Annotated in this window: 48 protein-coding genes and 1 pseudogene; 25 read left to right on the top strand and 24 right to left on the bottom strand. The window is 62.6% G+C overall.

Features of this window, described 5'->3' with window-relative positions:
- Nucleotides 1–250: 250 nt before the first annotated feature.
- Nucleotides 251–1447 carry an NAD(P)/FAD-dependent oxidoreductase gene (locus APH35_RS19585; protein ID WP_060515315.1) on the bottom strand — a complete coding sequence of 399 codons (1197 nt, stop codon included), beginning with the start codon at nucleotides 1445–1447 and terminating at the stop codon, nucleotides 251–253.
- A gap of 512 nt (nucleotides 1448–1959) precedes the next feature.
- On the opposite strand from APH35_RS19585, the gene APH35_RS19580 reads away from it, so the two are divergent.
- Together APH35_RS19580 and APH35_RS19575 are read left to right on the top strand one after the other, a co-directional pair.
- The gene (locus tag APH35_RS19580) at nucleotides 1960–3339 is read left to right on the top strand and encodes an NAD(P)-binding domain-containing protein (RefSeq protein ID WP_060493300.1); all 1380 of its coding nucleotides are present in this window, start codon (nucleotides 1960–1962) and stop codon (nucleotides 3337–3339) included.
- Nucleotides 3340–3456: 117 nt separating this feature from the next.
- Nucleotides 3457–3996: an RrF2 family transcriptional regulator gene (locus APH35_RS19575; protein ID WP_060515316.1), complete on the top strand. Its 540-nt coding sequence runs from the start codon at nucleotides 3457–3459 to the stop codon at nucleotides 3994–3996.
- Between the two features lie 25 nt (nucleotides 3997–4021).
- On the opposite strand, the gene APH35_RS19570 is transcribed toward APH35_RS19575, so the two are convergent.
- Nucleotides 4022–4933, bottom strand: coding sequence for an AraC family transcriptional regulator (locus APH35_RS19570; RefSeq protein WP_060493299.1), 912 nt, complete (start codon nucleotides 4931–4933; stop codon nucleotides 4022–4024).
- Nucleotides 4934–5035: 102 nt separating this feature from the next.
- Here APH35_RS19570 and APH35_RS19565 point away from each other — a divergent pair, with 102 nt between their 5' ends.
- The 5 genes from APH35_RS19565 (at nucleotide 5036) to APH35_RS19545 (ending at nucleotide 9525) form a co-directional block, all read left to right on the top strand.
- Nucleotides 5036–5596 (top strand): carboxymuconolactone decarboxylase family protein, encoded by a 561-nt coding sequence (locus APH35_RS19565; RefSeq protein WP_041166474.1) that lies wholly within the window; start codon nucleotides 5036–5038, stop codon nucleotides 5594–5596.
- Nucleotides 5597–5695: 99 nt separating this feature from the next.
- Nucleotides 5696–6760, top strand: coding sequence for an acyl-CoA dehydrogenase family protein (locus APH35_RS19560; protein WP_060515314.1), 1065 nt, complete (start codon nucleotides 5696–5698; stop codon nucleotides 6758–6760).
- On the top strand, nucleotides 6757–7578 hold the full coding sequence (locus APH35_RS19555; protein WP_012271922.1) for an ABC transporter ATP-binding protein: 822 nt from the start codon (nucleotides 6757–6759) through the stop codon (nucleotides 7576–7578). The genes APH35_RS19560 and APH35_RS19555 overlap by 4 nt, the downstream gene beginning before the upstream one ends.
- The gene (locus APH35_RS19550; protein ID WP_012271923.1) at nucleotides 7565–8770 is read left to right on the top strand and encodes an ABC transporter substrate-binding protein; all 1206 of its coding nucleotides are present in this window, start codon (nucleotides 7565–7567) and stop codon (nucleotides 8768–8770) included. Before APH35_RS19555 ends, APH35_RS19550 begins: the two co-directional genes overlap by 14 nt.
- Nucleotides 8770–9525, top strand: coding sequence for an ABC transporter permease (locus tag APH35_RS19545; protein ID WP_060493298.1), 756 nt, complete (start codon nucleotides 8770–8772; stop codon nucleotides 9523–9525). Before APH35_RS19550 ends, APH35_RS19545 begins: the two co-directional genes overlap by 1 nt.
- A 48-nt stretch (nucleotides 9526–9573) precedes the next feature.
- Here APH35_RS19545 and APH35_RS19540 read toward each other — a convergent pair whose 3' ends face one another.
- Both APH35_RS19540 and argC read right to left on the bottom strand, forming a co-directional pair.
- Nucleotides 9574–10260, bottom strand: coding sequence for a GNAT family N-acetyltransferase (locus APH35_RS19540; RefSeq protein WP_012271925.1), 687 nt, complete (start codon nucleotides 10258–10260; stop codon nucleotides 9574–9576).
- Nucleotides 10261–10340: 80 nt separating this feature from the next.
- Nucleotides 10341–11282: an N-acetyl-gamma-glutamyl-phosphate reductase gene (argC, locus tag APH35_RS19535; RefSeq protein WP_012271926.1), complete on the bottom strand. Its 942-nt coding sequence runs from the start codon at nucleotides 11280–11282 to the stop codon at nucleotides 10341–10343.
- A gap of 107 nt (nucleotides 11283–11389) precedes the next feature.
- Between argC and APH35_RS19530 the strand changes: the two genes are divergently transcribed.
- A complete protein-coding gene (locus APH35_RS19530) occupies nucleotides 11390–12271 on the top strand; it encodes a LysR family transcriptional regulator (RefSeq protein ID WP_012271927.1) in 882 nt (293 codons plus the stop codon).
- A 23-nt stretch (nucleotides 12272–12294) separates the two neighbouring features.
- On the opposite strand, the gene APH35_RS19525 is transcribed toward APH35_RS19530, so the two are convergent.
- Nucleotides 12295–12501 (bottom strand): tautomerase family protein, encoded by a 207-nt coding sequence (locus APH35_RS19525; protein ID WP_012271928.1) that lies wholly within the window; start codon nucleotides 12499–12501, stop codon nucleotides 12295–12297.
- An 18-nt stretch (nucleotides 12502–12519) separates the two neighbouring features.
- Nucleotides 12520–13254 carry an SDR family NAD(P)-dependent oxidoreductase gene (locus APH35_RS19520; RefSeq protein ID WP_012271929.1) on the bottom strand — a complete coding sequence of 245 codons (735 nt, stop codon included), beginning with the start codon at nucleotides 13252–13254 and terminating at the stop codon, nucleotides 12520–12522.
- Between the two features lie 124 nt (nucleotides 13255–13378).
- Here APH35_RS19520 and APH35_RS19515 point away from each other — a divergent pair, with 124 nt between their 5' ends.
- Both APH35_RS19515 and APH35_RS19510 read left to right on the top strand, forming a co-directional pair.
- On the top strand, nucleotides 13379–14299 hold the full coding sequence (locus tag APH35_RS19515; RefSeq protein ID WP_060515313.1) for a LysR family transcriptional regulator: 921 nt from the start codon (nucleotides 13379–13381) through the stop codon (nucleotides 14297–14299).
- 94 nt (nucleotides 14300–14393) lie between these two features.
- Nucleotides 14394–14666, top strand: coding sequence for a hypothetical protein (locus APH35_RS19510; RefSeq protein WP_012271931.1), 273 nt, complete (start codon nucleotides 14394–14396; stop codon nucleotides 14664–14666).
- Between the two features lie 61 nt (nucleotides 14667–14727).
- On the opposite strand, the gene APH35_RS19505 is transcribed toward APH35_RS19510, so the two are convergent.
- Nucleotides 14728–15378, bottom strand: coding sequence for a TIGR04211 family SH3 domain-containing protein (locus APH35_RS19505; RefSeq protein WP_012271932.1), 651 nt, complete (start codon nucleotides 15376–15378; stop codon nucleotides 14728–14730).
- A gap of 270 nt (nucleotides 15379–15648) precedes the next feature.
- On the opposite strand from APH35_RS19505, the gene APH35_RS19500 reads away from it, so the two are divergent.
- Nucleotides 15649–16992 (top strand): OprD family porin, encoded by a 1344-nt coding sequence (locus tag APH35_RS19500; RefSeq protein ID WP_060494374.1) that lies wholly within the window; start codon nucleotides 15649–15651, stop codon nucleotides 16990–16992.
- A 132-nt stretch (nucleotides 16993–17124) separates the two neighbouring features.
- Complete coding sequence (locus APH35_RS19495; RefSeq protein ID WP_060515312.1) at nucleotides 17125–17604, top strand: VOC family protein; 480 nt, start codon at nucleotides 17125–17127, stop codon at nucleotides 17602–17604.
- A gap of 85 nt (nucleotides 17605–17689) precedes the next feature.
- On the opposite strand, the gene APH35_RS19490 is transcribed toward APH35_RS19495, so the two are convergent.
- Entirely contained in the window at nucleotides 17690–19438 is a 1749-nt protein-coding gene (locus APH35_RS19490) for a BCCT family transporter (protein WP_060515311.1), read from the bottom strand.
- A gap of 316 nt (nucleotides 19439–19754) precedes the next feature.
- Here APH35_RS19490 and APH35_RS19485 point away from each other — a divergent pair, with 316 nt between their 5' ends.
- The 4 genes from APH35_RS19485 to APH35_RS19470 all read left to right on the top strand — a co-directional run bounded on the left by APH35_RS19485 (nucleotide 19755) and on the right by APH35_RS19470 (nucleotide 21968).
- On the top strand, nucleotides 19755–20072 hold the full coding sequence (locus APH35_RS19485; protein ID WP_012271936.1) for a hypothetical protein: 318 nt from the start codon (nucleotides 19755–19757) through the stop codon (nucleotides 20070–20072).
- Between the two features lie 8 nt (nucleotides 20073–20080).
- The gene (locus tag APH35_RS19480; RefSeq protein ID WP_012271937.1) at nucleotides 20081–20281 is read left to right on the top strand and encodes a DUF1289 domain-containing protein; all 201 of its coding nucleotides are present in this window, start codon (nucleotides 20081–20083) and stop codon (nucleotides 20279–20281) included.
- A 49-nt stretch (nucleotides 20282–20330) separates the two neighbouring features.
- Nucleotides 20331–20972 (top strand): LysE family translocator, encoded by a 642-nt coding sequence (locus tag APH35_RS19475; RefSeq protein WP_012271938.1) that lies wholly within the window; start codon nucleotides 20331–20333, stop codon nucleotides 20970–20972.
- Nucleotides 20973–21179: 207 nt separating this feature from the next.
- Nucleotides 21180–21968, top strand: a complete 789-nt coding sequence (locus APH35_RS19470) for a substrate-binding periplasmic protein (protein WP_060515310.1) — start codon at nucleotides 21180–21182, stop codon at nucleotides 21966–21968.
- A 17-nt stretch (nucleotides 21969–21985) separates the two neighbouring features.
- On the opposite strand, the gene APH35_RS19465 is transcribed toward APH35_RS19470, so the two are convergent.
- Genes APH35_RS19465 through APH35_RS19450 form a run of 4 tightly spaced genes read right to left on the bottom strand, consistent with a single transcriptional unit; the run spans nucleotide 21986 to nucleotide 27111 of the window.
- Nucleotides 21986–23005: an XdhC family protein gene (locus APH35_RS19465; RefSeq protein WP_012271940.1), complete on the bottom strand. Its 1020-nt coding sequence runs from the start codon at nucleotides 23003–23005 to the stop codon at nucleotides 21986–21988.
- 39 nt (nucleotides 23006–23044) lie between these two features.
- Nucleotides 23045–24388, bottom strand: a complete 1344-nt coding sequence (locus tag APH35_RS19460; protein WP_060515309.1) for a c-type cytochrome — start codon at nucleotides 24386–24388, stop codon at nucleotides 23045–23047.
- A gap of 18 nt (nucleotides 24389–24406) precedes the next feature.
- Nucleotides 24407–26656, bottom strand: a complete 2250-nt coding sequence (locus APH35_RS19455) for a xanthine dehydrogenase family protein molybdopterin-binding subunit (protein ID WP_060515308.1) — start codon at nucleotides 26654–26656, stop codon at nucleotides 24407–24409.
- Complete coding sequence (locus tag APH35_RS19450) at nucleotides 26656–27111, bottom strand: (2Fe-2S)-binding protein (RefSeq protein WP_012271943.1); 456 nt, start codon at nucleotides 27109–27111, stop codon at nucleotides 26656–26658. Before APH35_RS19450 ends, APH35_RS19455 begins: the two co-directional genes overlap by 1 nt.
- Before the next feature lie 258 nt (nucleotides 27112–27369).
- Here APH35_RS19450 and APH35_RS19445 point away from each other — a divergent pair, with 258 nt between their 5' ends.
- Nucleotides 27370–29556 carry an OsmC domain/YcaO domain-containing protein gene (locus tag APH35_RS19445; protein ID WP_060515307.1) on the top strand — a complete coding sequence of 729 codons (2187 nt, stop codon included), beginning with the start codon at nucleotides 27370–27372 and terminating at the stop codon, nucleotides 29554–29556.
- A 23-nt stretch (nucleotides 29557–29579) separates the two neighbouring features.
- Here the strand turns inward: APH35_RS19445 and APH35_RS28475 are convergent, their stop codons facing one another.
- The 3 genes and pseudogenes from APH35_RS28475 to APH35_RS19430 all read right to left on the bottom strand — a co-directional run bounded on the left by APH35_RS28475 (nucleotide 29580) and on the right by APH35_RS19430 (nucleotide 34058).
- Nucleotides 29580–30473: a DUF6708 domain-containing protein gene (locus APH35_RS28475; RefSeq protein WP_082425836.1), complete on the bottom strand. Its 894-nt coding sequence runs from the start codon at nucleotides 30471–30473 to the stop codon at nucleotides 29580–29582.
- Between the two features lie 2 nt (nucleotides 30474–30475).
- Nucleotides 30476–33465 (bottom strand): annotated as a pseudogene (locus APH35_RS19435) (T6SS effector BTH_I2691 family protein).
- A gap of 302 nt (nucleotides 33466–33767) precedes the next feature.
- Nucleotides 33768–34058, bottom strand: a complete 291-nt coding sequence (locus APH35_RS19430; protein WP_060515305.1) for a hypothetical protein — start codon at nucleotides 34056–34058, stop codon at nucleotides 33768–33770.
- Nucleotides 34059–34222: 164 nt separating this feature from the next.
- Between APH35_RS19430 and APH35_RS19425 the strand changes: the two genes are divergently transcribed.
- Together APH35_RS19425 and APH35_RS19420 are read left to right on the top strand one after the other, a co-directional pair.
- Nucleotides 34223–34651, top strand: a complete 429-nt coding sequence (locus tag APH35_RS19425) for a DUF2231 domain-containing protein (RefSeq protein ID WP_060515304.1) — start codon at nucleotides 34223–34225, stop codon at nucleotides 34649–34651.
- A complete protein-coding gene (locus APH35_RS19420) occupies nucleotides 34648–35940 on the top strand; it encodes a PQQ-dependent sugar dehydrogenase (protein WP_012271949.1) in 1293 nt (430 codons plus the stop codon). The genes APH35_RS19425 and APH35_RS19420 overlap by 4 nt, the downstream gene beginning before the upstream one ends.
- A 67-nt stretch (nucleotides 35941–36007) precedes the next feature.
- On the opposite strand, the gene APH35_RS19415 is transcribed toward APH35_RS19420, so the two are convergent.
- Nucleotides 36008–38140, bottom strand: a complete 2133-nt coding sequence (locus APH35_RS19415) for a TonB-dependent receptor (protein ID WP_012271950.1) — start codon at nucleotides 38138–38140, stop codon at nucleotides 36008–36010.
- Nucleotides 38141–38365: 225 nt separating this feature from the next.
- Between APH35_RS19415 and APH35_RS19410 the strand changes: the two genes are divergently transcribed.
- Nucleotides 38366–38947, top strand: coding sequence for a hypothetical protein (locus APH35_RS19410; protein WP_012271951.1), 582 nt, complete (start codon nucleotides 38366–38368; stop codon nucleotides 38945–38947).
- 4 nt (nucleotides 38948–38951) lie between these two features.
- On the opposite strand, the gene APH35_RS19405 is transcribed toward APH35_RS19410, so the two are convergent.
- Nucleotides 38952–39716 (bottom strand): hypothetical protein, encoded by a 765-nt coding sequence (locus APH35_RS19405; protein WP_060515303.1) that lies wholly within the window; start codon nucleotides 39714–39716, stop codon nucleotides 38952–38954.
- A 202-nt stretch (nucleotides 39717–39918) separates the two neighbouring features.
- Here APH35_RS19405 and APH35_RS19400 point away from each other — a divergent pair, with 202 nt between their 5' ends.
- On the top strand, nucleotides 39919–40437 hold the full coding sequence (locus APH35_RS19400) for a DMT family transporter (RefSeq protein WP_012271953.1): 519 nt from the start codon (nucleotides 39919–39921) through the stop codon (nucleotides 40435–40437).
- Here the strand turns inward: APH35_RS19400 and APH35_RS19395 are convergent, their stop codons facing one another.
- Nucleotides 40438–41346 carry a LysR family transcriptional regulator gene (locus tag APH35_RS19395; RefSeq protein ID WP_012271954.1) on the bottom strand — a complete coding sequence of 303 codons (909 nt, stop codon included), beginning with the start codon at nucleotides 41344–41346 and terminating at the stop codon, nucleotides 40438–40440.
- A gap of 138 nt (nucleotides 41347–41484) precedes the next feature.
- Here APH35_RS19395 and APH35_RS19390 point away from each other — a divergent pair, with 138 nt between their 5' ends.
- The 3 genes from APH35_RS19390 (at nucleotide 41485) to APH35_RS19380 (ending at nucleotide 44749) form a co-directional block, all read left to right on the top strand.
- Nucleotides 41485–42699, top strand: a complete 1215-nt coding sequence (locus tag APH35_RS19390) for a YeeE/YedE family protein (protein WP_060515302.1) — start codon at nucleotides 41485–41487, stop codon at nucleotides 42697–42699.
- A gap of 113 nt (nucleotides 42700–42812) precedes the next feature.
- The gene (locus APH35_RS19385) at nucleotides 42813–43787 is read left to right on the top strand and encodes a quinone oxidoreductase family protein (RefSeq protein WP_060515301.1); all 975 of its coding nucleotides are present in this window, start codon (nucleotides 42813–42815) and stop codon (nucleotides 43785–43787) included.
- 41 nt (nucleotides 43788–43828) lie between these two features.
- Entirely contained in the window at nucleotides 43829–44749 is a 921-nt protein-coding gene (locus APH35_RS19380) for a LysR family transcriptional regulator (protein ID WP_060515300.1), read from the top strand.
- 79 nt (nucleotides 44750–44828) lie between these two features.
- On the opposite strand, the gene APH35_RS19375 is transcribed toward APH35_RS19380, so the two are convergent.
- Both APH35_RS19375 and APH35_RS19370 read right to left on the bottom strand, forming a co-directional pair.
- Complete coding sequence (locus APH35_RS19375; RefSeq protein WP_012271958.1) at nucleotides 44829–45158, bottom strand: hypothetical protein; 330 nt, start codon at nucleotides 45156–45158, stop codon at nucleotides 44829–44831.
- 74 nt (nucleotides 45159–45232) lie between these two features.
- Complete coding sequence (locus APH35_RS19370; RefSeq protein WP_012271959.1) at nucleotides 45233–45883, bottom strand: DUF998 domain-containing protein; 651 nt, start codon at nucleotides 45881–45883, stop codon at nucleotides 45233–45235.
- 199 nt (nucleotides 45884–46082) lie between these two features.
- Between APH35_RS19370 and APH35_RS19365 the strand changes: the two genes are divergently transcribed.
- Nucleotides 46083–46832, top strand: coding sequence for a FadR/GntR family transcriptional regulator (locus APH35_RS19365; protein ID WP_012271960.1), 750 nt, complete (start codon nucleotides 46083–46085; stop codon nucleotides 46830–46832).
- Between the two features lie 70 nt (nucleotides 46833–46902).
- Here APH35_RS19365 and APH35_RS19360 read toward each other — a convergent pair whose 3' ends face one another.
- The 4 genes from APH35_RS19360 to kdgD all read right to left on the bottom strand — a co-directional run.
- Entirely contained in the window at nucleotides 46903–48483 is a 1581-nt protein-coding gene (locus tag APH35_RS19360) for an aldehyde dehydrogenase (NADP(+)) (protein ID WP_060515299.1), read from the bottom strand.
- A gap of 91 nt (nucleotides 48484–48574) precedes the next feature.
- Nucleotides 48575–50128: a galactarate dehydratase gene (gene garD, locus APH35_RS19355; RefSeq protein WP_012271962.1), complete on the bottom strand. Its 1554-nt coding sequence runs from the start codon at nucleotides 50126–50128 to the stop codon at nucleotides 48575–48577.
- A gap of 78 nt (nucleotides 50129–50206) precedes the next feature.
- Complete coding sequence (locus APH35_RS19350; protein WP_060494126.1) at nucleotides 50207–51571, bottom strand: MFS transporter; 1365 nt, start codon at nucleotides 51569–51571, stop codon at nucleotides 50207–50209.
- A gap of 104 nt (nucleotides 51572–51675) precedes the next feature.
- Nucleotides 51676–52560: 5-dehydro-4-deoxyglucarate dehydratase (kdgD, locus tag APH35_RS19345; RefSeq protein WP_060515298.1), on the bottom strand; the 885-nt coding region annotated here is incomplete at its 5' end.

Raw genomic sequence — 52560 nt, 5'->3', positions numbered from 1 at the left:
CATATTCCGTAACTGCATGGAATGCTCCTTGACGGTGGCGTGCAGGCCTCAGGAGCTTGGACGGAAAAGCCGGAACACCGGTAAGGCGCCAGGCTCTTGATGCGCTGCGGATTGTGTTGTGTGCCTCACCCTCTTGCATACTTTTTGATTTGAATGATGCCATATGGCCATCATTGTTGAACAGTCATTCAATGTAACGAAATAATTGACAAAACCGTCGTTTTTTGACGGTTTTGTCAGGTTTTTGCCGTCAAACGATCGCGATCATCGGGTCGGCGGCGGCCAGGGCCAGGGCGCGGTCAGCTGCCGGCGGGTAGATCCACACCGAGTTGATCTGGCGCTTGAGGTCCTTGCCTTCTTGGCCCTGCAGTTTCAATTCGCGCTCCCAGCCTTCGCTGTATGCCGCGCCCCATTCACCCAGGTCCAGGCAGGTAACGTACTTGGGCTGGCGGTACACCACGGGCGTCACCCCAAGCAGGTCGGCCATGGCGTTGTTGCCACTGTGACGGCCCATGGGGATGGCGTGCTGGCAGGTCATCAGCGCGTGGTTACCGATTTCATCCACGGCAGCCCAGGCGGTATCCCCGGTGGCATAGATGTGCTGCTGGCCAATCACCTTGAGGTGATCGTCGACCTTGAGCCGGCCGAAGTTGTCGCGCTCGCCGGCAACCTGTGCGGTCAGCGGGCTGGCCTTGACGCCGACGGTCCAGATCACGGTGTTGCTGGCGATGTAGTCGCCGTTGTCGAGGGTGACCCCGCCTGCATCCACGGCCACCACCGAGGTGCCGGTCAGCCATTCGACGCCGGCCAACTGCGAGGCCGCAACGATCGATGGCTTGATGCCCGCGCCCAGCGCCGCGCCGACACTGGCACCACGGTCTACCAGCAGCACCCGTACATCGTTACCGAGGATGGCGCGCAGCCGCGCAGGCATTTCGGTGGCCGTTTCGATACCGGTGAAGCCACCACCGCAGACCACCACGGTATTGCGTGCAGGCGAAGCGGGCAGGGCGGCCAGGCCCGTCAGGTGTTGCTCCAGGCGCACGGCCGACTCCATCTGGTCGACGTCGAAGGTATGTTCGGCAAGGCCTGGGACTGCTGGGCGTGCAACCTGGCTGCCAGCGGCAAGGATTAGGCGGTCGTAGCTGATCTGCTGGCGCTGGCCGTGGCTGTCGGTGTAGCTGACGTTGCGTGCATCGGCGTCGATGGCTTCGGCGTTACCGGTAATGAAGCGCACGCCAACGGCCTCGAACAGTTCACCCACGGGGGCTTTCAAGGTGTGCGCGTTGGCCTCGTAAAAGCGCGGGCGAATGCGCAGTTCCGCTTGCGGGGCCAGCACGCTGATGCTCAGGTCGTCGCGTTGCGACTGGTCGAGCAGGCGTGCTGCGCTCAGGGCGCTCCAGACACCGGCAAAGCCGGCACCGATGATGAGGATGTTCGATTTCATGCTGTGCTCCGCTGGAAAAGGGGGATTCGCCCCGTGAGTCGTGTTGCATCAATAACTCCGACTATAGTGGTCGTAGTTTGTTTGTGCAAGCGTTTCCAAACCGCAGTCGCCCCTGCCGAATGCTCGGCAGGGGTGATTGCGGGTGTGGCACAGCAGGGCCACAAACCTTGATATACCCAGCCCCATCCGTTATAGATAAAAAGGAAACCACAAAGAAAAGAGGCCATTGCAGCCCCCATGTACGAGAACACACGTATCTTGCGCCCCTCAGGCCCCCATTTTGCGCCCTGCGCTGATGGATACGGGCCCACCCCCATGATCCTTTCCCCGCTTTCAAGCCTGTTTCACGTGTTGTCGACTCCTCCCGCCAACATCCTGCTCCACCAGATGCGCAAACGCCCCGTCCCTCCGCCTGCACCGTAACGCCTGAACTCCGTTACCCCCGGCTTTTTGCCGTTCGGGGTTGGGGAGCCTTTGCATTTTTTTCAGCGTTCAACTGTTCAGGAATCACTATGACTCTTCGTGTAGCAATCATCGGTGCCGGCCCGTCCGGCCTTGCACAACTGCGTGCGTTCCAGTCTGCCCATGCCCAGGGCGCACCCATGCCGGAAATCGTCTGCTTCGAGAAACAAGCCGACTGGGGCGGTATGTGGAACTACACCTGGCGCACCGGTCTCGACCAGCATGGCGAGCCGGTGCACGGCAGCATGTACCGCTACTTGTGGTCCAACGGCCCCAAGGAGTGCCTGGAGTTCGCCGACTACAGCTTCGATGAACACTTCGGGCGGCCGATTTCCTCGTACCCACCGCGTGAGGTGCTGTGGGACTACATTCAGGGCCGCGTGAAGAAGGCCGGGGTGCGCGATTACATTCGCTTCAATACAGTGGTGAAGAACGTCAGTTTCAATGAGCGCACGCGCGAGTTCACCGTAAGCGCCCATGACTACAGCGCAGGGGTCGGTATCGAGCAGGTGTTCGATTTCGTGGTGGTGGCCAGTGGGCACTTCTCCACGCCACACGTGCCGGAGTTCGAAGGCTTCGAGCGTTTCACCGGGCGTATCCTGCACGCCCACGATTTTCGCGAAGCGGTGGAATTCAAGGGGCAGGATCTGCTCATTGTCGGCAGCAGCTACTCCGCCGAAGACATCGGTTCGCAGTGCTACAAGTACGGCGCGCGTTCGATCACCACGGCCTACCGTACCCAGCCGATGGGCTACAAATGGCCCAAGGGGTGGGAAGAGCGCCCGCAACTGGTACGGGTCGAAAACGACCTGGCGTTTTTCGCCGATGGCTCGAGCAAGCGCGTGGATGCGATCATCCTGTGCACGGGCTACCAGCATCACTTCCCGTTCCTGCCGGATGAGCTGACCCTCAAGACCAACAACCGCCTGTGGCCTGCGGGCCTGTATCAGGGCGTGGTATGGGAGCAGAACCCGCAGTTGCTGTACCTGGGCATGCAAGACCTCTGGTACAGCTTCAACCTGTTCGACGCACAGGCATGGTTTGCCCGTGACTACATGATGGGCCGCATCAAGCTACCGTCCAGGGCCGGTATGCAAGCCGACAGCCAGCGCTGGCGCGAGGACGAAGAGGGGCTGGAAACCACGGCTTCGATGTACGAGTTCCAGGGCCGATACATCAAGCACCTGATCGAGCAGACCGATTACCCACGCTTCGATATCGATGCGGTCAACCGCATCTTCCTGCAATGGAAGCAGGACAAGAAGCACGACATCATGGGCTACCGGGACAAATCGTACCGCTCGGTGCTCACCGGCACCAAAGCAGTGCCCCACCATACCCGCTGGATGCAGGCGATGGATGACTCGCTGCAGGAATACCTGCGCGAGACGGACGGCAAGAAAGGCGAAGTGAAGGCTTTGCGCGGGTAGACGCCAGCCTTTTGCAGCGCGATGCGGTTGGCGCTCCAGCACTTCAAGGCAGAGGACCGCTTTGCGGTGCTGGCGTTACCCGCGTATTATTTGCGACAAAGTTGGTCGGAGATTGAAATGTCGCTTTACAGTGCTGGCGTCGAATACGGCATCCATTGCCTGTTGTTCCTGGTGGACGAGCGTGGTGATTCGCGCGAGTCCAGCGTGCGCGATCTGGCGGAGTTGCAAGGTGTGCCCCAGGAGTACCTGGCCAAGGTCTTCACCAAGCTGGCACGCGCCAAGCTGGTGGTTGCCACCGAAGGTGTGCGCGGCGGCTTCCGCCTGGCCCGGCCTTCGGACGAAATCACCGTGCTGGACATCGTCAATGCCATCGATGGGCCGAAGAAGATCTTCGACTGTCGCGAAATCCGCGAACGCTGCACGCTGTTCGACGGTGCTGCACCGGGGTGGGCGACTGAAGGCACCTGTGCGATTCATGCGGTGATGCTGGGGGCACAGAAGCGTATGGAAGAGGCCTTGGCGCAACAGACCATACTGGACTTGGCGCGACGGTTCGGGCGCAAGGCCCCGGCCGAGTTCGCTCAACAGGTCAATAGCTGGATGGGTGAGCGGCGGGAAGGTAAAGGAGGCGGGGACATACCGGTCAGCCAAGTCTGAATGGGCCGCTACAGCAGTAACGCTTTCAGCGCCCTTCATGCTGGCGCCGGTACGCCCCCGGCTGCACCCCCACCGCTTTGGCAAACGCGCGGGTAAACGCTGCCACCGACTGATACCCCACCTGCGCACCCACTTGTTCAACAGTATTTCCTGCCCGCAGCAACTGGCTGGCATGGCGCATGCGCAGCGCCAACAGTACTTGCCCCGGCGACTGCCCGGCCAGTTCGCTGAACCGCTTGAAAAACGCCGACCGCGACAAACCGGTGCAGGCGGCCATGCTCTCCAGCGTCCAGGCTTGCCCCGGTTGCGCGACCAACTGTTCCAGCAGCCCGGCAAATGCCGGCTGGCGGGCGAGGGCGATCAGCCCGCCCAGTGACTGCTCGGCATTTACCTGCTGGCGCAGCACGTACAGGAACAACAGGTGCGTCAGCCGCTCAAGCAATACCTGCGACGGGCCTGCGGCACGCCGGCATTCTTCCAGAATCAGCCCGAACAGCGCCCGCGCTGCGCTGCCAGCGGGGTCTTCGGCGCGCAGCAAGATCCAGTCAGCCAGGCCCTCGACAATCAGCGAAGTCAGGCCCGACTGAAAATGGAAGAAGCCGCAGACCAGCCCAACGCCGTCGCTGGCCTCGCTGTCCAGCGCCTGCATGGCCTGGCGCGGTTGGGCGCAGGCGTCTACCGGGTCCTGGTCGCTGGACAAGCGATAGGCCAGGTCGCGCAACAGGAACACCGCGTCGCCTTTTTCCAGCCGCACCGGTTGCGGTTGGCCATCGATGTGCAACCAGCAGTGCCCCTGCACCACCAGGTGGAAGCTGGCGCGGCCCATGCCCTGGGTGCTGGCATGCCAGCCGCCACAGTAGCGGCCCACATGAAACAGGCTGGCATCGAGCTCCAGGCTTTCTAATAACCAATCGACAAGGTGGCTGGACGAAATCATCTAATGCAAAGACTCAGGAGCAAGGAAAGGCGACTGATGAATATGGAGGGTAATTCTTATAACCAACAGACTGTAGTGACCCCCATCAAAGGAGACCACTCCATGTCCTCGCGCATTACTTTACACACCCTGCAGAGCGCCCCGGAAGCGGCGCGTCCATTTCTCGAAAACGCCCAGAAGAATTCTGGCTTCATCCCCAACCTGCTCGGCGTGCTGGCCAACGCCCCGGCGGCGCTGGAAACCTACGTGACCGTGTCGGCACTCAATGGTAAATCCGACTTGAGCCTGGCCGAGCGCGAAGTGGTGCAGTTGATTGCCGCCACTGTGCATGGTTGTGATTTCTGCGTGGCTGGCCATACGGCTGTGGCGCTGAACAAGGCCAAGCTACCGCAGGAGGTAGTGGATGCCCTGCGTGCCCGTGGTGAACTGCCCGATGCCCGATACGAAACCCTGGCTGCCTTCGCCCGTGAAGTGATCGCTACCCGCGGCAACGTCGGCGAAGCCACCTACCAGGCCTTCCGTGAAGCTGGCTTCAGTGAAGGCAACGCCCTGGAAGTGATTCTTGGCGTAAGTCTCGCAACCCTGTGCAACTTTGCTAATGTTTTCGCCCAGACCCCGCTCAACGACGAGCTTGGCAAGTACCGCTGGCAGCCAACTGCATAGCCCACGTGTGATAGCGACCCAGACGCGGTCGCTGTAGGAGCGGCCTTGTGCCGCGAATGGGCCGCCAAGCGGCCCCGGCGTTCCAAAAGGAGCAAGACCATGCAAGATTGTGCATTTCGACAATGGCTGGATGCCAATGCCGAGGCCATCGACCGGGGCCTGTGCGAACCGCAACAGGTGCTGGCGCAGATTGCCGAGTCGCAGTTGCTGCGCATAGGTGTCGACCCGGCGCAGGGTGGCACGGGCGGGCGGGTGACCGACGCTGTCGAGGCAATCGCCGCTATTGCCAGCCGATCGTTGGCGGCGGCGTTCGTCTGCTGGGGCCAGCGCGCCTTCATCGAATACCTGTTGCACAGCCCCAACCACGCCCTGCGCGAGCGCCTGCTGCCGGGCTTGTTGACGGGCGAACTGGCCGGTGCCACCGGGCTGTCCAACGCCATGAAGTTTCTGTCCGGCATCGAAGCGCTGCAGGTGCGTGGCCGCCCGGCAGCCGATGGCTGGCAGCTGGAAGGGCGCCTGCATTGGGTGACCAACCTGCGCAAGAGCGGCTTCGTGGTGGCGGCGGCCATCGAAGATGAAGCCGGTGGCGCGCCGTTCGTACTGGCGATTCCTTCCAATGCCCAGGGCCTGGAGCGCTCTGACGACCTGCAACTGATGGGGCTGCAGTCGAGCAACACGGCAGCACTGGCGTTTCACCAGGTGCCGCTGGCGCGTGATTGGCTGCTGCATGAAAATGCCCGCGAATTCTTGCCACGGGTACGCCCGGCGTTCCTGGCGCTGCAGTGCGGCATGGCCATCGGCCTGGCGCGACGGGCGTTGGAAGAGGTTCTGGCGCACTTGCATGGGCGCACCTCGTTCCTCGACGAAGCCCGTCAGGTGCTCAGCGAGCGCCTGGAAAATACCGTCAGCGAGCTCAAGCAGGGCCTGCTCGAAGGCCGCTTCCAGCAACACCCAGCGGCCTTGTTCAAGCTGCGCATCACCTTGGCTGAATGTGCCGCCGACGCCGTGCAGTTGGAGTTGCAGGCCAGTGGTGGCAAGGCTTATCTCAGCGAGTATGGCGAAGGCTTTGCCCGTCGCTGGCGTGAGTCGGCCTTCGTGCCGATCGTCACCCCCAGCTTGGTGCAACTGCGCGCCGAACTGCAACGCCAGGCGGGCGCCGCATGAGCGCAGTGTTGCTCGAGGCCCGTGACATCAGCCTGGGCTACCCACGCGAAGGTGGCTGGCAGGAAGTGCTGGCGCAGTTCGACCTGCAGCTGGCGCCGGGCGAAGTCGTGAGCATCCTTGGCCCCAGCGGCGTCGGCAAGTCGAGCCTGCTGCGGGTGCTGGCAGGCTTGCAGCAGCCCCGTGGCGGTCGCGTGAGCCTGCACGGTCAGCCGCTGCAGGGGCCGCACCCGCGTCTGGCGGTGGCTTTTCAGGACCCGAGCCTGCTGCCGTGGCTTAGCCTGGAGAAGAACGTTGCCTTTGGCCTGGACTTCGCCCGCCAGCCCAAACTGGCTGCTGCCGAGCGGCGTGCACGCATCGATCATGCGATTGCCGCTGTCGGCCTTGAGCATGCCCGTGGCCAGTACCCGGCGCAGCTGTCTGGCGGCATGGCCCAGCGTACCGCGCTGGCCCGCTGTCTGGCCCGCCAGCCCGAAGTACTGCTGCTCGACGAGCCGTTCGGCGCGCTGGACGAAGTGACCCGGGCCGACATGCAGCAACTGCTGCTGCAACTGATCGCTACCCACAACACGGCGGCGGTGCTGATTACCCACGATATCGACGAAGCCCTGCTGCTGTCCGACCGGGTTCTGCTACTGGGCAACCACCCAGCGCACATCCTCGGCCAATGGCACATCGACCTGGCGCAACCGCGCGCGCAGCGGATCGAAGAACTGGGCGCCTTGCGCATCGAAATTCTCAAAACCCTTCGGCGGGCAAGCCGCACAGTCGAACCTACCTCAACCCCGTTGCCCTCGGAGGCTGTCCATGTGCATGGATGACTGCTGTTCCACTTCATCGCGTCGTGATTTTCTCAAACTCGGAGCCATGCTTACCGCCGCCGGTGCGCTGCCGTTGCTGTCGAGCTTGCAGGCCCGCGCCGCCGCCGAGCCGGACGCACCGGTGCGCATCGGCTATCTGCCGATCACCGACGCCACGCCACTGCTGGTGGCGCATAACAACGGGCTGTTCGAGGCCGAAGGCATCAAGGCCGAGCGCCCGGTGCTGCTGCGCAGTTGGGCGCAGGTGATCGAGGCGTTCATCTCGGGTCAGGTCAACGTCATCCACCTGTTGTCGCCGATGACCGTATGGGCGCGCTATGGCAGCAAAGTGCCGGCCAAAGTGGTGGCCTGGAACCATGTGGGCGGTTCGGGGCTGACCGTGGCGCCCGATATCACCGACATGAAACAGCTCGGTGGCAAGACCGTGGCGATTCCGTTCTGGTATTCGATCCACAACGTGGTACTGCAGCAGATGCTCAACGACAATGGTCTGTCGCCGGTGTCGAAGCCGGCCAATGCGCAGCTAGCTGCCAACGAAGTCAACCTGCTGGTGCTGCCGCCGTCCGACATGCCACCGGCGCTGGCCAGCAAGCGCATCGCCGGCTACATCGTTGCCGAGCCGTTCAATGCCCTGGCCGAAAACCTCAAGGTTGGCCGCGTGCAGCGCTTTACCGGCGATGTGTGGCGCAATCACGCCTGCTGCGTGGTGTTCATGCACGAACATGACCTGAACAACCGTCCAGAGTGGTCGCAGAAGGTGGTCAACGCCATCGTCAAGGCCCAGCACTGGACCCGCGACCACCGCGCCGAGGCCGCGGCCTTGCTGTCCAAGGCCGGCCCCAACAAGTACACCCCGCACGAGCCTGCGGTGTTGGCCAAGGTTCTGGCGCCTGCCGCCGAGGACCGTGCAGGCTATATTGCCAGTGGCGCCATTCGCCATCAGCAGTGGGACGAAAAACGCATCGACTTCCAGCCATACCCGTTCCCGAGCTACACCGAAGAGCTGGTCAAGCGCCTGAAAACCACCCTGATCGAAGGCGACAACGGCTTCCTGGCCGGGCTGGACCCGGCGCAGACCGCCCGCGATCTGGTCGACGATCGCTTCGTGCGCAATGCCATCGCTGCAGTCGGCGGCCCGTCGGTGTTCGGCATTGCCGACAACTTCGAGCGTAGCGAGGAGTTCGCGGTCTGATGCGCACCCATGTCGTACATGCCGGCCTTGGGCTGGCCGGGTTGTTGGCCTTGTTGCTGTTGTGGTGGGCCGGTGTTGCCATGTTCGGCCAGGCCGACGGCCTGTCGGCGCGCTTTTCACCGGCGGCTACCTTGGCCAGTCTGGTCGAGCTGTTGGGGCAGGGCGAGGTCTACGGGCATATCTGGGTAAGCCTCAAGCGTATCCTGGTCGGGCTGCTGCTGGCGCTGCTGATAGGGGTACCGTTGGGCTTGCTGGTTGGCAGCTACCGGCACCTGGAGGCGGCGACCACGCCGGCGTTCCAGTTTTTGCGCATGATCTCGCCATTGTCGTGGATGCCGGTGGTGGTGATGCTGATGGGCGTGGGTGACCAGCCGATCTACTTCCTGCTGGCGTTTGCCGCGTTGTGGCCGATCTTGCTGAACACCGCGGCAGGGGTACGGCAACTGGACCCACGCTGGCTGCAACTGAGCCGCAGCTTGAGCGCCACGCGTTGGGAGACCTTGTGCAAGGTGATCGTGCCGGGGGTGATCGGCCATGTGCTGACCGGGGTGCGTCTGGCCATCGGTATTCTGTGGATCGTGCTGGTACCGTGCGAAATGCTGGGCGTGAGTGCGGGGCTTGGGTATTTCATTCTCGATACCCGCGACCGGCTGGCGTACTCCGAGCTGATGGCGATGGTGCTGCTGATTGGCGTGCTGGGGTTTGTGCTGGATGCCCTGGCGCGTGGGCTGCATCGACGCTGGGTACACGGTTGACGGGGCAATAGGGCTTCTCGCGGGCATGCCCGCGATGAAGCCCTACGCTCAATGCACGGTTTTGCGCTGCCGCACACACTCCTGGGCTTGAGCGGCCAATTCATCCAGCCGCTCATCGCGCATCTGCTCCGCTTCGATCATCGCATCCTCACCCTGCTGGTTAAGCAGGTAGGTATGAATCTGCAGCACTTCAGCCGTCTGATAAATCGGCGCAATGTCCAATCGCCCTATCAATGCGCCGCTGGCTTGCCCGGTGCTACTCATCAGCACTTGCGGACCATTGGCGGCCACCGCCTGCATACCCATTGCCTCGAACCACGGCACCTGGCTGGCGAAGGCATTCAGTTCTACACAGGCATGGCGAGCTCGCAAGTCGTCCAGCAAGGCGCGGGCGATGCCCTGGCGGCGGTGGCTGGGGCGCACGGCCAGGAATGCCAGTGCACAGGCCTGCTGGTCGTCCTCGGCTGGCAGAGACAGGGCAAAGCCCAGCAACTGGTCCGGTGCTTCGGCATCCAGCGCCAGGGTGAGCGCAACGGCCAGGCCACGGTTGCCGTCCAGTGCTTGTAGGTACTGGTGCACTTCCATGCCGACGCCGTACTGGTATAGCGGGTACAGCGGGTTGTCGGCAGTGATGGCGACACTGCTCAGTTCGCCGACATTGTGGATTACCAGCTCGCGGATCTGGTTCTGGAAAGATTCGGGCGGCACGCTGTCGAGGCGGCTCAGGATGAACATCGGGGGGCAGGCTCCGGCGGGTGAGATTACAGCCCGCGCTGTGTTGGCGCGGGTTGTACAGTCTAACCGGTTTTGCCGTATCAGCCTTGTGCCTGTAATGCACCGAGCATCAGGTCGAGGTTTTGCACCGCAGCACCCGAGGCGCCTTTGCCCAGGTTGTCGAACACGGCGGTGAGCAGGACCTGGCCATGCTCGGGGTTGGCGTACAGCGCCAGGCGCAGGTTGTTGCTGTCGTTCAATGCCTCGGGGTCGAGGTTTGCCGCAGCGCCGTGCTGGTGCAAGGGCATCATCTGGACGTGGCGGGCACCCTGGTAATGCTGCTCCAGGCAGGCCTGCAACTGTTCGGCGTTGACCTGCCCAGGCAACAGGCGCAGCTGCAGTGGAATGCTCAGCACGATACCTTGGCGGTAGGCGCCGTAACCGGGCATGAACATCGGCCGCGCCGACAGCCCGGCATGCTGCTGGATTTCCGGCACGTGCTTGTGCGCCAGTTCCAGGCCATACAACTGCAAGGCCGGGGCTTTGCCCGCGCCGGGTTGTTCATGCCGCTCCACCGCAGTGCGCCCGCCGCCGGAGTAGCCGGAGATGGCATGGATGTTCAGTGGGTAATCTGCAGGCAACAGGCCAGCCTTGACCAGCGGCCGTAGCAAGGCGATGGCCCCCGTGGGGTAGCAACCTGGGTTGCTGACCCGCTTGCTGTTCGCGATACGCTCGGCTTGTTGCTCGTCAAGTTCCGGCAGGCCATACACCCAGCCTGGCGTGATGCGGTGCGCGGAGCTGGCGTCGATCACCCGCACGTGTGGGTTGCTGATTGCTGCCACGGCCTCACGTGCAGCATCGTCGGGCAGGCACAGCAGCGCGATGTCGGCGCTGTTGATCGCCTCGCGGCGGCGTTGCGGGTCTTTGCGCTCGGCCTCGGGCAGGGTCAGCAGGCGCAGGTCGCCACGGCCCTGCAGGCGGGCATGAATTTGCAGGCCGGTGGTGCCTTGGTCGCCATCGATGAAGACAACAGGGGTGTGCATGGTCGGGGTCCGGTTGGGGAAGGATGGCCTATGCTCGCCTGTGGCTTTGCTAATGAAAATTTGAATATGATGATCGACATGTTCATTTTTTCTGAATTGATCCGACCATGCGCGAAATCAGCCTCGACCGCCTCCGCACGTTGGTGGTCATCACCGACCTGGGTTCATTTGCCGAGGCCGCCCGCCAGCTCAACCTGGCGCCGCCCACCATCAGCCTGCACGTGGCTGAACTGGAGGCGCGAGTGGGGGCCCCGTTGCTTACCCGCACCCGTGGTCAGGTGCGGCCCACGGCCATCGGCGAAACACTGTTGCTACGTGCCCGCCGCCTGCTGGCGGACGCCGACCTGGCGCTGGACGAAGTACGCCGGCAGGTCGAGGGGTTGACTGGGCGGGTGCGCCTGGGCGCTTCTACCGGCGCCATCGCCCATTTGCTGCCACAAGCCTTGGCGCGGCTGCGCATGGAGCACCCCGGGATCGACGTGCAGGTACAGGTGCTGACCTCACAGGCCTCGCTCACGCGCCTGCGTGAAGGCACGCTGGATATCGGCCTGGTGGCCTTGCCGCAGGTGGCCGGCAAAGGGCTGATGGTCACCCCCTGGCGGCGCGACCCGATTCTTGCCTATGTGCCGGCCGACTGGCAGCCACCGGCCAGGGTCACGCCGGGCTGGTTGGCGCAGCGGGCATTGATTCTCAACGACAGCACTACCCAGCTGTCACGGGTGACCGGGGAATGGTTCGCGACAGCGGGGTTGTACCCCACGCCGCGCATCGAGCTGAACTACAACGATGCGATCAAGAGCCTGGTCGGCGCCGGCTACGGGGCGACGCTGTTGCCGCAGGAGGGGGAGGCGGCCGAGCTGGACCGGCGTATTGCTCGCCGGCCATTGCGGCCGGGGTTGTGGCGGCAGTTGGGCATTGCTTGCCGGGCGGGGCAGGCAGAGCGGGCCACGGGGTATGTGCTGCAAGCGTTGGAGCGGTTACGGCAATAGGGGCCGCTCGGCGGCCCCAGGCCTCAACGCCGCTCTCGCGCCCGGACTGCGGTCACGGTCTCGCCACCGACACCCCAGTTATCGGTTGGCACCTCCTCGATCACCACAAAGGTACTGGCAGGCGGCTTCCCCAGCACCTCCTGCAACATACGGGTCGTCTGTTCGATCAACTGGCGCTTGTGCTCAGCGCTCACCCCTTCATCGGTTACGCGAATATGGACATAAGGCATGGTTGCTTGCTCCTCGGGTCAATGCCATGTGCCGGCGGTACTGCCGCCATCCACCGGCAGGATGACGCCGCTGACGAAGCGTGAATCGGCCAGGTACAACACCGCGTCCACCACGTCCTGGGGCGAACCGGTACGGCCGCTTGGCGACAGTGCGCCCATCCCCTGAACATTGTCGCCATGCAGGGGGGTCTCGATGATCCCCGGCGCCACGGCATTCACCTGCACGCCGCTGGCCGCCAGTTCCAGCGCCAGGCCTTTGACCGCCTGGTTCAGGCCGCCTTTTACCAACACCGGCAGCAGGGCTGGTACGCGGGTATCCGGCTGCAGGGCGATGGAGGCCGTGATGGCGATGATCTGCCCATGCCCTTGCTGGGTCATGATCCGCGCTGCTTCCTGGGCTGGGTAGAAAAAGCCTTTGAGGTTGGTGCCGACCAACGCGTCCACATCCATTGCAGTGTATTCGGCAAACCGTTTGGCAATGAAAATGCCGGCGTTGTTGATCAGGATGTCCACACCGCCAAAGGTGTGAGCGGCCTTGGCGAACAAGCGTTGCGCCGTGGCCGGTTCGGCGATGTCACCCGCTACGCCAATAAACCGCGAAGAGTTGCCGAGGCGAGCGGCGGCCTGCTCCAGGCGTGCCTCGCTGCGGGCATTGCCGACGACGTTGTCGCCGCGTTCCAGGAAGGCCTCGGCCAGGGCAAAACCCAGGCCGCTGGAGGCCCCAGTGATGATGACGGTACGTGGCTTGTTCATGTGCTTGGTCTCCAGTGAATTGAGCCATCGGCTCGATGTGGACTCACTGTAATTGGCTACCGATGCTTGAAAAATAAGGCGCGAGGCATTTCAATCGATACACCATGTAATTAATTGAGCCGCCATGCCCCGCCATTTCGATGACTTGCAACTGGGTAGCCTTGAGCTGTTCTGCCTGGCCGCCGACAGTGGCAGCTTCACTGCCGCAGCCGCACTGGCCGGCGTCACGCCGGCGGCGGTCAGCCGCAACGTGGCGCGTCTGGAGGAGCGCCTGGGGGCACGGTTGTTCGTCCGTACCACGCGGCAAATGCGCCTGTCCGCAGCGGGCCATGCCTATTACCTGCAATGCCGACAGGCGCTAGGGCAACTGGTCGAAGCCGAACGCCAGGTAACGGGTGGGCAGATCGAGCCCAGTGGCTTACTGCGCATCAGTGCGCCCACGCCCTATGCCCATCATCGGTTACTGCCGCTGCTGCCGCGCTTTCGCCAGCGCTACCCGCAGGTGCGGGTGGACGTGCATGTCAGCAACCGCAACGTCGATTTTGCCGAGGAACCCTTCGACCTGGCCATTCGTGGCCGCGAACCGGCCGACTCACGGCTGGTGGCGCGTCGGCTTGAGGATGCCGAGCTGGTGGTGGTGGCCACCCCGGGCTACCTGGCCGGTGCCGGCATGCCGCAGGTGCCACAGGACTTGCAGCACCACGAGTGCATCCAGTTTGAAATGCCCAGCAGTGGCCGCCGCCCGCCGTGGACCTTTCGCCAGGATGGTCGTCAGGTGGAAGTGGAAACGCAGGGGGCGTTCACCTGCCTGGGCGACTTTCTAGCCACGGCCACGCTGGTGCGCCACGGCGGCGGGCTGATGCAGGCTTATCGCTTTACTGTGCAAGACGCATTGGTCAGCGGCGAACTGGTCGAGGTGCTGACGGCGTTTGGCGGCACCTCTCGGCCCTTCATGTTGATCTACCCGCAGGCACGGCACATGCCATTGCGGGTGCGGGTGTTCATCGATTTCCTGTTCGCCGAGGCCGGGCAACCGCTGAGCTGACGTGGTGCGGTGCAGGCATGGGCCGACTATGCTTTTGGCTGCGCCGAGCCGAATAGGCCTCGACGAACCTTACGGTTTTCCAGGAGAACGCTCCATGAAATCCATGAAATGCATACCCTTGCTGGTGATTACCTCCGTCCTCGCTTTTGCCGCACACGCAGACCCAGCAAGCAACTGTGCGGCCAAGATCAAGGAACTGGAGGATTTCCATAAAGCCAGTGGTCAGGCGATGCATGGTGGCATGGCCCATGACTTCAAAGTTCATCTGCAAAATGCCAAAGATGCTCAGAGCAAGGGTGACATGGCTCAATGTCAGGCCTCTGCGGACCAAGCCAAGACCATCTATAACAAGGCTCGTAGCAAATAAGCTCGTACGGGCCTCTTTGCGGGTAAACCCGCGAAGAGGCCCGTGCAGGATGGCCCCGCCGTCAGAACCAGCGATCGTTCTTCTTGCGTCCCCGGGTCAGCGCCGGCAGGATCAACCCCGCCAGCAAACCCGCACCAGCAATGCTGCCGCCATACACCATGTAGCGCATCATCACCTGCTTGTTCTCATCCCCCAGGCGCGCCTGGGTATCGCGCAGCTCCGACTGGCTTTGGTCCAGCTGCTCGTTCAGTGCCTTGTTGCGCGCCTCCAGTTCGTCGATCAGCTGTTTGCGCGAATCGAGCGTTTCCTGCATGCCCTGCACGCGGTTTTTCCAGCTGTCGTCGATGGTCTTCAGCTGCCCGGTCAGTTCCACGACCTGGGCATCGAGCATCGGCAGGCGTTCGTTCTGTCCAGGAACCGCCTGCAGGTCGTTGCTGAGAATCCACACCACATCGCCGTTCTGCCCGCGCACCTGGCTGTAGTTGCCCTGGCTGCCGATCAGGGTGAGTTTTTGCCCGGACTTGAGCGTTCCGACGATGCGGTGGCCATCCGTCGGGCCGCTGCGCACGTAGGTGCTCAGGCTGTCGCTGACCCAGCGTGCATCGCTGGCAGGCTCTTCGGCGTGCACCGGTGCGGCAAGGGTCACCAGGGCGGCAATCAGGCCGCCGCGCAGGGCAGGGAGGACGGAAGCAATTGGGCGGGAATCGGGCATGTTGGGTCTTCGCAGAAACAGGACAAAAGTAGGCCCGGTGACTGGGCCGATGAACCGGTCGGTGAGTTGACCGTCAGCCAAAGACCGTTTTTTTGTAAGCAGGTTCACTACCTGACGTCGGAAATGTCTGCAGGATGTTGCAAGGCCCGACCCAGGGCATTGCCTTGTCGATGACGCAATTGTAATGCGCCGATCACCTTGGCGTTATCTGCCGGCCGTCAATCTCGGCCCGCCGACATAACAACAAATGCGACGTTCAAGGAGCATCGGATGACCTGCAGATCACCCCTGAAACTGGCGGCTTGCCTGGCACTGGCCAGCGTTGGCAACCAGGCCATGGCCGCAGAAGAAAGCGCTGAAGGCTTTGTCGAGGGCAGTACCCTCAGCGTGCTCAACCGCAATTTCTACTTCAACCGCGACAACCGCGATTCCGCCGCCCCCATGCACAACCCCAACAAGCAACCTGACAATGGCTACTCCGAAGCCTGGGCTCACGCTGTGATTACCCGCTTCGAGTCGGGCTTCACCCAGGGTACTGTCGGTGTTGGCCTGGATGCGTTCGCCATGCTTGGCCTCAAGCTCGACACCGGCGGCGGTCGCAACGGCGGGCGTAGCTCTTTCGATGTAATGCCCGTTGACCGTGATGGCCAGGCCCGTGACGAATACACCAAGGTAGGTGGCGCGGCCAAGGTGCGCCTGTTCGACACGGTACTGAAGGTAGGCGATGTGTTCCCGGCCAACCCGGTGGTGGCGGCAGGCGACTCGCGGCTACTGCCGGAAAGCTTCCGTGGCGTGACCCTGGAGAACACCAGCATCAAGGACCTGACCTTGCAGGCCGGGCGTTTGCACGCCATGAGCCAGCCAATGTCCAGCGACCTGCGGGAAAACTTCGTGACCTTCTACGGCGGCCCGGTCGATTCGCCGTGGATCGCCTATGGCGGTGGTGACTACACGCTCAATGACCATGTCAGCGTCAGCCTGTTCAGCAGCCGGCTCAAGGATGTGTGGAACCAGTACTACGCCGGCACCAGCCTGAGCTGGCCGTTGAGCGATGAGCTGGCCCTGCTTGGCGGTTTCAACTATTACAAGGCGGTTGATGAAGGGCAGCGGCGCCTGGGCGCCTTCGACAATGACATCTGGAGCGCCAAGGTCGGCGTGCGCCTTGGCGCTCACACCCTGGCGCTGACTCACCAGCGCAACAACGGCGACGATGACTTCGACTACCTGCGCCAGTCCGACTCGATCTTCCTCGACAACTCTATCCAGTACAGCGACTTCAACTCGCCCAAGGAGCGTTCGTGGATGCTGCGTTACGACCTGAACATGGCCGCCTATGGCGTGCCTGGCCTGTCGTTCATGACGCGCTACGGCAAGGGCACAGACGCCGATTACTCCAATGCCAACGCCACCTACATGCGCCGCGACGGCGACGGCAACCCACTGACCGACCAGAAGCGCTGGGAACGTGACATCGAGGTCAAGTACGTGGTGCAGACCGGCGCAGCCAAGGACCTGTCATTGCGCGTGCGCCAGGCCACCACCCGGGCCACGGCCTTCGAGTCGGACCTGGACGAAGTACGGCTGATCGTGGAATACCCGCTTTCGATCCTGTGAATTCACCTTGGCAGCCTTGTTGCTCCTTTGGTTTGGGTGAATATTTTGGCGCTCCGCATGGAGCGCTTTTTTTTCGGGCTATTAAGTTGCAGCTAGACTCATGGGTTCACACCCTTTCAGGGAGCCAGGACCATGACTGCCAAGAATACCGTCTGCCTGTGGTATGACCACGATGCCGAAGAAGCGGCGAACTTCTATGCCCGAACCTTCCCCGATAGCCAGGTGGTCGCGGTGCACCAGGCGCCCGGCGATTACCCTTCAGGCAAGCAGGGCGATGTGATTACCGTGGAGTTCACGGTAATGGGCATTCCTTGCGTCGGGCTCAACGGTGGTTCGACCTTCAAGCACTGCGAGGCGTTTTCGTTCCAGGTCAGCACCGCGGACCAAGCCGAGACCGACCGTTTGTGGGATGCCATTGTCGGCAACGGTGGCGAGGCCAGCGTGTGTGGTTGGTGCAAGGACAAATGGGGGATTTCGTGGCAGATTACCCCACGTGTCCTCATCGAAGCCATCGGCCACCCCGACCGTGCGGCGGCCAAGCGGGCGTTCGAGGCCATGATGCAGATGGGCAAGATCGATGTGGCCAAGATAGAGGCGGCATTGAAGGGTTGAGGCAGGTTCTGCTTAAGTCCCCGCCTCGCAGCCCCTTTAGGTGACACAAGGCCGTTTCGACAGGGGACCGCCCAGCCTTGCAGGGTCAGGTTTGGGAAACTTCGTTCGCTGCCGTTACCGGCTTTGTCGAAGCCTTCTTTTCCTGCACCACAATGTAAAATTCCTCACCATGCTTTACCGCACCATACAGCACGGCTTTTTCGATCAGTTCGTTGCCGCGCAGGTGACGCAGCATCATCGGGTCCTTGCGCAGGTCGCGGTAAAGCGCCAGGCACAGCAGTACCATCACCATCACGAACGGCAAGGCGACGACGATGGTCAGGTTCTGCAGCCCGGTCAGTGCCTCGCCGGGGTCACGCGGGTCGCCAATCGCCAGCATGATCGCCGCCACCGTCCCGGTCAGCGCGCCCCAGAAAATTACCGTGCGCCGTGATGGCGCGGTGGTGCCGTGTTCCGATAGCGTGCCCATCACCAGCGAGGCTGCATCGGCTCCCGAGACGAAGAAAATGCCTACCAGGATCATCACCAGCACCGAGGTCGCCGAGGCCAGCGGGTAGCCGTCCAGCAACTGGTACAACGCGTGGTTGCTGTTGACCGCACCGTTGGCCAATTGGAGGGCGCCTTCGCGCACGGCATCGATGGCGGCGCCGCCGAAGATGGTGAACCACACCAGGCTGACCAGGCTCGGCACCAGCAGCACACCGGTAACGAACTGGCGGATGGTGCGGCCGCGGCTGATGCGGGCGATGAACATGCCCACGAATGGCGTCCAGGAAATCCACCAGGCCCAGTAGAACACGGTCCAGCCGGCCAGCCAGCTGTTCATCTGCTCGCCGCCGCTGGCGTTGGTGCGGGCCATCATTTCCGGGAGCATCTTGATGTAGATGCCGAGCGATGTCGGCAGCAGGTTGAGCATCAACAGGGTTGGCCCGACCATGAACACGAACACCGCCAGCACCAGCGCCAGCACCATGTTGGTGTTGGAAAGCCACTGGATGCCCTTGCCGATGCCCGACACCGCCGAGGTGACGAAGGCAATGGTCAGCAGGGTGATGATCGAGATGTAGAACAGCTTGCCGGGGCTTTCGATCCAGCCGTTGTATTCCAGGCCGCCGGCAATCTGCAGCGCACCCAGGCCCAGCGAGGCGGCCGAGCCGAACAGCGTGGCGAAAATCGCCATCATGTCGATCAGGCGGCCGAGTGGGCCGTTGGCGTGCTTGCCGATCAGCGGCCGGAAGGCTGCGGAAATCAACTGCGAGCGGCCACGGCGGAAGGTGCCGTAGGCGATCACCAGGCCGACGATGGCGTACATGGCCCAGGGGTGCAGGGTCCAGTGGAACAGGGTGGTGGCCATCGCCACCTGCATCGCTTCGCTGGTCTGCCCGCTGGCCGAACCGGGCGGCGGCGATACGTAGTGCGACAGTGGCTCGGCCACGCCGAAGAACATCAGGCCGATACCCATGCCTGCGCTGAACATCATTGCTACCCAGGACACCGTGCGGAACTCCGGCTGTTCGCCATCACGGCCCAACGGAATTCTGCCGTAGCGGCTGGCGGCCAGCCACAGCACGAACACCACGAACAGGGTGGAAGTGAGCACGAAGAACCAGCCAAAATTGAGAATGACCCAGGATTGCGCGCTGGAGGCGCTGCTGGCCAGGCTGGCCTGGTTGAGGAAGCCCCAGAGCACGAATGCGATGGCCAGGAGGCTGGTGAAGCCAAAGACGATCCAGTCGAGTTTGCCCTCGAAATGTCGGTCCTGGCGGGCTTCTGCGGTTTTCGAGGGGTCTGTCACGCCAAGATCGAGTGTTTCGGTGATGTGTTCCTTTGCCATGAATGATGAGGCCCCTTTGTGGTTTACCTGCGTATGCAGGCTTGTTGTTGTATGGGCTACCGAGCGCGATGAAGGCTTCGGCGGGGTGGAGTGCTGGCGCGATTATCCTGCGCCGGAAAAGGCGACGCCTGTCCCCATAGCGCCCTGGGGCGTCCATTACGCGACTTGGCAAATACTTTTAGTTCTGGGGGCAGTGGCCCTTTCTGCCTCGGCTTCTGGTAACCTGATGGGCATTACCCGGGCCCGCACATACGAGCACCGTAGAAGCGCTGCTGCTTGCGGCCCTGGCCGTACCAGGAAACGGAGATTCGTCATAATGGCCACTGACCGTGTGAGCCTGATTCATTTCGATAAATTGAGCATGAGCCCTGCCGCTGCCGATCGGTTCCAGAAAGCCCTCGACGCGCTGGCAGCGCTCAAGCTGCAGGACCGTTACGTGTACCTCATCGCTCCTTATCTGGGTGATATCGCTGACGCCTCCGACCTTGAACAACTGGACACCGCCCTGGGCCAGTGCATTCGTGTGGTCGATGAGCTGCTGGCTGCCAGGTCGGTCAGCAAAGCCAAGGCCGAAGAAGTACGCCAGGTGTTTCACAGCGCCGCCGAACGTGCTCGGGCGGAAATGCCCGGCTGAGTGGTGGCATGGCCAAAGACATCGACAACCCTTGCGTCTCTTTATGCCAGCTGAACAGCGAGCTGTGCGTGAGCTGCGGCCGCACCCGTGACGAAATCCGCAAGTGGCGGGGCATGAAGCGCCCCGAGAAGATGGCCACTGTGCAGCGGGCGGCGACGCGAATGAAGGCTATCGCCAAGAAGGCGGCCAAGCGGCAGAATGCCGACTGAGCCTGCGTGCCATTCACGCAACCTTTCCTGATTGTTTGTCGAGCCTGAAATGGATTCTCACTCGCTGTTTGCGTTTACCCTGGTCGCCGCCATCGCGATCGCCAGCCCTGGCCCTGCCACCTTGATGGCCATCAACAATAGCCTGGCCCATGGCCAGCGCAGCGCGATCTGGTCGTCGCTGGGCAATGGCACGGGCCTGTTCTGTCTGTCGGCCGCGGCCATGTTGGGGTTGGGCGCATTGCTGGCCAGTTCTGAAGTGCTGTTCAATGCCGTGAAAATCCTGGGGGCAGGCTACCTGTTTTACCTGGGGGTGCGGCAGTTGTTGAAAAAAAGCCCGATGCTGGAGCAGGGCGCCGCAGAGGGTGCAGCCAAGGCAAGGCCTACGCCGCTGAAACTGTTCAAGTCGGCCTTTCTGACGGCGGTGACCAACCCCAAGGCGACCATGTTCTTCACCGCGCTGTTCCCGCAGTTCATCGACCAGGGCGCGGCGTTATTACCGCAGTTCCTGACCTTGACAGGCATTTTCGTGGCCTTGTCGCTTACTTCACTGAGCTTGTATGCCGCCCTGGCTGCGCGGGCCAAGGGCGTGTTGACCCGACCTTCGCTGTCGCGCTGGGTGAGCCGGGTGGTGGGCACCACCTTTATCGGTTTTGGCGCGGCGATCCTGGCAATGCGGCGGCAGGGGGCCTGAAAAGGCCGGATTCCAGTCAACTGTGCGGGCCCTCATTGTCTATCCTCCGGCGGTTTTTCTGCTGGCCGATGAAAGGCCCGTCTATTGGCCGCTGATGGTCCAGACTGCCTAGAAGACGCACAGATGATTGCTGCAGCCGACCACAGTAGGTGGCAGCCTTTGGCCACCATGTCGGGTCGCCGGATGTACATGTGCCGAGGGTCGTAGATGATCGAGCGTTGCTTTCGCCGCGCCTTGCTACTGTTGTGCCTGTTGCCGCTGCCCCTGGCTGCGGTAGCGGATGATGCATGCCGACGGCTCACCGCGACCGGCAATCCTGAATACCCGCCGTACTTGTGGCGCGACCCGCAAAACCCCCAGCAATTGATCGGTGCCAATGCTGACCTGCTCAAGTACTTGGGCAAGCAGTTGGGGCTGGATATCGAAGTGGTTTACGGCGGGCCGTGGTCGCGAGCCCAGGAAGAGGTGCGCACCGGTCGGATCGATTTGCTGGCCGGGTATTTCCTGACCGAAGCACGCCGGCTGCAGATGGACTTCATTGCCCCGCCATTCCTGCATACCCCCAGCGTGGTCTGGGTGCGCCAGGACAATGCCTTTGCCTACCGACAATGGGCCGACCTCAAGGGCCACAAGGGCGGCACTCTGGTCAACAACAGCCATGGCCAGCAGTTCGATGAATACGCCCGGGCCAACCTAACCCTTGAAGCGGTGCCCAGCGCCCGGCAGGCGTTCGAGAAGCTGATGCACAAGCGCAGCGATTACGTGGTGTACGAGCAGTACCCTGGTATGGCGCTGGCGCGTACCTTGGGCATCGCAGCCACTGTGCAGGTGTTGCAGCCGCCAGTGTCCAGCGAAGGGTTGTACCTGGCGATTTCGCATGATTCGCCCTGTAACCTGCCGCAGTTGCGTGAGGCGCTGGCGCGGGAAATGGCGAAGATAGTTGCCGGAGCGCTGCCCGATCATTTGCTGAAGCAGAACCTGGAGCGGTGGCAGTAACGCGCAGGGGCGCGCTTCTACAGGGACCGTGCCAATCGTTCTGCTTCCTTGGCTTGGGTGACGTTGACTGCCCCGGGCAAACTGACGTTGTTCTTCGCCGCGAGGATCTCGGCCATGACGCTGACTGCAATTTCCGCTGGGGTCTTGCTGCCGATGTAGATGCCAATCGGGCCGTGCAAGCGCCGCAGCGAAGCTTCGCTCTCACCGAAGTGCTCGATCAGCCGTTCACGGCGTAATTGGCTGTTGCGCCGCGAACCGATGGCGCCAATGTAGAACGCCGGGCTGTGCAACGCTTCGAGCAGGGCCAGATCATCCAGTTTTGGGTCGTGGCTGACGGCGACGATGGCGCTGCGAACGTCAGCGGCGAAGGCGCGGACCACGTCGTCTGGCATGCCAGGCAGCAAGTTGACCCCGGCAACATTCCAGCCTGCCGTGTACTCCGGGCGCGGGTCGCACAGCGAAACGCTGAAACCGTTGAACAGGGCCATGGTGGCGAGGTACTCGGCCAGTGCGCCGGCACCGATCAGCAGCAGGCGGTAGCCTGGGCCGAGGGTGCTGAGCATGCGCTGGCCATCGAAGCTGAACAGTTCAGGCAAGCCCGTGGCGCAGAGGCTGGCTTCGCCGCTTCGCAGGTTCAGGTCACGGCGTACCAGGCTTGCGCGGTCGAGGCAGGCCAGCAGTTGTTCAAGGTGCTCCAGCGAAGGGGTGAACTCCAGCACCAGTTCGAGGGTACCTCCACAGGGCAGGCCGAAGCGGTGGGCCTCGTCGGCACTGACGCCATAGCGCACGACCTGGGGCTGGCTGGCTGGCATGCCGGGGCCTTCGTATGCACGGGTGTAGCGATGGATGAGGTCGTCCTCGATGCAGCCCCCGGAAACACTGCCGACCACTCGACCGTCACTGCGCAGGGCCATCATCGAGCCGACCGGGCGCGGGGATGAGCCCCAGGTGCGGGCGACCGTGGCGAGCAGGGCGCGGTGGCCGGCTGCAAGCCAGTCACGGGTAGTGCGCAGGACCAGCAGGTCGATGCTTTCCATTGGGGCTCCATTAACCTAGGTGTTCAAAAGTTGTCCGATTCAGCGCATATGCAAGATGATCGGGCTGCTACTGGCCGGGTCGGTATGCCCTCGCAGCTTGCCCACTGCTTGCGCGTTCACCGCGCCACCCTGGTTACCCCATGCCGTACGCACGAAGCTCAGCACTTCGGCAATCTCCGGATCACTCATCTGTTCGCGAAAAGCCGGCATGCGATAGGCATCCGGTACCCCGGCAGCCACCACCCGCTGCGAACCGTTGAGGGTGATATTGATGGCCGAGGCATCCTCCCTGGCCAGTGCCGAGGTTGCCCCGGCCAACGGCGGCATCCATTCGGCCTGGCCTTTGCCGTCCAGGCCGTGGCAGGAGGCGCAGCGGGTCACATAGGTATGCGCCCCAGGGTTGTCGAGCTGCGCAGCTGCCGATTCGGCCCGGTATTGCCACGGCGCGCCGTCACGCTGTGGGTCACCGGGCAGGGACTTCAGGTAGTGGGCGATGGCGGCCAGGTCATCGTCATACATGAATTGCGTGGAGTTGTTGAACGCCTCGGTCATCGAACCAAATACCACGGCATGCCGGTTGCGCCCGGTCTTCAGAAACTGCGCAATCTCAGCCTCGCTCCAGCGCCCCAGCCCGGTGTTGTGGTCGGCGCGCAGGCTAGGTGCGTACCAGCCGTCGAGCAAGGCGCCAGCCAGGAACGGCTTGCCACTGTCATCCAGTGCCTTCTCGTTGAACGCCAGGCCGCGCGGTGTATGGCAACTGCCGCAGTGGCCAGGCCCCTGGACGATGTAGGCGCCACGGTTCCATTGCGCATCTTGCCCGGCCTTGTCGGCGTAAGGCGTTGTGGCAGCGAACAGCCCGTTCCACAAGGCGATTGGCCAGCGCAGGTTCAGTGGCCAGGGGATGTCGCTGGCCAGGTTGGTCTGCTGCACCGGTTGCACGCTGTGCATGAAAAAGGCGTACAGCGCCTTTACATCGTCATCAGTGAGCTTGGCATAGGACGGGTAGGGCATCGCCGGGTACAGCCGTCGACCACCGGGCGCGACACCTTGGCGCACGGCGCGGTCGAAGTCGGCCAGGCTGTAGTTGCCGATACCCTTGTCGCGATCGGGAGTGATGTTGGTGGCGTGGATTGCCCCCAGTGGGGTGGCCATCTCCAGCCCGCCGGCAAACGGTTTGCCGTCTGGCAGGCTGTGGCAGGCCACGCAGTCGCTAAGCCGGGCCACGTACTCGCCGCGGCTGATCAGCGCCGGGTCGGCTTCGGTGGCCTGGGCTTCGGCGAACGGCGAAGCAGGCTCACGGGTGACATACCAGGCCAGCAGGCCTGCCGCGACCAGGCACGGCAGCGCCAGCCAGCCAGCGGTTCTTGCGAAACGATGGGTCATGGGGCGTCCCTTGTGCGATCAGCTGAAGGTATGGCGGCTCAATGGCAAGCTGCGTACGCGCTGGCCGGTGAGCTGCGCGACCGCGTTGGCCACCGCCGGGGCCACGGCCGGCAACGGTGGTTCGCCAATGCCGCCCATCTTCGCCCCGCTTTCGACGATGCGCACATGCACCCGGGCCATGCGCGCAGGCGGCAGGATCGGGTACAGGTCGTAATTGCGCGCGCGCGGCTTGCCGTCCACGTACACCGCTTCTTCCACCAGCGTCTGCGACAGGCCAAGGGCGACGGCGCCGTTGACCTGGTGCTCGATGATCGCCGGGTTGACGATGCTGCCCGGGTCGATGGCCTGCCAGATGTCGTGCACCTTGACCTGGCCGTTGTCGATGGACACCTCGGCAATGACCGCAGCCTCCGAGCCGAACGGTGAGGCCATGGCCACACCGCGTGCGCGCTTGCTACCGTCTTCGGCGGTGAACGGCCCACGCTTCCAGCCACCGGACAAGTCGGCGACCGCGTTCAGCAGGTGGGTCAGGCGTGGGTTGTCGCGCAGCAGGTGAAGGCGCAGTTCGAACGGGTCCTTGCCGCCTTTGTCAGCCAGCTCGTCGAGGAATGACTCGTAGAAGAAGTCGTTCAGCGAATTGCCCACAGAGCGCCAGTAGCCGAGCATGGCTGGGCCTTTGACGTAGATCTGGGCGATGCGCTTGTTGGCGATGGCGTAGGCCTTGCCCGACAGCCCCTCAAGCGCGGTCGGGTCGATCTTGTCCCCCTGTTTGCCTGCGATGGCCTCGGTTGGGCCTTCGGTGGCGCTTATCGCTTCGAGGGCCACTGGCATGCCGTCGGCATCCAGCCCGGCGCGGAACTTCACCACGGCAACCGGGCGCAGTACATCACGCAGGAACTCTTCTTCGCGGCTCCAGATAAGCTTTACCGGCCGGCCAACGGCTTTGGCCAACGCAATGGCCTGCGGGTAAGGGTTGGCCGAGTCGTACAGGAAATGCCGGCCAAAGAACCCGCCCAGTAGCGGCGAGTGCAGGTTGATCTGTGCAGGCTCCAGGCCGGTGCGCTTGGCAATGTCATCACGGAACATGTCCGGGGCCTGGTTGGGCAGCCAGACGTCCAGGGTGCCGTCCGGGTTGAAGCGGGCGAGGGCGGACGGCGGCTCGAGCTGGGCATGGTTGAGGTATTGATTGTGATAGCTGGCCTCGACCTTGGTCTTGGCATTGCTCAGGGCGCTGGCCACATCACCTTCATTTTCTTCATCACGGGCCGGGCCCTCGACCGTGGCGAGGTGTTCGCGCCAGGTGTCGCTGGAAAAGTCGGCCGGCATCGGCCGAACCTTGCTGTCGGCGGTTGGCTCTTTCCAGTCCACTTGAAGCGCCTCCACCGCACGCTTGGCGTGCCACCAGCGTTCTGCGACCACGGCCACGGCGCCCGGCAGCTGATGCACCGAATGCACGCCTTTCATGGCCTTGACCTGGTCTTCGTTGCGCAAGCTGCCCACGGTCATGCCCAAGCGTGGCGCATGCTGCACGGCGGCGTGGAGCATGCCGTCGACCTTGATGTCGATGCAGTACTGGGCCTTGCCAGTGGATTTGTCATAAGCATCCAGGCGGCGTACGGGCTTGCCGATCCAGCGAAACTGGCTGGGGTCGCGCAATTTGACGCTGGCCGGGTCGGGCACGGGCAGGTCCATGGCGCGCCCCGCCAGTTCTCCGTAGGGTATGGAGCGGCCAGTCGTGGTATGTACCACGTTACCCGGCGTGGTTGAAAGCTCATCGACCGGCACGCCCAGCTGTTCGGCGCCCGCCTGCAGCAGCATGGCTCGGGCGAGGGCGCCCAGGCGGCGCATGGTCGGATAGCTCATGCGTACCGACATGCTGCCGCCGGTAATGCGCATGCCGTTTTCCATCACCACGTAGGCTTCGCCCGGTGGTGCGCTGTCGACCACGAAATGAGCCGGGTCGACGTCAAGTTCTTCACCGACGATCTGTGCCATGGCAGTAAACGGGCCTTGCCCACCTTCCATGAAGGGGCTGAGCAGGCGTACCGTGCCGTCTGGGCGAATTTCCAGAAACGCCGGCACCTGGGTGCCGCGCTCAGCAGTTGCCGCCGCTGCAGCTTGCACGCGAGCCGAGCCCATGGGCAGGCCGAAGCCCAGTACCAGGGCACCGACTGCGGTGCTGGCCAGAAAGCGCCGACGCGACAGGTTGACCGTTTCGCCCAGTTGCAACCTGTGCAGTTCGGCGAGGGTATCGACGGGCGTGTTCATCAGGCCTGCTCCCCTTGGGCCAGGTCATGCACGGCGGCATGGATGGCGTTGTAGGTGCCGCAGCGGCACAGGTTGACCATGGCTGCATCGATCTGCGCATCGCTAGGCTTGGGCGTGTGCTTTAGCAGCGCAGTGGCTGCCATCACCTGGCCAGACTGGCAGTAGCCGCATTGGGCCACCTGGTGCTCGACCCAGGCGGCGACCACGCGTTTGCCGACGGCATCGGCCTCGATCGCCTCGATGGTGGTGACCTCGCGGCCGACCACACCTGCCACCGGGGTGACGCAGGCGCGCACCACGTTGCCATCCACCAGCACCGAACAGGCGCCGCACTGGGCCAGGCCGCAGCCGTATTTGGTGCCGGTCAGCCCCAGGTCATCGCGGATCACCCACAGCAAGGGCGTGTCGGCGTCCGCCTCGACCTGATAGGTCTTCTGGTTGATGCGTAGTTCCATGGTTCACCTGCCAGTCATCGGTTGCTGTCGCGTTGTTTTTTTCAGTGCGGGAATACGTTGTTCCCCAGAGAAGAAACGCTAGCACAGGGGGATGACCGCTGGTCTGGTGTCGGGGCGAGGTTCAGAGGATCAGGCAAGCAATCCGGTGGAATGCGCAAGGGCGTGAAGGGGTGGGGCAGGTAAACAGGACTTCCGTTGTGAAAACCCGGATAATGCCGGCCAATTTCGTTTTGCACGCTTAAATCACGGTAAATCCGCATGGAAATCAAGGTCAATTTTCTCGACAATCTCCGTCTCGAAGCCAAGTTCGACGACTTCACGGTGATCGCCGATCAACCGATCCGCTACAAAGGCGACGGTTCGGCCCCAGGCCCGTTCGACTATTTCCTGGCGTCTTCGGCCTTGTGCGCGGCTTACTTCGTCAAACTGTACTGCCAGACCCGCGACATCCCCACCGAAAACATTCGCCTGTCGCAGAACAACATCGTCGACCCGGAAAACCGCTACAACCAGATCTTCAAGATCCAGGTCGAGTTGCCCGAGGATATTTCCGAGAAGGACCGCCAGGGCATCCTGCGCTCCATCGACCGCTGCACTGTCAAGAAGGTGGTGCAGACCGGCCCCGAGTTCGTGATCGAAGTGGTCGACAACCTCGATGCCGACGCCCAGGGCTTGCTGATGCCGGTGTCGGACACCAGCACCTACATCCCCGGCAAGGACCTGCCGCTGGAGCAGACCATCGCCAACATGTCGGGCATTCTCGCCGGGCTGGGGATGAAGATCGAAATCGCCTCGTGGCGCAATATCGTGCCCAACGTCTGGTCGCTGCACGTGCGCGACGCGCAGTCGCCGATGTGCTTCACCAACGGCAAGGGTGCCACCAAGGAAGCCGCGCTGGCCTCGGCACTGGGTGAGTTCATCGAGCGCCTTAACTGCAACTTCTTCTATAACGACCAGTTCTGGGGCGAAGACCTGGCCAATGCGCCGTTCGTGCATTACCCCAACGAGCAGTGGTTCAAACCGGGCCCGCGCGATGCGTTGCCGGCCGAGATCCTCGACGAGCATTGTCTGGAGGTCTACAACCCTGACGGCGAATTGCGTGGTTCGCACCTGTACGACACCAACTCGGGCAACAAAGCGCGGGGCATTTGCTCGCTGCCGTTCGTGCGTCAGTCCGACCAGCAAGTGGTGTACTTCCCGTCCAACCTGATCGAAAACCTGTTCCTCAGCAATGGCATGAGCGCCGGCAACACCCTGGCCGAGGCGCAGGTGCAGTGCCTGTCGGAAATCTTCGAGCGCGCCGTCAAGCGCGAAATCCTGGAAGGCGAGCTGTGCCTGCCGGACGTGCCGCAGGAGGTGCTGGCCAAGTACCCGGCGATCGTCGCCGGCATTCAGGGGCTGGAAGAGCAGGGCTTCCCGGTACTGGTCAAGGATGCGTCGTTGGGTGGCGAGTTCCCGGTCATGTGCGTGACGCTGATGAACCCGCGCACGGGCGGTGTGTTTGCCTCGTTCGGCGCACACCCAAGCCTGGAAGTGGCGCTGGAGCGTAGCCTCACCGAGCTGCTGCAGGGCCGCAGCTTCGAAGGCCTGAACGACCTGCCGCAACCGACCTTCGAAAGCCACGCGCTGACCGAGCCGAACAACTTCGTCGAGCACTTCATCGACTCCAGCGGCGTGGTGTCATGGCGCTTCTTCAGCGCCAAGGCCGACTTCGAGTTCGTCGAGTGGGACTTCTCCGGCCACGGCGAGAACTCCAACCAACAGGAGGCCGCGACGCTGTTCGGCATCCTCGAGGCGCTGGGCAAGGAAGTGTACATGGCGGTGTACGACAATCTGGGCGCCACTGCTTGTCGCATTCTGGTGCCGGGCTACTCGGAAATCTACCCGGTCGAGGACCTGATCTGGGACAACACCAACCGTGCCTTGTCGTTCCGTGCCGACATCCTCAACTTGCACAGCCTCGACAGCCGCTCACTGAAGCTGCTGCTCAAGCGCCTGGACAACTGCGATGTGGATGACTACACCACCATCACCACGCTGATCGGCGTGGAGTTCGACGAGAACACCGTGTGGGGCCAACTGACCATCCTTGAGCTGAAACTGCTGATCTGCCTGGCGGTACAGCGCTTCGAGGATGCCAAGGAACTGGTCGAGGCGTTCCTGCAGTTCAACGACAACACCGTCGAGCGCGGCCTGTTCTACCAGGCGCTGAACGTGGTGCTGGAAGTGCAGTTGGATGACGAACTGGAGATGGAGGACTACGAAGCCAACTTCCGCCGCATGTTCGGCAACGCGCGCATGGACGCGGTGCTGGGTTCGGTGGACGGCAGCGTGCGCTTCCATGGCCTGACCCCGACGAGCATGAAGCTCGAAGGGCTTGATCGCCACTTGCGCTTGATCGAGAGCTACAAGAAGCTGCACGCGGCGCGGGCCAAGTTTGCCTGATAACCGCCGCCCTCAAGCGTCGCTCATACGCGCCTTTTTTGGGTTGAAGGTGCTGGAGCTTCCTCGAACGCTTCTGGGGGCGGTGGCGCCGCTCGGACGTTGAACAGGCGGCAGATGCCGTACCAGCAGATGGCGACGGTGAGGTTATAGGGGAACAGCACGGCCCAGAACGGCAATTGCCAGTTCTTTTTGCCCTGCATTTCACCGGGCTCACCGGTTCGCCAAGGAGCGTAGTGGCGCCAGGCTTCGGCTGGGGTCAGGCAGATGGCGTGCAGCGGCTTGTGCCACCAGTTGGGCTCGCCAGGCGGGGGGAGTTTGTCCGGGCCGTGAGCCATGAAATGGCGGAGGTATTCCCAGACTTCGGCGACGTGTCTGACGCCAGGCTCCGTGGGTTCGTTGCTGTCGACCCATAGGCAGTCTTTTTGGTGGAGGCTGCCATCCGCTCGGCGAGGGGCGAAGGCGAGGGCATAGCTGGTGCTGAACGATGAACCGCCGAATTCGGTGCGTTTGAAAAGGCCACCTCCGGTATTGCTCCATTCAAAGATCAATACCTTGCTCAAACGTTGATAGTAAATCTTTTGAGTTGATCTGTTAAAGCAGATGCTTGATAAGCGCTTTATGAAATATATTCGATAGGCTAAAAATGGAAGGAAAATGAAGGGTCCAATCACATTAAGGGCGATGAAAGTATAGCTAAAGGTGTACGGGTCCCAGGCTTCGCTGGTTAGCAAATAAGGGTAAACAAAAATAATCAGTGCTAGGGTCATTGCGCAGTACAGTTTTCCCATGAAAACTGAGTCTGTTACCCAGGGATTTCTCAGGCACAAGGTATTTTTTGATAAGTTTAATAGCTGCCCGCCAATAGCGGGTTTGTGCCCTGAGTCTGTGGTTGGATTGAATAGCCAGATGGTCGCCACGATCAGCGCTCCAGACGAAAAATTGCAAGAGTCTCATTGTCTTCGTCCAAGCCTTGGTTGGCACTGTAGGCTAGATGCAGTGAGACATGACTTTGGTTGGCTAGCGTGTTCTCGAAATGCAGAACCAAGCCCGCACCTACGATGTGGCCGGTCGGGGGGATTGGGAATACGTCCATTCCTTGGTCGTCACGGAGGGTGCTCAAACTCGCTGACCATTCGCTTACCCCAAGCACAAAGCCTGGCAGCAGTACTGTGAACTCAACGGTTGGTGGAGATGTGGCTACTTCGTTATGTGTGATCGCTGTCCAATTGGGTGGAGACCAGTGATTGTTCTGATGCCACCGGGTGTCGACCTGAGTTACGCCGAGTGACAGGGCCTGCTCGGCGGATAATAGCTTGGGTCCGTAGTGCTCGTTGTGCCAGGTTTTGACTTCGGTTTGTAGCGAGGCGAACGCAGGCAGTTTCTTTTCATAGTCCAAGGTAATGCCTTGACGTCTCTCTCCATCATTGATGCGATTACCGAAGACGCTGCGCGCTGCCCACAACTCAATTGGGCTGTGAAGGTGCTCATGTGCCTTGGCGTGTAGGTAGAGGCCTCCTGCAATGATGGCTACGCCTACTAGGATAAGGGCCGCTGCGGCCCATCCGGCGAAGGGGACTACCGTTGTCACGCCCGCAACGGCAAGTCCTGCTTCAAGGACGACAGCCGAACCCACAGCCATGGTAAAGCCACCGGCCAGCGTGTAATCGGCAGCCGCTTGATTGCCGTTCGCTTTCTGACGCCTTGCTTTGGAGATATCAGAAAGCAAACTAAATACTATTGCAGGATACCCGGCTAAACGCGCAAACAAATTACTGCTTAAGAAATTTATTACCCCATTGCCAAAGGCCATGCCCGGTGCCGTTGAACTTAATCGCAGCATCACCGCCTTCTGCGTTGCCCGAACGCTAACCGTTGTGGCTGCCGCTGCACCGATCACCCCAAAAATCGACGAAGCAAAGCCCAAGGTGTATTCCGGTGCATTGCTCTTCTGCAGGCTGTTGTAGGCCGTCTTGAGCGAAATTACGTTGAACCACAGCATGCCCGCGTTTAGACCGCCGCCAACGCCCGCGGTGAGCAAGCCGAGAGAGTTAGGTTTCACCCGCGCAGTGGTCGTCAGCTCGATCAACACGTTTCGGCTACCCGAAATGCGCAGCTGTTTCATCTCTTCAACCTGCGCCATGCCGTTTTTCAAGTACTTCTGTACCTCCTGGCTGAACGGATTATCCGTGATGGCCTGGTTGGTGATTCGGTAGCGTGCCGCCAACAACCCCAGCGCTTTCTCGGCATTGGCCTCACGCGCCGCCAACAACACCTGCTGACGCAGGCCATGACTGGCATCCCAGCGTGTTTGCCCACGCAGGCGCTTGAGCACCACGGTATTGACCGTTTGGGCGGTCAGGTCGGTGATGTCGGCCATGGCCGGGAAGCGACCGGCCAAGCCTTCGATCACGTCGTCGCTGGCGCCGAACAAACTGCCGATCGAGTCGGCCTTGTCCTTGAACGGGTTGAACGGTGCCAGGGCGGTGTACAGCGGGCTGTCGTGTTGGTCGAGCCATTGTTCCAGGCGCTTGAGGCGTCGATCCTGTTCCTCGGTGCCGGGTGTCGGCTGGCCCATTGGCTGAATCAGCAAGGCCAGTGAGATTTCCAGGCCACGGGCGGAGGCGCGTTCGTCGCGGTCGTAGCAGGCCAAGGCCGCCGCCAGGCTATAGGGGTTATCGATGTGTTGGGATTCGGCCGTTGCCAGCCAGGCGTCATGATCGTTGCTGGCTTGCAAGGCTTGATTGCGCAGGGCGGCAATGCGCCGTTCCAGCTCATCGCGCTCGGCGATGAAGCGCTGGTATTTGCCGACATCGAGGCGCTGTGCCAGGCGTGCGCCGCGGGGGGAATAGGCCTTGTGGGTGAGCGCCTGAAAATGCGACTCGGCCGGCGACAGGGCGGGGCCCCGGCGTTCCAGGCCAAGCCGGAACGCGGCCAGTTCCGGCGAGGGGGCGTCCGCCGGGTTCATGCTTTCCAGCGTCTTGTTCAGCAGCATGGCCACCAGGTTGCGATGGTGGAAGTCGCGGCTTTGCACGCTCAGCTGTTCGGCATCCAGCCGGTAGCACGCCGGTACGCGTTCCTGCTCGGGCGGTTGCGCGGGTTGGGTGTGTGCCAGTTGCTCGGCGGGCATCAGATCGCGCAGCTGATGTTGATAGGCCGAGACCGACAGGCTCAGGTCCAGGGCCATGCCTTCGGCGTCCGCGAGCGCGACCACCACCGGCACTTTCGGCTGGGTGTAGGGGTAGTGCCGCGCCATGGCGACGAGGTTGCCGATAGGCAGGGTTTCGCTGACCGGGTCGCTGCTCCAGGTCAGCGGCATGCGCCGCTCAGTTGGCTTGAAGTCTTCGACCCAGGTTTGCAGGGCGCTCACTGGCAACACATGGGGCTGGGTGGACGGGGCCTGGTTGCCGCTCACCAACTCGGCCATGTCCAGCTGGCGCATGTGCCGCTTGCGCAGGGCAGGCGAGCCGGTGATGCGGGCGGTCATGGCGTTGGTCCACAGGTGCGGGCTGTAGCCGATCCACACTTCCTTGGCGGTATCGGGGCAGGTATCGGCCCACACCCAGCCCAGGGTGCGGCTGGAGAGGTAGCGCTCACGCAGGTGGTAGTTCTCCAGCCCTTGGTAGCGCAGTTCCTTGTAAAGGCCTGCGCCGACGTACTCATGAATGACCAGCTTTTCGCCCAGCGGGCCTTTCATGAACACGTAGACATAGCCCTGACGCAGGGCGCGGAGGGTGTAGCCGGAGTGTTGCAGTGGGGCGAAGCCTTGTTCGAGGTTGAAGCCTGCGTCGGCATAGCGGTAGGCGGGGGAGTCGCCGGTACGCGGCACGATGGCATAGCGCACTGGCAGGACGGGATGCGTGCGCTACAGGCAGGGCCGGAGGTGGCGCTGCTGACGGAGGCATTGCTCATGAGAGTTCCTTGCTCAGAGAGCAGCCCTTTCAGACATTAGGCGTAGAGTGGCCTGCTCCAGTACAGAAAAGACTGAAAGATAATTGGCTGACGATTGTTGTGTAAGAAATTTCTTACTTGCTATTTTAAGTTGCAGGGATATGGATTTGCTGGGCGATAAGCGAAGTAGGATGCCTCGATTAATTATTTTTGGTCGAGGGTGAAAGTGTAATATTTTATGTGGGTTTATTCGTGCTTTAGTAACGTGGAAAGTTATAACTAAGTTTGTAGGAATTGCCTTACTTAAACCGTCCTCTATCTATTCAGTTTTTGCACTTGGCCATGACGACTTGGCAAGTTCTCGGTGTGCCTCCCGAGCGACTGGCATAGCGTATGCAGTTGTTCATCGACTTCTGACGGGCAATGCTGAGGGTATTGCCCCAGGCCAGGCCACCCTCGCCGGTCGTGGGGACGGCTTTGGCGAAGCAGTTGGAGCCCACCGTAGGTGTGGCGTAGCGGGGTTTGCTGGAGCAGCCAGCGGTGAGCGCCAGGCTGAGGGCTAGCAGGGTGTTCAGCACCCAGGACTCGATTGGGCGTATCGGTTGTCTGCGCATGTGTTCCCCTTGTCCGCTTGGCGGCAAATGCCTTGCAGGATATTTCATTCCAGCCAAACGGTGAACTATCGCGGCGTCAAGGGGCTCCTTTGCTAAGCGCACCCTGCGCTCAACTGATGGTACAAGCCCATCAGCCCCGGGTCACTGAATGAAAAGGAGGCACCGTGACCACATCTGACCAAACCTTCTACCGCTGTACACCCAGCCCGCTGCACGCCTTGTTGCTGGCCGGCAGTGTGCCGTTGTTTCTGGGTGCGCTACTGAGCGATATCGCCTACTACAACAGTTATCAAATCCAGTGGAGTAACTTCGCCGCCTGGCTGATCGCCGGTGCTTTGGTGTTCTGCGGGCTGGCACTGCTCTTCGCGTTGGCCAACCTGATCCGCGCCGAGCACAAGGGCGGGCGCGCAACGCTTTACTTCGCGCTGCTGCTGGTGACCTGGCTGCTTGGGCTGGTCAATGCGTTTGAGCATGCCAAGGATGCTTGGGCAGTGATGCCGTCGGGACTGGTGTTGTCGGTGATCGTAACCGTGCTTGCGGTAGCGGCTGCATGGACCGGTTTGAGTAATCTGCGTTCAGGGGGTGCGGCATGAAGCCTTTACATGCATTGACCCTGTTGAGCCTGACGCTGGCGCTTGGTGCCTGTGGTGGCGACGGTGAGCCGACCCAAGCCCACGGCCCAGACCCGAAGCTGCCGGAGCCGCAGCGCGGCTTGCTGCCGAGCATGAAGATTGCGCAGCCGGTTGCCTGGGGTGAACAGAAACCGACCGTGCCGGAGGGTTTCAGCGTCACGGCCATTGCCACTGACCTGAAGATTCCGCGGCAGAGCCTGGTGCTGCCCAATGGTGACATTCTGGTAGCCGAGGGCAGGGGTGGCAGTGCGGCCAAGCTCAAGCCCAAGGACGTGATTGCCAGCCAGATCAAGGCCAAGGGCAACACGCAGGTAAAGGGCGGCAACCGCCTTACCTTGCTGCGTGATGCCGACGGCGATGGCACCTATGAGGTGCAGACCGTGTTCGCGGAAAACCTCAACGCCCCCTACGGCTTGGCGTTTGCCGACGGCAAGCTGTATGTGGCCAACCAGGATGCGCTGGTGCGCTTCGACTACAAGGAAGGCCAGACCCAGGCCGAAGGCTCGCCCACCAAGGTCACCGACCTGCCGGCCGAGATCAACCACCACTGGACCAAGGCGCTGACCATCAGCCCGGATGGTCGTTACCTGTACGTGGGCATAGGCTCGAACAGCAATATCACCGAGCGCGGCCTGGAGGTCGAGATCGATCGGGCCATGGTCTGGCAGGTCGATGCCGAAACCGGTGCGCACCGGCCCTACGCCACCGGCCTGCGCAATCCGACGGCATTGACCATTCAGCCGCAGACCGGGCAGTTGTGGACGGTGGTCAACGAGCGGGATGAACTGGGCCCCGACCTGGTGCCGGATTACCTCACATCGGTGCGTGAGGGCGGCTTCTATGGTTGGCCTTACAGCTACTGGGGACAGAACGTGGATGACCGGGTGCGGCCGCAGAACCCAGGCAAGGTGGCAGCGGCGATCAAGCCGGATTACAGCCTGGGCTCGCATGTGGCTGCCCTGGGTGTCGACTTCTCGATACCGGCCATGGGGGATGGGTTTTCCGACGGTGTCTTCGTGGGCGAGCACGGCAGCTGGAACCGACCTGACCCGGTGGGCTACAAGGTGATTTTCGTGCCGTTCAGCAATGGCAAGCCTGCGGGAGAGCCGATCGACTTCGCCACGGGGTTCCGAGGTGAGGATGGCAAGACCCGTGGACGGCCGGTGGGGGTGACAGTGGACCCCCGTGGGGCGTTGATCATTGCCGATGATTTGGCGAATACGGTTTGGCGGGTGACGCGCAATCGCTGAATGAACTACCGGGGTTGCGCGATCCGCTGGGCTTGCGCGACAGCGTCTACACGGATCGCGCAGCGCTTCAGAAGCGGTAGTTGAAGCTGGCTTCCAGCGTCCGTGGTGCCCCTGGCGTAACCAGGTCCACCGAGCCGTGCGCCGAGGCATAGTAGTCACGGTCGAAGGCGTTCTTCAGGCGCAGCGCGGCATCCCACTGCGGCACGCTGTACAGCAGTGCGGCGTCGAAGGTGGTGTAGCCCGGCATCACCACTACGTTGTCGAGCGCGGTGTAGCGCTCGTCGACGTAGTTGGCACCGGCAGCCACGCGCCACTCTGGGGTCAGGGTGCGCACCAGCCAGATGTTGGCGCTGTTACGCGGCGTCAGCGTAGGGGTCTGGCCTTCATTGGCCACGCCATTGGTCTTGCTGTTCGACTTGGTGATCTCGGCATCCAGGTAGGCGTAACCGGCGTAGACTTGCCACTTGTCCGAGAGCTGCCCGCTGACGGTGGCTTCGAAACCATCGGTACGTTGCTCGCCCGCCAGTACAGTCAGGTTGGGGTTGGCCGGGTCGGCAGTCTTCATGTTGGTGCGCTCAAGGCGGAACACCGCAGCGGTCAGCGACAGGCGGCTGTCGAGCAGGTCCCATTTGGCGCCGATTTCATAGTTGGTGGTTTCTTCCGGCTCCAGATGCTGGTTGGTCGGGCTGACCGCGAACACTTCGCCCGAAGGCTGGTAGCTGCGGCTGACCGACACGTAGTAGGACTGGATGGTGTCCGGCTGATAGACCAGGCCGGCGCGCGGGCTCCAGGTCTTGTCGGTGCGGTCGAGGTCGACGTTCTGCACGCGGTCGTCGTCGTACTCCTGGCCGAAGATGTCATAACGCACACCCACCAGGGCCTTCCAGTGCTCGTTAAGCTCGATCATGTCCTGCAGGTACAAACCGGTGGTCTGCTGGAAGTTGGTGCCTTTGGACGACAGGTTGGCGGCATGGTCTGGCACCGGCACCAGGGCGTCGCGGTACACCGGCACCTGGGCCACATTGTTTTGGCTCAGCACGCGCTGGTACTTGTCCTGCAAGCCCACTTCCACGCCATACAGCAGGTTGTGCTGCATGCCGGCCACTTGCGCCTGCTGCTTGAGTTCGGTCTGGTTGAATACACCGTACTCGTCACGGGCAACGTTGCCACGGTTGAGCTTGACCAGCAATTCGCCGTTGGGCGCAGTGACGAAGCGTGTCGGGCTGCTGTCGGCCAGGGTGTTGTTGCGGTCCAGGTCGTAGCGGTAGTAACGGCTGGTGTTGGTCAGCGTGAAGCTGTCGTTGATGCGGTAGTCCAGGCTGGCGGTCAGCGAGAACACCTCGCTGCGGGCGTAGTCCTGGTCGGCATCGCCAGAGCCGAAGCGCTTGTCGCGATCGACATCCACCGGGCGGTTGCCCAGGGCCGGGATGCCGAAGTCGATCAGGCGCTTGTCGTACAGGTAGGTGGCGCCCAGGTTCAGTTCCAGGTCGTCCGAGAGGCGGAAGTAGGCCGACGGCGCGATGGCCTTGCGGTCGATATAGCCATCGTCGCGGAAGGTGTCGCTGTCTTCGAAGGCGCCGGTCACGCGGTAGGCCTGGTTGCTTTGCGGGTCGGCCCAACCGGTGTCGAACTGCGTGCGGCGTTTGCCTTCGCTGTCGAAGCTCATGCCCACTTCGCGCTTGGGCGTGAAGCTTGGCTTCTTGCTGATGCTGTTGATCAGCCCGCCCGAAGAACCACGGCCATACAGCACGGCGGCTGGGCCCTTGATCACCTCGACACGCTCGACGTTGGACAGGTCACGGAAGTACAGGGCATCGTCGCGCACGCCGTCGATGTACATGTCGCCAATGGCGCTGAAGCCGCGGATGGTCACCTGGTCGCGCTGGCCGTCGCCGTTGGACAGGCCGATGCCGGGCACGTTCTTCAGCACGTCCTCCATGGACTGCGCGCCCTGATCCTTGATTACGCTTTCGGGCACGACGTTGACGGTTTGCGGGATATCACGCAGCGGCGCGTCGATCTTCATGGCGCTGCGGCTTTCACTGGCCTTGTAGCTTTGCTGCTCGTAGGCGCTGGTGACGGCAGTGGCGGGCAGGGCGAGGCTACCCTGCGCTTGGGTTTGAACGGCAGCGTGAACAGCAGGCACAACCAGCAGGCCCAGCATGGAAATGGATGCTGGGGCAACAGACCTTTTTGCCATTACAGGTGACTCTTTGTTGTTTTCGAGGTCACGAATAGTAATGATTTGTAAATGTAAAGCAAGTGTAAAGAGTTCGCATTTGCTATTACAAGCGTGGGGTGGCGAGAAGGAGGCGAAACCGGTCGCAGCGGATGTGTGCGGGCAGGGTGGTGGGCAACGTCTATGCTTGTTGGCGCGTGAGCCTTTCGCGCCCTTTTTTGGTCTTGATCACATGGAAGCAGGCCTATGAACCCGATTCGTTCTCTCGCTCGTGCAGTTGCCTTGGCCACACTGGTTTCCGCTGCCAGCCTCACGGCACACGCTGCTGATATCCCGATTGCCAGCGAGGCACTGGAAAGCCACGTCACCACGCAAGTCACAGCCATCGACCTGGCCAACCGCCAGGTGACGGTGAAGGGCCCTGATAACAAGAAGGATGTGACGTTCCAGCTCACGGAAAAGGCCAAGGCCCTGCCTAATCTCAAAGTGGGCGACCAGGTCGATATCTTCGTCACCCGTGCCGTGGCTTATGTGCTCAACACCAATGTGGGTGGGGCGCCGAAGGCCAGTGAGGAGTCGGGGACCATTCGCGCCACTGCGCAAAACCCCAACCCGGGTGGCGAGGCATTCCGCCAGGTCAGGGTCACTTCGCAGATCAAGAAGATCGACCTCAAGCAGCATGAGGTGAGCCTGCTGCCACCAGAGGGCAAGCTGCAGGTCGTCAAGGTCGAGAACCCAGACCTGCAGGCGCGCATGAAGAACCTCAAGGTTGGCCAGACGGTCGACGCGATCTACACCGAAGTGCTGCGCATTGAAACCTCGCGCTGAGCATTCATCGAGGTAGGCTGCGGGTTGCCCGTGTATGTATCCGTCGTGATGCCTTGCATGACGGCGGATGGCGCACGAACAGCTGGATCACCCAATCCGGGCGGGTCTTGCTGGCGTCATTGAGCCAGTTGGCGACCGAGTCCTGAGCGTATTTGTCAGCTTCTGCCAGGCGCGGTACCAGCAGCGGCTCAGCCGCTTCAGGCGTTTGCTTGAGTGCGTTGATGTGCTCGCACCACACCCCACGTGGGCGTAGCACCTCGATGCAGAAGCGCCTTACCAGCGGGTTCAGGTCGCCGGCGTAAGGCCCGAGCAGTGCGAGGGCTGCGTCCAGTTCTTGGGCCAGGCGTGGGCGCAAGGCCATCCACGCCCACTCGCGTACGCCAAAATGCTCATCGCGAGCGAATCGCAACTGTGCCAGCAGTGCAGGCTCCAGCAGTTGCGTGCGCGATAAATGCGCTTGGGCGAAGGCCGCCCAGCTGCGCACGGTATCGGAAGCATGCGAGCTGCACTGCGCCAGCACTTGCTCGCGCATCGGCGAGGCGGCCTGCTCCAACCATTGCCCCAGCGCCAGCCCGATGGCTGCGATCTTCTTCGACAGGCCCAACGAGGCTGTGTCTTCAGCGCAGGCGGTCAAATCGTCGATGAGCGTGGCTGGCAGCAGGGTGGCCAACGAGCCGACCAGGGCTCTCTGGTCCACCGCCAGGCATTCGGCGAGGTTGCGGGTTGGTAACTGCCCTCGATCAAGCAGGGTTTTGCGTTCATCTGTCATCGAATGTGTTCCATCACATCAGCTTTAGGTTTGCTCGTAGCGAGGCCCTTGGGTGTCGCGACGGGATAGGAGCCTAGCTCAATAGGTAGAGAACGTATCTATTCATGCGCTTGGCGAATAGTGTGCGTGCATGTTTTCGATTTCCATAAGGTTGGGGAATTTTCGATCATGGCGTGAATATTGGTCAGCGATGAGGATTGCCATGTTCAGTAAAACCCTGTGTCTTCTGGTGCTTCCCTTTGCCCTGGCGTTGCTAGCCGGGGCAGTTTTGCCGTTCCAGGCCGCAGGTAATGCCGCCGTCGGCCGGGCGTTGGGGCACTGGCTGTGGGGGGCATTCACGTCGTTGACGGTGAGTTCGCTGGTGGTTGTCGCCGCGTTGTTGATCCTCAGAGTGCCAGTGCCAGACCTAGGCAAGGCCCTGCAGGGGCCATGGTGGCTTTGGGTCGGGGGAGTGCTGGGGGCGATGTATGTGGCCGGTGCCGCAGCACTTACTCCCAAACTGGGCGCGGCGGGGTTCCTGGTGCTGGTGGTGGCCGGGCAGATCATCACAGCGGTGCTCGCCGACCACTTCGGGGTAATGGGGCTGGGCGGTAAGCCGCTCAGCCTGGCCAGGGTAGCGGGTGTAGTGCTAATCCTGTGCGGTGTGCTGCTGGTGCAGGGTACATGGGCGCCGGCGCCATCGGCCGATTCCACGGTACCGGTGAAGCAGCAGGAAAACTGATCAGCGCCCTGGCTGGCTGCAGGCCCACACGGTTTCGCGCAGCCAGCGGTGCCCAGGGTCGCTGTCCTTGCGGCTGTGCCAGGCCTGCTGGTAGTCGAATGAGGGAATAGCCAGTGGCGGCGTGAACTGGCGCAGTGTCTTGTGTTGGCGTAACGACCCTACAGCGCGGCTGGCCACCGTCAGGATCAGATCGGTGCCAGCCAGCACTTCGACTGCCGCGCTCCAGTGTGGCAAGGCCAAGGCAATACGACGGCGCAGGCCTTGGGCGGCCAGTGCACGCTCGATTTCATCGAAGGCATCCGGGCGCATGGCCATCAACACATGGGGGCGTGCCAGCCAGTCTTCCAGGGCCAGATCACCGCGAGGGGGCAATACCTGGCGATCGGCAACACTGATGAAACGGTCGGCAAACAGGGGCTGGGCGGTGATGTCCTGGGGCAGGTCTGGGAACAGGCCCAGGGCCAGGTCCAGTTCGCCGTCGAGCAACTGGGCCAGCATCGTTTCGCGGCTGGCCTGGCTGATGGCCAGGTCCACCCCGGGTGCTACCTGGCGCAGATGGCGTAGCAGAGGCGGCAGGATAAGGCGCGAGGAATAGTCAGACAGTGACAGCCGGAAACGGCGCTGGGCCCTGGCGGGTTCGAACAACGGGGTAGCCAGCAGGCCGTTGAGGTTGCCCAGGGCATCTTGCAGGGGTTGGGCCAGTGACTGGGCGCGGGCGCTGAGGGCCATGCCGCCGCCTTGGCGTACCAGCAACGGGTCGTCGAAGTGTTTACGCAACTGCGCCAGGGCGTGGCTGACTGCCGGTTGACTGCGGTGTAGGCGCAGCGCGGCGCGGGTCACGTGCTTTTCGCTGAGCAGGGCGTGCAAGGCGAGCAGTAGGTTGAGGTCGATCTTGCGCAGCTCATCCATGGAGTGAATGATCCTGTAAGAATTCAAAGGCGTGAATCAGCTTAACAAATGATGTGGCCACATGGCCCCCACAAAGGGCTGCGCCGACCTGTCTAGCGTTATACTCCCCGTCCGTTTTACTGTTATCCGAGTATTCCGATGGGTCTTTCCGCAACTGCCACACCCGAACCGCGTCGCCTTGGCGCACCTATTATCGCCTTGGCCTTGCTGCTGGCTGGCGCCTGGTTCCTCAACTTCAATGCCGGCTTCAAGCAGGTTTTGTTGCTGGTGGTCGGCGCCGCGCTTGGTCTGACGCTGTATCACGCCGCCTTCGGTTTCACTTCGGCCTGGCGAGTGTTCATCAACGAGCGACGTGGCGCAGGCCTGCGCGCACAGATGGTCATGCTGACCTTGGCCGTGCTGCTGTTCTTCCCGGCGCTTTCGGCAAGTAGCCTGTTCGGTAACCCGGTCACCGGTCTGGTAGCCCCGGCGGGTGTCTCTGTGGTGTTCGGGGCGTTCATTTTCGGCATCGGCATGCAGCTGGGCGGCGGTTGCGCATCGGGCACGCTGTTCACTGTGGGTGGTGGTAATGCGCGCATGCTGGTAACCCTGCTGTTCTTCATCATCGGCTCGGTCAGCGCTACTCATCACGCTGATTGGTGGTTCGCCTTGCCGTCGTTCCCGGCCACCTCGATCGTGCAAGCTTGGGGGGTAGGGCCTGCGCTGTTGGTTAGCCTGGCGGTATTCGGGTTGATCGCCTGGGCCACCGTGGTGCTGGAAAAACGCCGGCATGGCGCGCTTGAGGCGCCGGTTGCCAGCGAACACCAGGGCCTGCGCCGCTTCCTGCGTGGTCCTTGGCCATTGCTGTGGGGCGCTGTCGCCCTGGCCTTGTTGAACTACGCGACCTTGGCGCTGGCGGGGCGGCCATGGGGCATTACCTCGGCGTTCGCCCTGTGGGGGGCCAAGGTGCTCAACGGGTTGGGCGTGGATGTCGGCAGTTGGGTGTTCTGGCAGGCTCCGGCCAATGCCAAGGCCTTGGCGGCGCCGTTGTGGCAGGACATCACCACAGTGATGGACCTGGGCATCGTGCTGGGGGCGTTGCTGGCGGCGGGCCTGGCCGGGCGCTTTGCGCCAAGCCTGAAGATCCCGCTGCCGTCGCTGGTGGCCGCAGTGATTGGCGGCCTGCTGCTGGGCTACGGTTCGCGCCTGGCGTACGGGTGCAACATCGGTGCGTATTTCAGCGGTATCGCCTCGGGCAGCGTGCATGGCTGGCTGTGGCTGGTGGCGGCCTATGCTGGCAACCTGGTCGGCGTGCGCCTGCGCCCGCTGTTTTTCGCTGGTGAGCGGCGCCCTGCGGTACTGGGCGGGTGCTGAAGCACTGATTTGATTGCTGCAAGGGGTGCAGAAATCATCTGCACCTCGCCTGATTGTTCAACGTTTCCTACCTGATTAGCCTGATTCGAACACTCATCCAGCAGGATTCGATCATGGTTACCCGCATCATTCTCAATGGCACCGGCACTGCCGATGTCATGCAGCTCGAACACATGGCGGCGCAAACTCCAGGGCCTGGGCAGGTCTGGTTGGAACAGACAGCCATGGGTGTGAACCCGCTGGACGTGTTGCAGCGCAAGGGTGGGGCAGGGCTGGCATTGCCGTCAGGCCTGGGGCTGGAAGGTGCAGGTAGGGTCACTGCCCTCGGCGATGGGGTTCGCAACGTGCAGGTCGGCGACCGGGTCGCCTATGCGATGGGGCCGGTCGGCGCTTATGCCAGCGGCCGGCTGTTCCCGGCCGAACGGCTGGTCAAGCTGCCGCCGCAGCTGGAGGACGAAGCCGCCGCAGCGGTGCTGTTCAAGGGCATTACGGCGCAATACTTGTTGAAAACCACCTTTGCCGTGGGGCCGGGTACACAAGTGCTGCTATACGGCGCAGCCGGTGCCTTGGGCCAGCTGATGGCACCTTGGGCGCGGCACCTGGGGGCGACGGTGATCGGCGTGGTGTCGCGCCCGCAAAGTGTGGCGAGGGCACAGGCAGCAGGCTGCCAGCATGTGCTGGTGTTCGACGCGGCAACCTTGGCCAGCCAGGTGCGCAAGCTGACCCAAGGGCAAGGGGTGGATGTGGTGTATGACTGCGTGGGCAAGGTGTCGCTGGAGGCTTCGCTGGACAGCCTGCGAGTGCGCGGCCTGTTGGTGTCGTTCGGTGGCACCTCCGGTGCACCGGCGGCTATCGAGGTGGCCACGCTCAATGCCAAGGGCTCGTTGTACCTGACCCGGCCGTCGTTAGCGGCCCACACCCGCACGGTCGAGGAGTACCAGCAGCGTGCGGCCGATGTGCTGACGGCCGTCGCCGAGGGTATCATCCAGCCTCGGGTGTGGCGTCGCTACCCGCTGGCTGACGCAGCCAAGGCCCACGGGGACCTGGAGCAAGGGCGGTCGGAGGGCGCGTTGGTACTGACTGCCTGATGCCCGATCCTTGACCCCACTGCCCTGAGCCGAGCCTTGCCATGGATGCCTTCGACAGCCGCCGCGCCGATGAACTTGCCACTTTGCTGGCCTTGCATGAGCAGGGCTCGTTTGCTGCTGCCGGGCGACAACTGGAGCGCCACCCCACGGTGCTGTCGAAACGCCTGAGCTCACTGGAAACGCGGCTGGGCATTCGCCTGGTGGAGCGCAGCACGCGGCAGTTGCGCTTTACCGATGAGGGACAGCGGCTGGTAGCCAAGGTACGCGAGGCAAGCCGGCTGATTGCCGAAGCGGAGCAGGAGGCTGCCGAAGGCGCTGCAACGGTGCGTGGGCGCCTGCGTCTGGCGTTACCGGCTGCCATGGGCAGGCGCTGGTTAAGCGGGATGCTTGCCGACTTTGTGCTGGCCTACCCGCAAGTGACGGTGGAGACCGAGTACGCCGACCGTTTCGTTGACCTGATCGGCGAGGGCTTCGACGCCGCGATTCGCATTGGTGAGCTAGCGGACAATCGACTGGTGGCGAGTAAATTATGCGATCACGTACGCATCCTGTGCGCATCGCCTCAGTACCTCGCTCGGCATGGGGTGCCTGCGGAGCCGGAACAATTGCCTGAGCATAATTGTTTAGGTTTCAGTGGTTTACGATCATTTCCTGAATGGCGCCTGAAGAGCGGCGCGCATCAGGTAAACGTCAAGGTTACCGGTAGCCTGCGCAGCAATGACAACGAAGCGCTGCTGGAGGCAGCGCGCCGCGGTGTAGGAATTTTGGCGGGTGGCGACTGGCTGATGGGCGAGGACCTGGCCAGCGGCAACCTAGTACGGGTGCTGCCGCAATGGCAATTGGACGTGGCGGCGGGCATCTACCTGGTGCGACCCACCGCACGCCTGAATACAGCGGCCCTGGGCGCCTTCAAGGCCTGGCTGGAGGACCGTTTCAAGGGCGGCGCCCCTTGGCGGCCCTGAAACGGTCTTTGTAGGCGCAGCACAAGGTTACGCCTACATGACTTTATGTTTACTTAATAACTTATTGATAAATAAGTAATTATCTTTTTGCTACAGCATGCTGAACACACTGCTCGTAGTAGGTCTGCTTGATCGCGGCAGGCTTGAGTCGCGAGCGGCTATTGTAGGTCTGCTCGGTAATGCCAAAGGCGGTCATGCGCATCCACGGTTTGGGGAATTTGCGTACCTGCAGCTTCTTGCGCGTGGCATACAGGGTTACCCCGGAAAGCTTGGCCTGCTGGGCCTCGGCGGCTATCTGCGCACCCCAGCCGCAGGTGTGGCGATCGTTCTGGCTCAGTGCGCGGGCCTGGGCGCTGAAAGCGAGCGTGGCCAGCAGGCAGCCGGCCATCGTTGCTAGAAGTACTCGCATGTTGCTGTCCTAAGCGTCTGAAAGGAAAAAGAGTTTGCCTTCACTTTCAGTGGCTGGGGGCCAGCAATTTGCCGTCAGAATATGGCCATGCGCAGCGGGCTGGCAGCAGGCTTGCGCAGGCTGATCCACGCCAGGCTGGCGACCCAGATCACCGACACACCATAGTTCAGGCGCTGATACAGGCCGAACAGCTGGCCGCTTTGGGCCGCCTGGCCCATCAGTATGACGGTGACGATCGCCAGCACTACACAGACCAGAGAAAACAGCGCAAATGCAGGCGAGCCAGCAATGCGGCTGCCCTGCCATGCCCAGAGGGCGCTGGCAACGGTCAGGGAGAGGAACATCAGCAAGCCGGACAGGTTATGCAGTTGCTGGGCGGTGGATGGCTGCGTCGGTGCGCAACCCTGATCGCAAGGGAACCACCCGGTTCCCAGGCTGCCGATGCCATGCAGCAACACCAGGCCGGCACTCAGCAGCGCCAGCTTCGAGCCACGCCAGCGTCGGGCGAGGCCCCAGGCAAACAGGCCGAACAACCCGGCCAAGGGAAAATTGTTGAGCAGTGGCGACCAGCTGTGGGTTGGCGAGCCTGTCGCACCCAGCTGGCTCATGGCCTGTTGCAGGTGGTCGTAGCCGGGGTACGCCAGGGCGGTGAGCCATACCCCTGCCAACAGCCAGAGGGGTATCAGCAGGCCGCTGCCGAGCAACAGGCGGTCGAGGGTTTTCATGCTGCGGTGTCCTTCCATGGATGAGTGAGCGTGAGGGCGCACAGTACAGGCTTGCGCGGGGCTTGAGCCAGTGCTTCTGTGGGTTTTTCCTGGGCTGGGGGCCTGCAAAGGTGAGCAATAAATACCGCACCGGGTGTATGTGATCGTACAACCGCTTGCGCTATGATGAGCGCTGTCTTTCAAGGTGAAATACAGGGCAATGACAGAGCAGCAGGTACAGGCAAGGACCCGGCGCAAGCCGCGCAGTCTGGCCCAGGAACTGGTCACAGTGCTGACCGAGCGCATTCGCAGTGGCCAGCTCAAGCGCGGCGACAAGCTGCCGACCGAATCGCAGATCATGGCCGAAGAGGGCGTCAGCCGCACCGTGGTGCGTGAGGCGATCTCGCGGCTGCAGGCTGCCGGGCAGGTAGAGACCCGTCATGGCATCGGCACCTTCGTGCTGGATGCACCGGCAACCGGGGGCTTTCGCATCGACCCGGCCACTGTGGTCACCCTGCGCGAAGTGCTGGCGGTGCTGGAGTTGCGCATTGCCCTGGAGATCGAGTCCGCTGGGCTGGCGGCGCAGCGGCGCAGTGATGAAGCGCTGGCTGGTATGCGGGCGGCGCTGGACGAACTCAACGAAGGGGCCGCCCATGCCACTGATGCGGTGTCGGCGGATTTCCAGTTCCACCTGCGCATCGCCCAGGCCAGCGGTAACCACTACTTCGCCGATATCATCAACCACCTGGGTACCAGCATCATTCCGCGCACCCGGCTGAATTCGGCGCGGCTGGCCCATGATGATCAGGCGCATTACATGAGCCGGTTGATGCATGAGCACGAGGCGATCTATGAAGCGATTGCCCGGCAGGACAGCGAAGGGGCGAAGATGGCCATGCGTATGCACCTGAGCAACAGCCGCGAGCGCTTGCGTCAGGCGCATGAGGCGGCTGAGGCACAAGGGGCCTGAGCCATTTGTCGCCGGTACAGCCAAAAGAAAGCCCCGCCATGTGCGGGGCTTTCTTGTTTCAGGCAACCCGTCAGATCACCTCCTCGCTCCATTGCCCGTTCACCAGCCGACGCAGCGCCAGCGGGTTGCCATCGCGCAGTGCTTCGGGCAGCAACGCCTGCGGATAGTTCTGGTAGCACACTGGGCGCAGGAAGCGGTCGATGGCCAAGGTGCCGACCGAGGTGCCACGCGCATCCGAGGTCGCAGGGTAAGGCCCGCCGTGAACCATGGCATCACACACTTCGACACCGGTCGGGTAGCCATTGATCAGGATCCGCCCGACTTTCTCCTCAAGCAGTGGCACCAACCAGGCGTAGGCCTCGAAATCTTCCGCTTCGCCGATCAGGGTAGCGGTCAACTGGCCACGCAGGCCGAGCAGGGCGGCGCGCAGTTGTTCGTCGTCCTGCACTGCTACGGCCACGGTGGTGGGGCCGAACACTTCTTCCTGCAGCAGCGGGTCAGACTGGACCAGCAGGCCTGCATCGGCCTTGAACAGCTGGGCGCGGGCCTGGCTGCCTTCCTGCTTCTGGCCGGCCAGGTGCTGGATTCCACTATGGGCATGCAGGTGCTCCAGGCCGCCAACGTAGCTGCGCAGGCCTCCCGCGTTGAGCATGGTTTGCCCGGCCTGTTGGTCCAGATGCTGGCCAAGGTCGGCCAGTAACTGGTTGTACTGCGGCGACTGCAGCCCGATCACCAGGCCCGGGTTGGTGCAGAACTGCCCGGCACCCATGCACACAGAGCCGGCCAGTTCGCGAGCAATGGCCTCGCCACGCTTGGCCAGGGCGCCCGGCAGGATGATGACCGGGTTGATGCTGGACATCTCGGCGAACACCGGGATTGGCTGCGGGCGCTCGGCGGCCATGCGGCACAGAGCGTCACCGCCTTTCAGCGAGCCGGTGAAGCCAACGGCCTGGATGGCTGGGTGCTTGACCAGCCACTCGCCCACGCCGCCTCCGAATACCATGTTGAACACGCCTTTGGGCATGCCGGTACGTTCGGCGGCGCGCACGATGGCGCAAGCAACCAGGTCGGCGGTGGCCATGTGGCCGCTGTGTGCCTTGAACACCACCGGGCAGCCGGCGGCCAGGGCTGCGGCGGTATCACCGCCAGCGGTGGAGAAGGCCAGCGGGAAGTTGCTGGCGCCAAACACAGCGACCGGGCCGACACCGATGCGCATCTGGCGCAGGTCTACGCGTGGCAGGGGTTGGCGTGCGGGCAGTGCCAGGTCGATGCGCGCGCCGAGGAAGTCGCCGCGACGCAGTACCTGGGCGAACAGGCGCATCTGCCCACTGGTGCGGCCGCGCTCGCCCTGGATACGGGCGGCGGGCAGGGCTGTTTCGCGGCAGACGATGGCGACGAAGGCATCGTCCAGTTCGTCCAGTTCGGCGGCGATGGCGTCGAGAAACTCGGCACGACGTGCCGGGGCCAGTTGGCGGAATTCGGCGAAGGCGGCGGCGGCGGCGCTGGCGGCCTGGTCCACTTCGGCCTCGGTAGCTTGGGCGAAGCTGAAGGGCAGGGCTTCGCCAGTGCTGGCGTCCAGGCTCTGCAGGCGCTGAGAACCAGCGGCACTGCGCTGACCGGCGATGAAGTTGTGGCCGAGGATTTCAGGCATGGGGTGCTCCTGTAGGTTGAAAGAAAATCTGGCGGGTTGTCGCATGATCTGTGGGAGCGGGCATGCCCGCTCCCACAGCATGCCCTCGGCATCAGGTAATCGGTGCCGGGTTGAACAGGGTGATGTCGTTGTGTAGCCGGTGCTGCTCGGCCCAGGTCTGCTTGCGGCCGCTGGCCACGTCCAGGTAGTAATGGAACAGTTCCCAGCCCAGCTCTTCGATGGTCGAACGGCCTGTGGCGATGCGCCCGGCGTCGATATCGATCAGGTCGGGCCAACGCTGGGCCAGTTCGGTGCGCGTGCACACCTTGACCACGGGTGCCATGGCCAGCCCGTAAGGGGTGCCTCGGCCTGTGGTGAACACATGCAGGTTCATGCCGGCGGCCAGTTGCAAAGTGCCGCAGACGAAGTCGCTGGCCGGGGTGGCGCAGAAGATCAGGCCCTTGCGCGTTACCCGCTCGCCTGGGCCAAGCACGCCCTGGATAGCGCCGCTGCCCGACTTGACGATCGACCCCAGGGATTTCTCGACGATATTGGACAGGCCACCTTTCTTGTTGCCCGGCGTCGTGTTGGCACTGCGGTCGGCGGCCCCTTGCTGCAGGTAGCGGTCGTACCAGTCCATTTCGCGCACCAGGGCATCGGCAACGTCCTGGTTTTGCGCGCGCGAGGTCAGCATGTAGATGGCGTCTCGTACCTCGGTCACTTCCGAGAACAGCACCGTAGCACCGGCACGTACCAGCAAGTCTGCGGCGTAGCCCAGCGCAGGGTTGGCGGTGATGCCCGAGAAGGCATCGCTGCCACCGCACTGCATGCCGAGGATCAACTCGCTGGCCGGTACGGTTTCGCGGCGGCGCTGGTCGAGCTTCTTGAGGCGGGTTTCGGCCAGCTCCATGATTTGCTCGATCATTTCCACAAAGCCCAGGCTGGCGTCCTGCAGGCGGTACAACCATGGCTCGCTGAGGTCTACCGACGGGTCGTTGTCGTGCATCACCTGGCCGGCCTGCAGCTTTTCGCAGCCGAGGCTGATGACCAATGCCTCGCCACCCAGGTTGGGGTTGCGGGCCAGGTTGCGCACGGTGCGGATCGGGATGTAGGCGTCGCGAGCGTTGATGGCCACGCCGCAGCCGTAGCTGTGGGTGATGGCTACCACGTCATCGACGTTGGGGTACTTGGGCAGCAGTTCGCTGCGAATGCGCTTGACCGCATGCTCCAGCACGCCGGTCACACACTGCACGGTGGTGGTGATGCCGAGGATGTTGCGGGTGCCAACGGTGCCGTCGGCATTGCGGTAGCCTTCGAACGTGAAGCCTTCGAGTGGCGGCAGCGGTTGTGGGACGGCGTCGCAGCGCGGCAAGCTGTCCAGTTCCGGGGCGGCCGGCATGGCCAGTTGGCTTTCCTGCACCCAACTGCCCTGGCGTAGGTCTTCCAGCGCGTAGCCGATGATTTGCCCGTAGCGGCGCACGGGCTCGCCTTTGGCGATGGCCTTGGTTGCGACCTTGTGGCTTTGTGGCACGCCTTCGACCAAGGTCAGGCCGTCGGCGAAGTGGGCGCCTTCGCCCAGGCCGCCGTCGTTGACCACCACCACGACGTTATCGTCGTCGTGCAGGCGGACGTAGCGCGGCGAGTCGGAATGTTCGATCAACTGCATGTTTGGGCCCTACTTGTCAGGTTCTCAGGCTTTTTGTACATCTGCCCGCACCGGTTGCCCCGGGGCGGGCGTGTTCACTCAGTGGCGCGAGCTGGCCAGTTCGCCATTGGCGGCAGGCTCAGCCTGTGGCTTTGGGGCGTCGTCGCGCAGTTCGATACGCTTGATTGGGCCGACGATCACCAGGTAGCTGAACACCGCCACCAGCGCGTTGGCGCCCACGTACACCAGCGCCCATTTGAACGAGCCGGTGGCGCTGATGATGTAGCCGATCACGATAGGGGTGGTGATCGAGGCGATGTTGCCGAAGGTGTTGAACAGGCCACCGGACAGCCCGGCGATCTGTTTCGGCGAGGTGTCTGCCACCACCGCCCAACCCAGCGCGCCAATGCCTTTGCCGAAGAACGCCAGGGTCATGAAGCCAACCACCATCCACTCGGCATCGACGTAGTTGCAGAACACCATGGTGGTCGACAGCAGCAGGCCGCAGACAATTGGCAGTTTGCGCGAGAAGGTCAGCGAGTTGCCACGGCGCAGCAGCCAGTCGGAGATCACGCCACCCAGCACGCCCCCAATGAAACCGCAGACCGCCGGCAGCGAGGCGATGAAGCCGGCCTTGAGAATGGTCATGCCACGTTCCTGCACCAGGTACACGGGGAACCAGGTAAGGAAGAAGTAGGTGATGGCGTTGATGCAATACTGGCCCAGGTACACGCCCAGCAGCATGCGGCTGGTCAGCAGTTGCTTGATGTAGCCCCATTTCGGGCCGTCGTTGCCGCGCTTCTGGTCCATGTCCACCAGGCCGCCGTTCTGCTCGATGTGCTCAAGCTCGCTTTGGCTGATGCGTGGGTGTTGGCGCGGGTTGTGGATGGTTTTCAGCCACACCATGGAGAACACGATGCCCAGTGCACCCATGACGACAAACACGTGCTCCCAGCCGAAGCTGAACACGATCCAGCCCATTATCGGGGCGAACAGCGCCGTGGCGAAGTACTGCGCCGAGTTGAAGATGGCTGAGGCAGTGCCGCGCTCCTGAGTCGGAAACCAGGCGGCGACGATGCGAGCGTTGCCCGGGAACGACGGGGCTTCGGCGAAGCCAACCAGAAAGCGCAAGGTGAAGAGGGTGACAACCGCCCAGGCAACCGGCAGGCCACCGACAAAACCCTGCAACAGGGTGAACAGCGACCAGGTGAAGATGCTGAAGGCGTAGACGTTCTTGGAACCGAAGCGATCGAGCAGCCAGCCACCAGGAATCTGGCCAGCCACGTAAGCCCATCCGAAGGCGGAGAAGATATAACCGAGGGTTACGGCGTCAATGCCGAGGTCTTTCTGCAGGCTGGAGCCTGCGATGGCGATGGTAGCGCGGTCGGCATAGTTGATCGTGGTCACCAGAAAAAGCATGAACAGGATCAGGTAGCGCACATGCGTCTTTTTAGTCGCTTGCATGCTGGCAATACTCCCACTAGTTATTTTTGTGCGGGCTTACGAATTGTAACCGGAGTGGGGCTGGCCCACTCCGGGCGCGGCATCTGGCAGGCCGCGGGCAGGGCTTACTGCGGGCCCATCTTGTCCATCAGCGCGGCGAGCATCTCGTACTCTTCTGCGGTGAGGTCGGTCAGCGGGGTGCGCACGGGGCCTGCGTCGTAACCGGCAATTTTGGCGCCGGCCTTGACGATGCTCACGGCGTAGCCGGCTTTGCGGTTGCGAATGTCCAGGTACGGCAGGAAGAAATCGTCGATCAGCTTGGCCACGGCAGCGTGGTCGTCACGGGCGATGGCGCTGTAGAAGTCCATGGCGGTCTTCGGCACGAAGTTGAACACCGCGGAGGAGTACACCGGCACGCCCAGGGCCTTGTAGGCAGCAGCATACACTTCGGCGGTCGGCAGGCCACCCAGGTAGCTGAAACGTTCGCCCAGGCGGCGACGGATCGACACCATCAGCTCGATATCACCCAGGCCATCCTTGTAGCCGATCAGGTTCGGGCAGCGCTCGGCCAGTTTTTCCAGCAGGTCGGCGTTCAGGCGGCAGACGTTGCGGTTGTACACCACCACGCCGATGTTCACCGATTTGCACACCGCTTCGACGTGTGCGGCGACGCCGTCCTGGCTGGCTTCGGTCAGGTAATGCGGCAGCAGCAACAGGCCCTTGGCACCCAGGCGCTCGGCTTCTTGTGCGTATTCGATGGCCTGACGGGTGGACCCACCAACACCCGCGAGGATAGGAACCGAGGTGGCGCAGGTATCGACGGCGGTCTTGATCACCTGGCTGTATTCGCTGGCGGCCAAGGAGAAGAACTCACCGGTGCCGCCAGCGGCGAACAGGGCGCTGGCGCCATACGGGGCCAGCCACTCCAGGCGCTTGATGTAGCCAGCCGGGTTGAAGTCGCCCTGGGCGTTGAAGTCGGTGACCGGGAAAGACAGCAGGCCGTGGGAGAG

It is taken from the genome of Pseudomonas sp. NBRC 111132, assembly GCF_001320565.1.
GTDB classification, from domain to species: Bacteria; Pseudomonadota; Gammaproteobacteria; order Pseudomonadales; family Pseudomonadaceae; genus Aquipseudomonas; species Aquipseudomonas putida_P.
This window is presented reverse-complemented; position numbering and strand designations above follow the sequence as displayed.

Coding starts and splice junctions, on each gene's coding strand:
- APH35_RS19430 (WP_060515305.1), bottom strand. CDS start 34,058: ATGCGCAGACAACCGATACGCCCAATCGAGTCCTGGGTGCTGAACACC.
- APH35_RS19565 (WP_041166474.1), top strand. CDS start 5,036: ATGTCCTCGCGCATTACTTTACACACCCTGCAGAGCGCCCCGGAAGCG.
- APH35_RS19415 (WP_012271950.1), bottom strand. CDS start 38,140: ATGGCAAAAAGGTCTGTTGCCCCAGCATCCATTTCCATGCTGGGCCTG.
- APH35_RS19545 (WP_060493298.1), top strand. CDS start 8,770: ATGCGCACCCATGTCGTACATGCCGGCCTTGGGCTGGCCGGGTTGTTG.
- APH35_RS19505 (WP_012271932.1), bottom strand. CDS start 15,378: ATGCCCGATTCCCGCCCAATTGCTTCCGTCCTCCCTGCCCTGCGCGGC.
- APH35_RS19450 (WP_012271943.1), bottom strand. CDS start 27,111: ATGGAACTACGCATCAACCAGAAGACCTATCAGGTCGAGGCGGACGCC.
- APH35_RS19495 (WP_060515312.1), top strand. CDS start 17,125: ATGACTGCCAAGAATACCGTCTGCCTGTGGTATGACCACGATGCCGAA.
- APH35_RS19500 (WP_060494374.1), top strand. CDS start 15,649: ATGACCTGCAGATCACCCCTGAAACTGGCGGCTTGCCTGGCACTGGCC.
- APH35_RS19445 (WP_060515307.1), top strand. CDS start 27,370: ATGGAAATCAAGGTCAATTTTCTCGACAATCTCCGTCTCGAAGCCAAG.
- APH35_RS19390 (WP_060515302.1), top strand. CDS start 41,485: ATGGGTCTTTCCGCAACTGCCACACCCGAACCGCGTCGCCTTGGCGCA.
- APH35_RS19470 (WP_060515310.1), top strand. CDS start 21,180: ATGATCGAGCGTTGCTTTCGCCGCGCCTTGCTACTGTTGTGCCTGTTG.
- APH35_RS19580 (WP_060493300.1), top strand. CDS start 1,960: ATGACTCTTCGTGTAGCAATCATCGGTGCCGGCCCGTCCGGCCTTGCA.
- APH35_RS19400 (WP_012271953.1), top strand. CDS start 39,919: ATGTTCAGTAAAACCCTGTGTCTTCTGGTGCTTCCCTTTGCCCTGGCG.
- APH35_RS19560 (WP_060515314.1), top strand. CDS start 5,696: ATGCAAGATTGTGCATTTCGACAATGGCTGGATGCCAATGCCGAGGCC.
- APH35_RS19480 (WP_012271937.1), top strand. CDS start 20,081: ATGGCCAAAGACATCGACAACCCTTGCGTCTCTTTATGCCAGCTGAAC.
- APH35_RS19370 (WP_012271959.1), bottom strand. CDS start 45,883: ATGAAAACCCTCGACCGCCTGTTGCTCGGCAGCGGCCTGCTGATACCC.
- APH35_RS19475 (WP_012271938.1), top strand. CDS start 20,331: ATGGATTCTCACTCGCTGTTTGCGTTTACCCTGGTCGCCGCCATCGCG.
- APH35_RS19525 (WP_012271928.1), bottom strand. CDS start 12,501: ATGCCTTATGTCCATATTCGCGTAACCGATGAAGGGGTGAGCGCTGAG.
- APH35_RS19550 (WP_012271923.1), top strand. CDS start 7,565: ATGTGCATGGATGACTGCTGTTCCACTTCATCGCGTCGTGATTTTCTC.
- APH35_RS19555 (WP_012271922.1), top strand. CDS start 6,757: ATGAGCGCAGTGTTGCTCGAGGCCCGTGACATCAGCCTGGGCTACCCA.
- APH35_RS19375 (WP_012271958.1), bottom strand. CDS start 45,158: ATGCGAGTACTTCTAGCAACGATGGCCGGCTGCCTGCTGGCCACGCTC.
- APH35_RS19575 (WP_060515316.1), top strand. CDS start 3,457: ATGTCGCTTTACAGTGCTGGCGTCGAATACGGCATCCATTGCCTGTTG.
- APH35_RS19585 (WP_060515315.1), bottom strand. CDS start 1,447: ATGAAATCGAACATCCTCATCATCGGTGCCGGCTTTGCCGGTGTCTGG.
- APH35_RS19485 (WP_012271936.1), top strand. CDS start 19,755: ATGGCCACTGACCGTGTGAGCCTGATTCATTTCGATAAATTGAGCATG.
- garD (WP_012271962.1), bottom strand. CDS start 50,128: ATGCAGTTGATCGAACATTCCGACTCGCCGCGCTACGTCCGCCTGCAC.
- APH35_RS19530 (WP_012271927.1), top strand. CDS start 11,390: ATGCGCGAAATCAGCCTCGACCGCCTCCGCACGTTGGTGGTCATCACC.
- APH35_RS19385 (WP_060515301.1), top strand. CDS start 42,813: ATGGTTACCCGCATCATTCTCAATGGCACCGGCACTGCCGATGTCATG.
- APH35_RS19570 (WP_060493299.1), bottom strand. CDS start 4,933: ATGATTTCGTCCAGCCACCTTGTCGATTGGTTATTAGAAAGCCTGGAG.
- APH35_RS19410 (WP_012271951.1), top strand. CDS start 38,366: ATGAACCCGATTCGTTCTCTCGCTCGTGCAGTTGCCTTGGCCACACTG.
- APH35_RS19350 (WP_060494126.1), bottom strand. CDS start 51,571: ATGCAAGCGACTAAAAAGACGCATGTGCGCTACCTGATCCTGTTCATG.
- argC (WP_012271926.1), bottom strand. CDS start 11,282: ATGCACACCCCTGTTGTCTTCATCGATGGCGACCAAGGCACCACCGGC.
- APH35_RS19380 (WP_060515300.1), top strand. CDS start 43,829: ATGGATGCCTTCGACAGCCGCCGCGCCGATGAACTTGCCACTTTGCTG.
- APH35_RS19460 (WP_060515309.1), bottom strand. CDS start 24,388: ATGACCCATCGTTTCGCAAGAACCGCTGGCTGGCTGGCGCTGCCGTGC.
- APH35_RS19395 (WP_012271954.1), bottom strand. CDS start 41,346: ATGGATGAGCTGCGCAAGATCGACCTCAACCTACTGCTCGCCTTGCAC.
- APH35_RS19515 (WP_060515313.1), top strand. CDS start 13,379: ATGCCCCGCCATTTCGATGACTTGCAACTGGGTAGCCTTGAGCTGTTC.
- APH35_RS19420 (WP_012271949.1), top strand. CDS start 34,648: ATGAAGCCTTTACATGCATTGACCCTGTTGAGCCTGACGCTGGCGCTT.
- APH35_RS19510 (WP_012271931.1), top strand. CDS start 14,394: ATGAAATCCATGAAATGCATACCCTTGCTGGTGATTACCTCCGTCCTC.
- APH35_RS19490 (WP_060515311.1), bottom strand. CDS start 19,438: ATGGCAAAGGAACACATCACCGAAACACTCGATCTTGGCGTGACAGAC.
- APH35_RS19365 (WP_012271960.1), top strand. CDS start 46,083: ATGACAGAGCAGCAGGTACAGGCAAGGACCCGGCGCAAGCCGCGCAGT.
- APH35_RS19465 (WP_012271940.1), bottom strand. CDS start 23,005: ATGGAAAGCATCGACCTGCTGGTCCTGCGCACTACCCGTGACTGGCTT.
- APH35_RS19455 (WP_060515308.1), bottom strand. CDS start 26,656: ATGAACACGCCCGTCGATACCCTCGCCGAACTGCACAGGTTGCAACTG.
- APH35_RS19520 (WP_012271929.1), bottom strand. CDS start 13,254: ATGAACAAGCCACGTACCGTCATCATCACTGGGGCCTCCAGCGGCCTG.
- APH35_RS19360 (WP_060515299.1), bottom strand. CDS start 48,483: ATGCCTGAAATCCTCGGCCACAACTTCATCGCCGGTCAGCGCAGTGCC.
- APH35_RS19405 (WP_060515303.1), bottom strand. CDS start 39,716: ATGACAGATGAACGCAAAACCCTGCTTGATCGAGGGCAGTTACCAACC.
- APH35_RS19540 (WP_012271925.1), bottom strand. CDS start 10,260: ATGTTCATCCTGAGCCGCCTCGACAGCGTGCCGCCCGAATCTTTCCAG.